Below are 56,553 nucleotides of genomic sequence, written 5' to 3'. Positions count from 1 at the left end.
TGCGCCGATGCCGCCGCATCGCCCATCAGTGCCAGGTTCTTGTACGACCAGCGCTCGCACAGCACGCGCGGGAAATTGATCCAGGCCGAACCCCTGATATGGTTGGCATTGGTCATAAGCGCATGGCCGCCGAGATGCTTGGCGAAGATGCGCTCGCACACCGCGATGGATTCCTGCTGCGTCATCGTGCCGAAGCCGAAGGCGGCCCAGGTCTGTTCGCTGCACTCGACGATGAAGGTCGCGGTGTCGCTGTCGAACTGGTAGGCGTGCGCCCACACCCAGCCATGCTCGGTCTTCTCGAAGATGAAGGTGAAGGCGTCGTCGAATTTCTGGTTGGTGCCGAGCCAGACGAACTTGCATTTACGGGTATCGATGTCGGGCTTGAAGATGTCGACGAAGGTGTTGCGCGCCCTGGAATTCAGCCCGTCGGCGGCGACGACCAGATCGTGCGTCTCCATGTAAGGCTTAGGGTCGGCGATATCGGTCTCGAACATCAGTTTGACGCCGAGCTCGCGGGCGCGGCGCTGCAGCAGGATCAACAGCCGCTTGCGGCCGATGCCGCAGAAGCCGTGGCCTGACGAGACTGTTCGCACGCCGTCATGGATGACGGCGATGTCGTCCCAATAGGCAAAATGCTTCTTGATCCAGACGGCGCTGACGGGGTCGTTCTTCGCGAGATTCTCGAGCGTTTCGGCCGACAGCACCACGCCCCAGCCGAACGTGTCGTCGGCGCGGTTGCGCTCGAACACCGTCACATCGTGGGCGGCGTCCCGGAGCTTCATCGAAATGGCAAAGTAGAGGCCGGCTGGTCCGCCGCCGAGAACCGCAACCTTCATGTGTGCGATCTCCTCTTCGCTTGCTGTGTCTTCAAGTATCGCGCCGGTGGCAAGATATTTCAAGCTTAAAGTTTTATATCGAAATCATTGTGCTGGTATTGGGCAGCGCGCTTGCGTGTCGAACCGCAAGCGCGCGCCGGGTGGTCACTTGTCCGGGCTCTTCGGGCTCCACAGCACTGTCTCGGCACCCTTCTCATAGGCCATGCCGTCGGGATAGCTGATCGCTTCCAGTTGCAGCCCCCAGGGCGCCTGGAAATAGAGAATGGTCTGGCCGGCGGCGGGTCCTTCCTTGACCGGCAAGGGGCCCATGCGCGTCTTGACGCCCTTGCCGTCGAGATAGGCTTTCGCCGCGGCGACATCATCGACATAGAAGGCGATGTGAAAACCGCCAATGTCGCTGTTCTTCGGCGTCAGGTTCTTCTGGTCGGGCGCGGTGTATTTGAACAGCTCGATGTTCGATCCATAGCCGCAACGAACCATGGTGACCTGTTCGATGACAGCCTTGGGATCGACGCCCAGAAGATCCTGCATGAAGGTGCCCTTGTCGTCGGCGAACGGGCCGAAGGACATCGCCTTCTTGCAGCCGACCACTTCGGTGAAGAAGTCGACCGCCTGCTTCATATCGGGAACGGTGATGCCGGTGTGATCGTGGCCGCGCATGCCGGGGATCGAATCCGCCGAGGCCATGCCGGCGCTGCCAAGGATAGCGGCGACGAGCGTCGCGTTTCGAAGTATCGTCTTCATGTCAGTCCTCTCCATTGGCGGGACCTGGTTGTTTGCTGGTCGCACGTCCGAGGCCCGCTTTTCGGCGTGCGTATGCAATCATGGCGGCGCCTTGCCGGCAGAAGGGATGTCCAGCCAGCCGGCATCGATTTCGGGCAGCGGAATGGCTGCGATGAGGTCGCGCGTGTAGGCCTGCCGCGGATTGTCGAACAAAGCGTCGGTGGCGCTGGCTTCTACGATCACGCCTTCGCGCATGACGATCACTTGCCGGCACAGCCGCCGGATGACGGACAAATCGTGGCTGATGAAGGCGACGGTCAGACCCATCTCCGCCGCCAGCTTTTCCAGAAGGGTGAGGATCTGCGCCTGTGTCGACACGTCGAGGCCGGAGACGATCTCGTCGGCCAGCACGAATTTCGGCGACAGCGCCAGCGCGCGCGCAATGCCGACACGCTGGCGCTGGCCACCCGACAGTTCGTGGCGATAGCGGCCGGCGAAGCTCTGCGGCAGCCCGACGCGCTGCAGCGCCTCGGCGACGCGTTCCTTGAGCCTGTCGCCAAGCCCGTTCTGCTTGAGCGGCGCGGCGATGATGCTGGCGATGGTGCGGCGCGGATTGAGCGACGACATCGGATCCTGGAAAATCATCTGCAGGTCGCGGCGCAACGGCCGCAACTCCGCTTCCGGCAGATGCGTGATATCGCGGCCGTCGAAGCTGATCGAGCCGGCGCTGGGTTCCAAGAGCCGCACCAAAGCGCGGCCGAGAGTCGATTTGCCGGACCCGGATTCGCCGACAATGCCGGTCACCGAACCCTTGGGCAGGTCGAAATCCAGGCCTTTCAAGATCTCGGCCAAGGGCGCGCGGCCGATCAGCGGCTTGCGTGTCATGTCCGGCAGCGCGACCTTCAGCCCGCGCACGGAAAACAGCGGCTCAGCCATGGCTGGGCCTCCACGCCTGGTCCGCCGCCGCGATCTCCGCCGCAAGCCCGGCCAGCACCGCTTCGTCCACCGGTTTCAGCGAGGCGAACGGATCGGTGTAGCGCGGCGTCGCCGCCATCAGGGCGCGCGTATAGGGATGCTGCGGCGCCGCGAAGAGAGCGGCCGTGTCGGCCTCCTCCACCACCTTGCCGGCATAGAGAACCGAGACCTTCTGGCTGATCTTGGCGACGACGCCGAGATCGTGGGTGACGAACAGGATCGCTGTGCCGTGCTCGCGCTGCAACGCAGCGATCAGCCGCAGGATCTGCTTCTGCACGGTGACGTCGAGCGCCGTGGTCGGTTCGTCGGCTACGATCAGCCGGGGCTCGGCGGCGAAGGCGGCGGCGATCAGCACGCGCTGGCGCATGCCGCCGGAGAGCTCGTGCGGATAGCTTTTCAGCACGCGGTCGGGGTCGCGGATCTGCACCTCGTCAAGCAAGTGCCGGATGCGTGCGTCGGCCTTGTCGCCGCTCCAGCCAAGGATGCGCACCAGCCGGTCGGTCATCTGCGGGCCGATGCGGCGCGACGGGTTGAGCGCGGTCAGCGGATCCTGCGGGATCAGCGCCGTGCGGGCGCCGATCAGCGTGCGCCGTGCCTTGGGCTGAAGCCTGCCGAGGTCTTCGCCCTCGAGCAGCATGTCGCCTTCCACGATGCGCACGCTCGACGGCAGCACGCCGAGCACCGCCTTGCCGATCATCGTCTTGCCGGCGCCGCTCTCGCCGACCAGGGCGCGGACCTCGCCGGGCTGCACGGAGAGGCAGACCGAGCGCAGCACGCGGGCGCCGTGCGGCAGCACGGCGCTGACATTGGCGATGTCGAGACAGGCGTTCATCGCAGCACCGGGTCGAAACGCGCCTTCAGCGCTTCGCCGAACTGGCTGAACGACAGCACGGTGAGGATCAGCGTGATCAGCGGAAACACCAGCACCCACCAGGCCTGGTGGATCGACAGCCGGCCCTCGGCGATGAGGCCGCCCCAGGTTGGGTCGTCGGTCGAGATCGACAGATTGACGAAGGACAGGATCGCCTCGACGATGACGGCGATGCCCATCTCCAGCGACAGGAGTGCGACGATCGACGGCACCACGTTGGGCAGCACTTCGCGCAGCATGATGCCGATGCGGCCATAGCCGGCGATGCGGGCATTCTCGACATAATCCATGCGCGACTGGCCCATCGCCTCGGCGCGGATCACCCGGCAGAAGCGCGTCCAGTCGATGATCGCGATGGCGAGGATGACGGAGCTCAAGCCGGTGCCCAGCACGGCCACCAAAAGGATGGCGAACAGCACCGGCGGGAACGCCATCCAGACATCGACGATGCGCGAGATGATGCGGTCGGCCCAGCCGCCGAAATAGCCCGCGATCAGCCCGAGCGTCGAGCCGACCAGGCAGGCGGCGATGGCGGCGGCGAAGGCGACGATGAAGGCGATGCGGCCACCGAAGATCAGCCTGGACAAGAGATCGCGGCCGAGGCTGTCGGTGCCCAGCCAATAGCCCGGCTCGGCGCCGTCGAGCCAGAAGGGCGGCAGCCGCTCCAGCATCAGATCCTGCGCCAGCGGATCCTGCGGCGCCACCAGCGGCGCGAAGATCGCGGCCAGAAGCGCCAGCAGCAGCCAGCCGCCGGCGAGCCACAGCCTGGGGCTCAGTCCGCGTCTTGTGGCTCTATCCATGGCGCAGCCTCGGATTGAGCAGCGCATACATCATGTCGACGGCAAGGTTGATCAGCACGAACAGCAGCGCGAAGACCAGCACGATGCCCTGGATCAGCGGCAGGTCGCGGTTGATGACGGCATCGATCGCCATGTTGCCGAGGCCTTCATAGGAAAACAGCCGCTCGACGATGACCGTGCCGCCGATGAGGAACGTGAATTGCACGCCGACCAGGGTCAGCGTCGGCAGAGCGGCGTTCTTCAGTGCCTCGCGCAGGATTACCTGCGTCTCGGAAAAACCCTTGACCCGGGCCAGCACGACATAGTCGAGGTCGAGGACTTCCTTGAGCGACTGTTTCAACAACTGCGCGATGATCGCCGCCAGCGGCAGCGCCAATGCCACCGCCGGCATCAGCATGTGCTTCAACAGGTCCCAGGTCAGGTCGAAGCGCAGCCGAAGCAGGCTCTCGAAGAAATAGAACTGGGTGACGAAGGGCAGGTCGAGCTGTGGCGAGACCCGGCCGGAAATGTCGAAGATCGGCACCAGCACGCCGAACAAAAGGATCAACACCAGGCCCCAGAGGAAATCGGGAATGGAAAGCGCGGCGCCGCTGGCGATGTCGATGCCGGCTTCCACCGCCGTGCCGCGCTCGCGCGCGCCGAGGACGGCCGTCGTGCCGCCGAGCGCCACCGCCATGATCAGCGCGACAATGGCGAGTTCCAGCGTCGCCGGCAGCCGGTTGAACACGAGGCCGAGCACGTCTTGCCGCAGCGAGATCGAGGTGCCGAAATCGCCGCGCACCACGCCGGACAGCCAGATGAAGAACTGTTGGACGATGGTCTTGTCGAGGCCGTAGAGCGCGCGCAGCCGGGCGATGTCGGCATCGGTCGCGCCGGGCGGCAGCATCATCGCGATCGGATCGCCAGGCGCGACGCGGATCACGACGAAGACAACGATCGCCACGCCGAACAGCGTGATCAGCATCGTCAGCAGACGGATCAGGAATCGTTGCAGGAGCATGTAAATCTTTGCAGGAGCCCGCAGGCTCGTATGCCCGATAGAAAAATGCGCGCCGTCGCTATGGACGGCGCGCGGCAATTCCAGGCCGATATCAGGCCGGGGTCATCAGCGCCGGCAGCAGCGCGCCGGAGATATGCTGCACGACGTTGACGCCCTTGGCGTGCACGATCGGCTGGGCGAACTGCAGCAGCGGCAGCACATAGGCCTGCTCGGCGATGTATTTGTCGACCGCCTTCCAGCCGGCGATGCGCTTGGCCTCGTCCTTCTCGCCCCAGAGGGGACCGATCTTGGCGTCGAGGTCGTCGGTCTTCCAGGACGAGTGCGGCGACGGCCCGAACATGGCGAAACCGGTCGAGGTGGTCGGATCGCCGATGGCGTTGCCCCAGTTGTAGAAGGCCGCCGGCGCCAGCTTGTGCGCGGCGCGCAGTTCATAGTGCTTGGCAATCTCGTAGACCTCGATCGTCGCCTCGATGCCGACCTTGCGCCACATGCCGACGATCGCCTGCACCATCTCGTAGTCCTTGGGCTTGAAGCCCTTGGTCGTCTGGATGGTGACCTTGGCCGGCTTCTCCGGCGAGTAGCCGGAGGCCGCCAGCAACTCCTTCGCCTTTTCCGGATTGTGCTCGACCTTGATCGATGGATCGAAGGCCGCGTATTCGGGCGTCTCCAGCGTCGCGATCGGCTGGCCGTAGCCACGCAGCAGCCGCTTGACCAGAAGCTCCTTGTCCACCGCCATCACGGCCGCCTGGCGGACATTCTTGTCCAGCATGGCGTCCTTGTTGTTGAAGAAGATCATGCCGATGTCGGAGACGTTCTTGCACGAGCCGGCCAGCCCGTCCTTGGCGATCAGCCGGTCATATTCCTCGTACGGGATTTCGAGTGTCACCTGCGAGGAGCCGGACTCGATCTCGGCCACGCGGCTCGCCGCGTCGGTGACGAACTTGATCGTCACATTCTCGAAGGCCGGCTTGCCGCCCCAATAGTTCGGATTGGCCTTGAGCCGCAGGAAGGCGTTGCGCTCGAATTTTTCGACCATGTACGGGCCGGTGCCGATCGGCGCCTTCTCGAAACCTTCGGCGCCGACCTTCTCGTAATAGGCCTTCGGCAGGATGTAGCCGGTCAGGAACGACATCCACTTGAAATAGACCGGGTCGAACTGCACCACGTCGCCGGTGATCTTGTTGCCGTCGATCTTGAAGTTGTTGACGTTCTTCCAGACGAACTGGATCGGATTGCCGGTCTTTTCGTCGCCTGCCCGCTGCAGCGACCAGACCACGTCCTCGGGCGTGAACGGCGAGCCGTCGTGCCAGGTCACGCCTTCGCGCACCGTCATCGTCACCTTGGTGCGGTCGTCGTTCCAGCCCCATTCGGTGAGCAGGCCCGGCGCGAAGGACAGGTCCGGCTTCTGCGGAATGAACTGGTCGAAGACTGATTGATACAGGCCCTGGATCGTCGGGTTGACGGCCGAGGGTCCGGTGGTCGGATCCCAGGAGGGCAGGTTGACATTGTAGGCGATGGTCAGTTCGCCGGCGGCCGCCTTGGCGATCCGCGGCAGGCCGATGGCGGCCACACCAAGTGCGGCGGCACTGTATCCAAGCAATTCGCGTCTGGTGATTGTCATGGTCGTTCCCCTTGTTGGTTATTGTCGTTGCGCGGCAGTGTCAGGTCATTGGTTCAGGCTTCGTGGACAGCAGCGCCTTGCCTCTCGTCACCTCGATAAATCGTCGGCCTACCTCCCGCCAACCTGTTGCGCGAGCATGAAGCCCGAGGCCGCACCGGTGCCGGCGCCCGGCCATGTCGCGGCGCCCGTTAGATGCAGATTATTGACCGGCGTGTTCCAGCCGGCATAGCCGCGCGCCGGGCGGAACAGAAAGTTCTGTGCCAGATGGTGGCTGCCGCAGACCTGGTCGCCGCCGACGAGGTTCGGGTTCTCGCGTTCGAGGTCGATGGGCGAGAACACCGCCCGCCCGAGAATTTTGCCCCGCAGGCCGGGCGCATAGGTCTCGATGATATCGAGCACGCGCTCGGCATAGGCCTCCTTGACCTGATCCCAATGCGCGGGCGCGATCCTGGCCGATGCATCACCCAGGATGTCGGCTGGCAGCATGCGCACCTGCACCCACAGCACATGCTTGCCCTGAGGCGCGCGCGACGGGTCGATCGCCGAGGGCTGGCCGACGACCAGCACCGGCTCGTCCGGCAGCATGCCCGCCATCGCCTGCTGATAGGTCCGCGACATCGCATCGAGCGACGGTGATAGATGCACATAGGCGAACTGCCGAAGCTCGGCCCCCGCGCTCCAGTCCGGCAGATCGTTGAGCGCCAGGTGGATCATCATCGTGCCTGGTGCGTGGCGGAATTTCTTCATCGCCGTGTCGAAGCCGGCGTCGCCGGACCCGTTGGGCAGCAGCTTGCCAGTCAGTGCCCGGGGCGCGACGCCTGCGATCACCGCCCTGGTGGCGGTATGCGTCTCACCGGAAGCGAGCCGCACCCCCGTCGCCTTGCCGCCGGATACCGTGATCTCGGCCACATCGGCGCCAGTGACGATCTGGCCGCCGGCGGAGGTCACCATGCCGGCCAGAGCCCGGATGATGGTATCGGCCCCGCCCTTGCCCAGCACCATGCCGAAACTCTGGTTGGCCATCGATTCCAGGTAGGGAAACACCGCACCGCCGGCGATATCGGGCGCGAAATCGAGATGCATGCCCCAGGTGGCGAGCGTTGCCCGCACATGGGGGGACTCGAAAGTCTCCTCCAGCCATGCGCGTGGCGACGACAACAGCAGCCGACCGGTGTCGAGTGCGCCGGTGACACCCTTCTTGCGCCACAGGTTCCACGCCGTGCCGGCAAGCGCGCGGGCACCCATCGGCGAGCCGAGCAGTCGGAACAGATGCTCGGCCTCCGCCGGAAAGGCGGCGACCAGCTTGCGCCATGTCGCGGCGTCCGCAGTGGAGAAAGCCGCCATGCGCGCCGCGGTCTTTTCCAGATCGTTGCTGACGCCGAACCAGCGTCCATCCGGAAAGGCGCTGGCAAAACAGTCGGCGACGGGCGCGAACTCCAGCCCCTGCGCTTTCAATTCATTTGCATATTTCCGATGGAAGGCGGAGCCTGCAAACAGGCTCAGATTCATCGCGCCGAAATCGTGGCGGAAGCCGGGAAGGGTGAATTCGCGGGTTTGGACAGCGCCGCCGATTGTTGCGCTGCGCTCAAAAATCCCGGTTTTCCAGCCTTTGAGCGCAAGATGCGCGGCGCATGCCAGACTATTATGGCCCGCCCCGACAAAGATGGCGTCGAACTCGCTCACGCCCCGTTCCCATTTCCTTTATGCTTAAAGATAATTGCAGATGCATATGTTTTCGTCTAGTAGGATATTAAGGGCCGAGACGAGCCTTGATCATCATCGAAAAGAGGGAACAGAGACCATGGACACCCAAAAACTCCTCGGCGAGGTCGCCGGCCAGCTTCTTTCCGGCGCCATCAAGGTGGTCGACCTGTCGGCACCGCTCGGTCCCGATACACCGCTGATCAAGCTGCCGCCGGAACTCGCGGTCGACACGCCGAAAGTCGAGATCCACAACATCTCCCGCTACGACAAGAACGGTCCCTGGTGGGCATGGAACTGGCTGAAGCTTGGCGAGCATTCGGGCACGCATTTCGATGCGCCCCAGCACTGGATCAGCGGCAAGGATTACCCGGACGGCGCCACCGACACCATTCCGGCGCAGAACTTCGTCGGCCCGGTCAATGTCATCGACTGCTCGAAGGAAGCCGCCGCCGATCCCGATTTCCTGCTCACCGTCGACCACATCAAGGCATGGGAAGCCAAGCATGGCGCCATCAACGCCGGCGAGTGGGTGGTGATGCGCACCGACTGGTACAAGCGCAACGGCTCGGAAGCCGAGTTCCTCAACGCCAACGAGACCGGCCCGCATACGCCCGGCCCGACGGCTGAAGCCATCCAGTTCCTGATCAGCAAGGACATCAAGGGCTGGGGTTCGGAGACCATTGGCACCGACGCCGGCAAGGCCGGCGGCATGGAGCCGCCATTCCCGGCGCACACGCTGATGCACAAGGCCAACCGCTACGGCCTCGCCAGCCTCTGCAACCTCGATCAGTTGCCGCCGAAGGGCGCGATCCTGATTGCGGCGCCGCTCAAGATCGAGCACGGCACCGGCAGCCCGATCCGCGCATTGGCGCTGGTATCGGGCAAATAGAGCGAGGTGGGTCTTCGGGAGAAGATCATGCGCGCAGGCCCGACGGTCGAGAGAAACTGTCAATGAAAGCGCCCGACCACATCATCGTCGGCAGCGGCATCAACGCGCTGGTTTGCGCGGCGATGCTTGGCGGCAAGGGCGCTGATGTGCTCGTTCTCGAGCGCAACGACCGCATCGGCGGCTGCATGCGCACCGAGGAGATCACCGCGCCCGGCTTCGTCCACGATGTGATGGCGACGACCTTCGTGCTGTTCATCACTTCGCCGGCCTTCGCGGCGCTGGGCGCCGACCTTGCCCGGCATGGGCTGGAGTTCTGCCACACGGCAACGCCGACCGGCGTGCTTCGGCCGGACGGCAGCCACGCGGTGCTCGGCACCGACCGCGCCGCCAATGTCGCCGCACTCAACGCAATCGCGGCGGGTGACGGCGATCGGCACGCGGACGATGTCGGCGGCATCGAGCGCAATGCCGGCCTGCTGTTCGGTCTGCTCGGCGGAGCGCTCTGGTCTTATCCGACGGCGAAGCTTCTGGCCGGTGATGCCTGGCGGCGTGGCTCGCGCGGCCTTGCCGCCTTTCTCGGCGACGCCCTGGTGCCGGCGCGTGGCTGGCTGGAAAGCACCTACCAGTCCGAAACCATCCGGGCGCTCTGGGCGCCCTGGGTACTGCATGCCGGGCTGGGGCCCGAGGATGCGTTCTCCGGCCAGATCGCCAAGGTGATTGCCTTCGCGCTCGAGGCGGCCGGTGCGCCGATCGTCAAGGGCGGGGCGAAGAACCTGCTATCGGCTTTCGAGGCATTGATCACCGAGCGCGGCGGCGTCATCTCCACGGGAGTGGACGTTGCTTCCATCATCCTGGATGGAGGCCGTGCCACCGGCGTGCGGCTGGCCTCGGGCGAAACGGTTCATGCGAAGAAGAGCGTGATCTGCTCGGTCACGCCGACGCAGCTTTACGGTCGGCTGCTCGGCAAGGATGCCGCCCAAGCCGATGTCGATGCGACGCGGAAATATCGCTACGGCAAGGGCAACTTCCAGATCCATTACGCCCTCGACAAGCCGCCGGCATGGCGCTGCGAGGGGCTGGACAAGGTGGCGTTGCTGCATCTGACGCCGGGACTGGATGGCGTCTCCAAGGCCTGCAACGAGGCGGCGCGCGGCATGCTGCCGGAGGTGCCCACCATCTGTGTCGGCCAGCCGCATGCGCTCGATCCCTCGCGCTGTCCGGCGGGCAAGGCGATCCTGTGGCTGCAACTGCCCGAGGCGCCCCGGTATATCAAGGGCGACGCCGCCGGCAAGCTGCAGGCCCCGGCTGACGGGCAATGGACCGAAGCGCTGCGCGAGGCCTACGCTGACCGCGCCGAAGCGATCCTCGCCGGCCACATCGACGGCTTCAAGGACAGCGTGATCGCGCGCCGCGCCTATTCGCCGGCCGATCTTGAGGCGATGAACATCAATCTGGTCGGGGGCGACCCTTATGGCGGCTCCTCGACCATCGACCAGTCCTTCCTGTGGCGGCCGTTCAAGACCAGCCGCAACCACCAGACCGGCATCAAGAACCTCTACCATATCGGCGCCTCGACCCATCCCGGTGCCGGCCTCGGCGGCGGCTCCGGCTTTCTCCTGGCGGGGAGGCTGTGATGGAGCAGAAGGTTGCGGAAAAGCGCCAGCGCATCTCGACCCTTGGGCAGATCGGCCTGCAGCAATTCGCGCCCTATCTGATGAACCGCATCATGGGCCGCTACAACGCCACCTTGCGCGACGATTTCCGCAAGCAGGGCCTGACCATTCCGCAGGTGCGCACGCTGGCCGTTCTGTCGGTCACGGACGGCGTCACCGTCAACGACCTCTCGGTCTATACGGTCATCGAGCAGTCGACCTTGAGCCGCACGCTCGACACGCTGGAGGGGCAAGGCTTCGTGCGGCGCGAGCAAGGCGTCACCGACAGCCGCATCCGCCATGTGTTCCTGACCGACGAGGGTCGCGCCGAGTTCACGCGCGCCTGGCCGGCCATGCATGATGCGTTCGAGGCGATGTTCGACGATGTCGACGATGCCGAATACGCAGCCCTCATCACGACGCTGCAGAAGATGCTGAAGAACATTCGCAAGCACGACATCTAGACCTACGCGCTGCCAACGCCTGGCGGTAACGGAAGGATAAAAAATGGCCGAACGGTCTTTTGCCAAGGAAGTCGAGAAACTCAGGCTCGGCACAGGCGAGGAATTCGCCGGCGAAGGCATCCTCGCCATCACCAAGGCGCTGCTGCAATGCGGCGTCGGTTATGTCGGCGGCTATCAGGGCGCGCCGATCAGCCATCTGATGGACGTGCTGGCCGACGCGCAGGACATTCTGGGCGAGCTCGGCGTGCATTTCGAGGCCAGCGCCTCGGAAGCGACCGCCACCGCCATGCTGGCCGCCTCGGTGCATTATCCGATCCGGGGCGCGGCGACCTTCAAGTCGACCGTCGGCACCAATGTCGCCTCCGACGCGCTTGCCAACCTCGCGTCCGGCGGCGTCACCGGCGGCGCGCTGATCATCGTCGGCGAGGACTATGGCGAGGGCTCCTCGATCATGCAGGAGCGCAGCCATGCCTTCGCCATGAAGAGCCAGGTCTGGCTGCTCGACCCGCGCCCGAACCTGCCGTCGATCGTCAAGGCGGTGGAGGACGGCTTCGAGCTGTCCGAGGTCTCCAACACGCCGGTCATGCTGCAGGTGCGCATCCGCTGCTGCCACGTCCACGGCCATTTCATCGCCAAGGACAACAAGCGCCCACCGATGACAGTGGCCGACGCGCTCGAAGCGCCGCGCCGCGACACCGGCCGCATCGTGCTGCCGCCCGCCTCCTTCCTGCATGAGAAGGAGAAAGTGGCGAAGCGCTGGCCAGCGGCGGTGGATTTCATCGCCAAGAACAAGATCAACGAATTCTTCGGGTCGGACCACGGCTCGGTCGGCATCGTCATGCAGGGTGGCATGTATAATTCGGTCATCCGTGCCTTGCAGCGTCTCGGTCTTGCCGACACTTATGGCGACACCGATGTGCCGCTTTATGTGCTCAACGCCGTCTATCCCTTGATCGATGACGAATTCCTGTCGTTCTGCGAGGGCAAGCAGGCGGTGCTGGTCGTCGAGGAAGGCCAGCCGAACTACATCGAACAGGCCTTTGCCGCGATGCTGCACAAGGCCGGGCGGGGCACGAGGCTGGTCGGCAAGGAATATCTGCCGATGGCTGGCGAATACACCGGCCAGGTCATGCTCGACGGCATTGGTACGTTCCTGCGCGCCGAGGCGCCGCATCTCTTGCCGGGCGAGGTGCGTGCGCCCAACAAGGTCGGCGACGGCGTCGACACAGCCGACCTGATCAATGTCGTGCCGGGTCGTCCGCCGGGCTTCTGCATCGGCTGCCCGGAGCGGCCGATCTTTGCCGCGACAAAGCTGGTCGAGCATGAACTTGGCAAGCACCACATCGCGTCCGACATAGGCTGCCACCTGTTCTCGATCATGCCGCCTTTCGAACTCGGCGCCACCACGATGGGCTATGGTCTCGGCCCGGCTTCGGCCTCGGCGTTCAATTCGCCCGACGCCAAGCGCCGCTCGATCTCCTTCGTCGGCGATGGCGGCTTCTGGCACAACGGCCTGACCTCCTCGATCGGCAATGCCGTGTTCAACAAGAATGACGGCATCATTGTCATCGTCGACAATTTCTATTCGGCTGCCACTGGTGGGCAGGACATCCTGTCGTCGCGCGCGGGCAACAAGACCAAGTCGACAAAACATCCGATCACCGAAGCGGTGAAGGGCATGGGCGTCAAATGGCTGCGTCATGTCGACCGCACCTACGATGTCGGCAAGATGCAAGCCACGCTGCGCGAGGCGCTGACGACGGAGGAGAAGGGGCCGAAGGTCATCGTCGCCTCGTCCGAATGCATGCTCAACCGCCAGCGCCGCGAAAAACCGCTGGTCGACAAGGCGATCAAGGGCGGGACAAGGATCGTCAAACCGAAATTCGGCGTCGATGAGGACATCTGCACCGGCGACCATGCCTGCATGCGGCTGTCCGGCTGCCCGTCGCTGTCGGTCAAGTCGCTCGACGATCCGCTACGCGACGATCCGGTGGCGTCCATCGACCAGAACTGTGTCGGTTGCGGCAATTGCGGCGAGGTCGCCGATGCGGCGGTGCTCTGCCCGTCCTTCTATCGTGCCGACGTCGTGCACAATCCGAGCCGTTGGGACCGCTTCCTGGAAAGCGCGCGCCGCGCCGTGATCAGCCTGTTGCAACGCCGCCGCGAAAGCCGGCGCCTGACCTTCGCCGATGCTTGACGCTGTCCCGCCATTCCGCGCCAGGGCCGGCGCCCAGGACGACGAGCGCGTCATCAAGCTCGCCGTGCTGGCTGTCGGTGGCCAGGGCGGCGGCGTGCTGGCCGATTGGATTACCGACGTTGCCGAGCGCAATGGTTATGTCGCGCAATCGACCTCGGTCGCCGGCGTCGCCCAGCGCACCGGCGCCACCATCTACTATGTCGAGATGGCCCGCGACACCGGCAGGCTGCCGGTCTTCGCGCTGTCGCCCTCGCAAGGCGATGTCGACATCCTGATCGCCGCTGAATTGATGGAGGCCGGCCGCGCCATCATCCGCGGCTTCGTCACGCCCGAGCGCACGACGCTGATCGCTTCGTCGCATCGCATCGCCGCCGTGTCGGAAAAGATCGAACCGGGCGATGGCCGGGCCTCGTCCTCCAAGGTGCATGCGACGGCGGAGGCCGCATCGAAGCGCTTTATCGCCTTCGACATGGAAAAGATCGCCGCCGACAACGGTTCGATGATCTCGGCCAGCCTGCTCGGCGCGCTGGCAGGGTCGGACGCGTTGCCGTTCACGCGCGAAAGCTATGAGCAGGCGATTGGCGCCGGGGGCCGTGGCGTCAAGGCGAGCCTTGCCGCCTTTGGCGCCGCGTTTGACCGCGCGCGCGGCACGGCCGCGCCGGCGTCAAAGCCAGGTGAACCGGCTGTCGCGGAATCCGTCCTGGGTGCCGGACAGGTGAGTGGTCCGCAAAGCCTGCTGCAGGGCTGGCAGGTGCTCGCCGCTCGCATCGACCTGATGCCCGTCGCCGTGCGCGACATGGCGCTACGGGGCCTGAGGAAGGTCGTCGACTATCAGGACATCGCCTATGGTGGCGAGTATCTCGACCGGCTGGACAAGGCCGTCGCGCTGGACAGCGCCGGTCATGGCCACGCGCTGTCCATCGCCGCCGCCAAGCATCTCGCCAACGCGCTCTGCTACGACGACATGATCCGCGTTGCCGATCTGAAGACGCGTTCGACCCGTGATCGGCGTGTGCGCAAGGAGGTAGGGGTCAAGGAAGGCTCGGTCCTGCAGGTGACCGAATATTTCCATCCGCGCATCGAGGAATTCTGCGGCACGCTGCCGGCGGGGCTCGGCAGCTACATCGAGAACCGGCCGAAACTCGCCGCCTTCCTCGACCGGCGCATCAACCATGGCCGCCGCATCCGCACCGACAGTTTCGCCGGCTTTGCGGCCCTCTGGTTCATCGGCGGCCTGCGCCGCTGGCGCCGCAGCCTGCTGCGCCACAAGGTCGAGATGAGCCATCTCGATCGCTGGTACGCGCTGGCGCTTGCCCATGCGTCCCAGGACTATGCGCTCGCCGTTGAAATCCTCAATTGCCGCCGGCTGATCAAGGGCTACAGCGATACCCATGTGCGCGCCCAGTCGAAATTCGACCGCGTGCTGTCGGCGCTTCCCATGCTCAAGGGCCGAGCCGATGCCGCCGACTGGATCCGCCGCCTGCGCGAGGCGGCGCTGAAGGACGAAAAGGGCGACATGCTCGACGGCGCGCTGAAGACAGTGGCGACGCTCGGACCAGGTCCGGCAACCGGGGCGCCCTGACCCCTTACAAACGCCGCTGGCCGCCGTCGCTGTTTCCATCTGTAATGAACATTGTTCATTTTTTGCTTGAACGCTGTTCAAAAAATGATAAGCTCCCATTGTGAACGATGTTCATTTCCGGCAACCGAAAGCCATGGATGGGCGTCAAGCGCAGTAAGGAAGTTTAATCAGCTCACTGATATCACTGAGATTGAAATAGCGCCTGTAACCCCGCAGGGCCCCCGGCACGCGTCTTAGGGTTCCGCCAAATGGAAATCGCCATGAACACGCATCTGATGTTGTCCCGGCGCTTTGCGCCCCTGTTCTGGACGCAGTTCCTGTCCGCCTTCAACGACAATTTCCTCAAGAACACGCTGGTGTTCCTGATACTTTTCACGCTGGCCGCCGATCAGGCGGCTTCGCTGGTCACTTTGGCGGGGGCTGTCTTCATGGCGCCCTTCCTGTTGTTGTCCGCGCTTGGCGGCGAGATCGCCGACCGCTTCGACAAGGCCCTTATCGCCCGGCGGCTGAAATTCGCCGAGATTGCCGCGGCGGGTGTCTCTGTCGCCGGCATCGCGCTGTCGTCGATCCCCGTGCTGATGACGGCGTTGCTGATGTTCGGCATCATCTCGGCGCTGTTTGGGCCGATCAAATACGGCATCCTGCCCGATCACCTCGAGCGCAAGGAACTACCCAAGGCCAACGCCTGGATCGAGTCGGCCACTTTTGCCGCCATCCTCGGCGGCACCATTGCCGGCGGCGTCGTCTCGGCCGATGGCATCGGCGTCACGGTGTTCGGGCCGATCATGATGGCCTTGGCGGTCGGTTGCTGGTTCGTCAGCCGCTACATTCCGTCCACGGGTTCCGCGGCGCCCGACCTTGTCATCGACAAAAATATCTTTCGCTCGACCTGGCGCCAGGTCAGCGAGTTGCGCACCGACAAGCGCATCTGGCGCGCCGGCCTGATGACTTCATGGTTCTGGCTGATCGGCGCCATCGTGCTGTCGATCCTGCCGACCTTGATCAAGGATTCGCTCGGCGGCGACGAGATCGCCGTCACCGTCTATCTCGCGGTCTTTGCCGTCTCGATCGCCATCGGTTCGGCAATCGCCGCCTGGATGTCGCAGGGGCGCATCGTGCTTCTGCCCGCGCCGGTCGGCACGGCCCTGCTGGCGCTGTTCGGCCTGCATCTGGCCTGGACCATCTGGAGCATGCAGCCCTCGCCGAGGGCCGAGACCCTTGCCCTGTTCTTCGCCGGGCCAAACACGATCCGTGTCGCGATCGACCTCGCCGGCATGGCCATCGCCAGCGCCTTCCTCGTCGTGCCGACTTTCGCTGCCGTGCAGGCCTGGTCGCCTGAAGCGCGCCGCGCCCGCGTCGTCGCCGCCGTCAGCATCGTCAATGCCGGCTTCATGACGGTCGGCGGCATTGTTGTCGCCGTGATCCAGACGAAAGTCTCCACCGGCGGCATCCTGTTCGGCTTGGCCGTGGCCAATGCCATTGCAGCCTGGCTGATGCTGAAATTCCTGCCGACCAACGCGTTCCGCGACTTCGTCTCCATCCTATTTCGCGCCTTCCTGCGCCTGGAGGTCGAGGGCATGGAGAACCTCAAGGCGGCCGGCAAGGCGCCGATCCTGGCGCTCAACCATGTCAGCTTCCTCGACGGTCCGCTCGCCTTGACGCTGACCGATGAGGAGCCGGTCTTCGCCATCGACTACACCATCGCACAGGCCTGGTGGATGAAGCCGTTCATGAAGCTCGCCCGCGCCTTGCCGCTCAACCCGGCCAAGCCGATGTCGACCCGCACGCTGATCAAGATCGTGCAGGGCGGCGATCCGCTGGTCATCTTCCCCGAAGGCCGCATCACCGTCACCGGCGGGCTGATGAAGGTCTATGACGGCGCCGCCATGGTGGCCGACAAGACCGGCTCGATGGTCGTGCCGATCCGCATCGACGGGCTGGAGAAAAGCCCATTCTCCCGGCTGACGTCGCAGCATGTGCGCCGCCGTCTGTTCCCGAAGGTCAAGGTGACCATTCTGGAGCCGGTCAAGCTGGAAGTGCCGCCCGCGCTGAAAGGCCGCCAGCGCCGCGCCGCGGCTGGTGCTGCCCTCTATCAGGTCATGTCGGATCTCGTCTTCCGCACCCAGGACATCAACAGGACGGTTCTGGAGAAGATCATCCTGACCGCGAACGAACGCGGCATGAAACGGCTCGCCGTGCAGGATCCGGTCACCGGCTCGCTAAGCTATGGCAAGCTGCTGACGGCGGCCGCCGTGCTTGGCGAGAAATTTAAGAACCTTTATGCCGATCAGCAGACGCTCGGCGTCATGCTGCCCAACGCCAACGGCTCATGCGCAACCCTGCTTGGCGTGATGTCGGCTGGCAAGGTGCCGGCGATGATCAACTTCACCGCGGGTGCCGCCAACATCCTGTCCGCCTGCAAGGCCGCCGAGGTGCGCACGGTGCTCACGTCCCGCGCGTTTGTCGAGCAGGCAAAGCTCGGCGCGGTGGTCGAGGAAATCGGCCGCTCGGTCGACATCGTCTGGCTCGACGATTTGCGCAAGACGATCGGTCTCAAGGACAAGCTGCTCGGCCTGTTGCGCAAGTCGACGCCGCGCGCGCCGCGCAAGCCCAACGACCCGGCAGTAATCCTGTTCACTTCGGGTTCGGAAGGCACTCCGAAGGGCGTTGTGCTGACCCACCGCAACATCCTGGCCAATGCCGCGCAGGCGGCTTCGCGCATCGACTTCCACTCGGGCGACAAGGTGTTCAACGTGCTGCCGATCTTCCATTCCTTCGGCATGACGGCCGGTACGGTGCTGCCGCTGATTTCGGGCGTGCCGGTCTATTTCTACCCGTCGCCGCTGCACTACCGCATCGTGCCGGAACTGATCTACGCATCCAACGCGACGATCATCTTCGGCACCGACACGTTCCTCAGCGGTTATGCGCGGACCGCGCACCCGTACGACTTCCGCTCGATACGCTATTGCTTTGCCGGCGCGGAACCGGTCAAGGCGTCCACGCGCATGACCTATATGGAGAAGTTCGGCGTGCGCATCCTGGAAGGCTATGGCGTCACCGAGACCGCACCGGTGATCTCCATCAACACGCCGATGTACAACCGCTCCGGCAGCGTCGGCAAGATCATGCCCGGCATGGAGTATCGTCTCGATCCGGTGCCAGGTGTCGACGATGGCGGCCGGCTGCATGTCCGTGGGCCGAACGTGATGGCGGGTTATCTGCGCGCCGAGAGACCTGGCGTGCTCGAACCGCTGCCGGATGGCTGGCATGACACTGGTGACGTCGTCTCGGTCGACGACGGAGGGTTCATCACCATTCGCGGCCGCGCCAAGCGTTTCGCCAAGATCGGTGGCGAGATGATTTCGCTCGCCGCCGTCGAAGCGCTGGCGGGTGAATTGTGGAAGGGCTCGTTGTCGGCCGTTGCGGCTGTGGCGGATGCGCGCAAGGGCGAGAAGCTCATTCTCATCACCGAAGCCCCCGGCGCCACACGTGCCGAGTTCCTGGCGTTCGCCAAGGCGAACGGTGCCATGGACCTGATGGTGCCCGCCGAAGTTCGCGTCGTCCAGAAAGTGCCGGTGCTCGGCTCCGGCAAGCTCGACTTTGCCGGCGTGACCAAACTTGTGCGTGGGGAGGATGTGCCGGTCGCCAAGGTCGAGGCCGCGTGATCAAAGGCCGACAGCGACACCCAGTCGAAAGTCTCCTGCGTGCTGTCGACGTTCGATTCCGTCCAAGGTCACGACGCCGCCTGCGCGAGGCGGCGCCGGGTGCATGCATCGAACGGTGGACAAGACCTATTCGCTTGCTTCCCGCCCAGAAACCTTTTCGACAAGGATACGGAAAAAGACGTGCGGCAAGCTGTCTGACATGGCAGACGTGACAGGCTTGAGCGCGCCAGGCTCCCACCAGTCGACGTGCTCGCTCAACACCGACCATGCATGGTCTCGTTGAACCTTGTGGCCGATCCGGTCCGGCAGTTCCTCATAGCGGCCGTCGACAATCACGCTTCTCCATCCGCGTCCCTTTGTATGTTCTTCCACCTGGGCGCACACCAGAGGATTGGCCCGCATCCAGTCGATCTTCTTGCCCAGCAGGGAGAATGCATAGAGGTGACTGTCGGCGTAGGCGTAGTTGAAGGGCACGACGTAGGGCTGTCCATCCTTCGCGCATGCCAGATGGCCCGTGCGGTTGGTCGCCAGCAATTTCGTGCATTCCAAAGTAGAGAGCGTGCGGATCATCATAGGTGTGATCTCCTGGTCTTACCTGGCCTTCAGCCTGAGCATATCTGTCAATTGGCTTCCATCAACCATAGCGCGGGGCCCTGTCATCGCTCATTGATCTGGATCAATCTGCCATGCTGCAAAGGTCGAGGCCTGCCCTGTCAATGACGAAGCCGTGCCGCCATCGATTGAAATTTTCGGCGGGCGCAGCCGGTATGAATCGCGAGGCACGGTTTGCCGAACCCGGAACGCTTTGCTGATCTAACGAAGATGTGATCCGTCCCGCTGCGACGGGTTTCGGCCGTGCGCCGCGTTTCACGGTGGTTAGGGACGAAACCACGGAGACAACGCATGTTCACAAAATACTTGCTGCCCCTTGCACTGGCGGCCGGCACTTTGATGCTGTCCGGCGCCGGCTCGCAGGCCATGCCGATGGCCGCGCCAAGTGCCGCGCCGCCGCCGATCGAAACCGTCGGCTGGCGCTGCGGTCCCGGCTGGCACATGAACCGTTGGGGCAATTGCGTGCCCAACCGCCGCATGATGATCCGGCCGGCGCGCCATTGGCATCCCGGCTTCTGGGCGCACCACCGTTGGCACCCCGGCTATTGGGGCTGGTGATCCTTCAAACGATCAGACGGGCGATCGGAACACCCGCTCCGGAAACGGCGCGGGTGTTTTTCGTTCAAGCTATCAGGCGACGATGTCGCGCATCGGCTTCACCGCCGCCGACTCCGGAAACACCTTGTCGCCGAGCACGGCCGCGGAAAGGCCGAACTGGTCGGCGAGCAATCCCTTCAGCACCGCCCTGACATCGCTGGTCGGAGCCAGATCGCGCTGCTGGTAAAGTTGAGCCGGCTTCAAGCCCGGCCAGTCGGCGATGACGCGGCCGCCCTTGATTGCGCCGCCGGCGAGCAGCACCACCGTGCCGGTGCCGTGATCGGTGCCGACCGTGCCGTTGATCTGCGCCGTGCGCCCGAACTCGGTGATGGCGACGATCGCCGTGTCCTTCCAGCGTTCGCCCAGGCCTTTCTCGAACTCCTCGAAGGCGCCGTCGAGGCCGCCGAGCAGCGTGGCGAGCCGGCCTGTCGCGCCACCTTCGTTGACATGCGTGTCCCAGCCGTCAAAGGCCAGTGCCGCAACACGCGGACCGTCATCGGCCGCGATCAGCTTGGCGGCGCCTTGCGCGGCCTGCCGCATGCCGGCGGCGCTGTCGAGGCCGCCCTTCGGCTTCATTGCCTTGGCGCCCATCTGGTCGTCCAGCGCCATACGGTCGGCATCGAGGCCTTTTTGCAGCGCCACCGACAGCACCGGATCGCGATGCTGGTAGAGATCGAGAACCCGCGCCGCGAGGTCGCCGGCCGGCTCCGGCAGGGATTGCGGCGCCCAGCCGAGCACGGGGGCAGCACCACGGATCACCAGCGGCGTCGACGGGCCGACGGCGAGACCACCAAGCGCGGCCACGCGATCGCCCGCCGGCAGGCTTTCCAGCGCCCGGTTGAGCCATCCGGTGGCGACATGGCCGGCTCCGGCAAAACCGCTTTCCAGCACATCCTGCCCGTCGAAATGCGAGCGTTCGCGATAGCCCGTCGCGGCCGCATGCACCACCGCCGCCTGGCTTGCCTTGAACAGCCGCGCGAACACGGGCATCGCCGGATTGACCGCGAAGAAACCATCGAGCGGCAGCGCCGCGTGCGGGCCGGTGAGCGACAAAGCTATATCGCCATGCAGGCCCGCATAGTCGGGATCGCCGACCGGGCCGACCGCCGACAGGCCGTCGAGCGCGCCGCGCAGGACGATGACGATCAGGCGTGGGTCGCGATTGTCGGCGGCGCGGGCGAAGCGGGGCAGATAGGCCCAGGCAAACAGCGCGCCGCCGGCCATCAGCACGGCGCGGCGGGAGGGATGAGGGGTTTCACACAGCAGGCTCATGACTTGGTCTCCATGGGAGTTGTCGGCGCCGGACCTATCGCTCGACCTATCGTCTCTGGAATTCGGGCGCCATCAGCAGCAGCGCCAGGCCTTGCTGCTTGGACTCGGCGCGGGCGATCGCCTGCCGCGTCTCCGGCGAGGCGGAAGGCCCAATGACGGCGTCGAGCATGTCGCTGGGATTGCCTATGTCCTTGACCTGGCGGGCCGCCTGCCAGGCGATGTCGAGGCGGACCTTCATGCCTTCCGCCGACGCCCAGCTGTCCGCCTGGTCGGAAAAGCCGTTCGGTCCCGGTGGCTGCCAGAGCGGCTCGCCCAGCGCGTTAAGCCAGCCGAGCGATTGGCCGGGATCGTTCGCCGGACCCGGGCCGACCGCCCGCCGGATGGCGGCGATGTAGTCGAACGGCGAGCGCATCTTGGCCAATGGCGTCGACCAGGCCTCCGGCATATCGATGAGGGTCGAGGCCAGTGCCCTGAGATTGCCGTCGCTCTTGGCGAAAACCTTGGCCAGCCGCGCGACCGCGGCCGGCGGCGGATCGTCGGATATGAAATGGCGGGCAAGCTCGGTGGCGATGTGCTGCGCCGTCGCCGGGTGGCTGGCGATGTCGTTGAGTGCCGCCTCGGCCTGGGCCATGCCCCCGGCCGGATAGGTCTTGCCGAGCAGAACCGCGTCACCCGGCTCATGCGCATTGGCGTTGAAGACGGAACTGCCGGGCTCACCCAACCGACCTTCGCGCCCGGCCATCGTCCAGCCGGTCAGGATGCGCGCAAAGCTGGTGACATCGGCTTGGGTATAGCCGCTGCCGACGCCGAGCGTATGCAGTTCCATGATCTCGCGGGCGAGGTTCTCGTTGAGGCCGCGCTGGCGGTTCTTGCCGGCGCGGGAATCCGGGCCGATCGACTGCTGGTTGTCGAGATAGAACAGCATCGCCGGATGCCGCTCCACGGCCATCAGCATGTCGGCGAAACGGCCGAGCACGAAAGGGCGGATCGCTTCCCGTTCGAACGCACCGGCGCTCGCCCGCACGATGTTGTCCTTGGCCACGGAAACGCAGAAATGGTTCGACCAGAAATAGACCAGACGTTCGACAAAGCCGGCATCGGCCCGCAGAGCCTTGTCGAAGCGCGCCTGGGCTTCGGCGCGGAACAGCGTGGCCTCGACCGGCGGAACGGCTGGCTTTGGCGGGGCGGCGGGCGACGGCATGGGTTGGACGGGCGCGACCCGCACCGGTGTGCTCTGGACCGGCTTGGGCTGGACCGGCGCAGGCATGTTCTGGATGCTCGCCGTTGCCATCGCCGGCTGTGCCGCGGCCATCCGCTCGCGGTCGAGCTTGCGCTGGACATTTGCCGCCATGCTGGCCTGGATAGCCGGCGTGCTGCCCAGCAGGCCGGCATAGGCCGGATCGTCAAGCGGGATCAGGGCGACGTCGGGTTGCCGCAGTTCCGCCTTCAGACAGCCGCGCGGGTCGCCGGCAATCCTGTCGCGATCGCCGGGCCTTGCCCCGAGCCCGAAGCGGTTGAAAGCGACAAGGGTCGGATCTGGGGTCGGATCTGGCGGGGAATTGGAGGCCGGGATAGCCAAGTCAGCTCTCCATTGCTGGGGCTTCCGGCGAGCAGCGCCTGAAGCCCATTCGAGCCGGTTCGTGCCTGCTTAGCTGGGATCATGGGGCCGCGCGGTGGGCGGCCCCATGGCCCTTACCAGCGATGGCCCTTACCAGCGATGCCAGCGGTGCCAGTGGCGGTGCGGATGCCACGCGTAATAAGCCGGGCCGTGCCAATAGTAATAGCGGGGATAGACCACCACGCGATTGGGCACGCAGCGCCCCCAGGGGTTGGGGTGCCAGCCGGGGCCGCAACCCCAGGCGACTTGCTCCACCACCGCCGGGGTGGCAAGCGGCGCCAGCGGCATTGCCGAGGACGCCGCGACGGTCGCAGCCGTTCCGGTCACTGCGAGAGCGGCGGTGATCGCGTATTTTGCCAGATAGTTCATGACCAAACTCCGAAGTTGTCCGAGGTTGAAACCTGTCGGCGCCAGGTGGTCCGGCAGATCCTGCCCTTCATCTCGTTAAACGGGCGCCATCGGCATTTTCCGTCGGTCGTCACGGCGATTTTTTTGGTGTTGCGGATGGCTGCGTCCCGCTGCGTCTCGCGAGGCCCTCCGCCAGCATGTTGCGATCCTCGGTGGACGCTGCTGCCGCGAACTCGACGATGCGCTGCTCCAGCCGCGTGCGCACGGTAACGTCCGCATTGCGGGCCCGCTCGAGCGCAGCCGACAGGGCCGCCGTGTCGAGGACAGGCTGCCGCAGCAGGTCGGCCGCCTCGCGCCTCGCCTGCTGGCCATCGCGAATGATTTCGCGCGACTCTTGGCGGACCTCGCGCAGCGCCTTGCGGAACAGCGTGCGCTGCTGGTCGGGCAGGCGGCCCCCGGCCGCTTCCAGCGAATAACCCTGGGCCGGCTTGCCGCTTCTTATCCAGACGGCTCCGCCGGCAAGCGCACCGGCCAGGAAGACATTCAACACCACCGACGCGATGAGGAGGTTGCGGCCGGTGCTCATAGGTCTTCCTCGATCGTGTCGGGTCCGGCGTCGCCGAAGGCCGTCGCGTTGGCGTCGAGCACATAGTGATCGGGCTGAACCTCCGGCGTAACGACGGTCACCAGGGCCAGTCCGGCGATGGCGCCGGCCAGCCCGATGCCGGCCAGCCCCAGCCCGAGCCACCAGAACCGCTGACGCCGGCGCCGGACGATGTGCCGGCCGGCGGTCCGCAGGATGGTGTCGTGCAGTGTCTTGCCGGGAGGCGGGACGCCATAGCTGTCAAGCAGGGCGTCAAGCGAGCCGGCATGCCGCGAAATGGCCTGGCCTGCCTCGGTTGAAGCAAAGATCGTGGCTGCTTCACGCTCCGCTTGCGGCCAGCGCCGCGGATCGCCGCCATAGGCTTCGGCGAGCGCCGCGAAGCGCTTGGCATCCATTGCCGGGCCGTCCTCGATGTCTTCAGCCATGTGTTTTCCCCTTGCCCCTTGGTGCCGCGTGCCCACGCGGGTTGGAAACGAGGCGGACCGGTCCCCACCGGACGCCCGCAAGGCGCGATGAATGTCCGGCATCCATGATCGCCCCTTTCTCAGTCATGGACGCCGTCCCTGGCCAGAATCATCTGCAAGGACCGACGGCCGCGCGAAAGCAGGCTTTCCAGCGCATCGACGCTGATCTCCAAGGTCGCGGCCGCCTCTATGTTGGACATCTCCTGGTAGTAGACCAGGATGATGGCCTCGCGCTGGCGCGGCGCGATCGCCTGCAGGGCTTGCTCGACCCGATGTGGCTCTTCGCGGGCGTCGGGAAGCGGGGCAGGGTCGGCCATTTCCGGCAGATTGTCGGTCACCACCTCGCGGCGCCGGCGCAACCGGTCGTAGCAAAGGTTGAGCGTCACCCGGTGGATCCAGCTGTCGAAGCGTGCATTGCCGCGCCGCCAGCTGGAGGCATGACGCCAGATGCGCACGAAGGTTTCCTGCGCGACGTCCTCGGCCTCCGTCGCGTCGCCCAGCATGCGCACGGCAAGGGAAAGGATGCGCGGCAATTTGCGCGCGGCGAGCGTCTGCACCGCCGCGGGATCGCCAGCACCGACACGACGAACCAGCTCCTCGTCCGGATCGGCGCTCATCGGCTCGCGCACTCCCGATATCCATCACGCGTCATAGCCTCTTGGTCATTGCTCCGGCTTGGGAGCGGATTTGTGGCCTGGCATCTCGTCGGCCGTCAGAACGCCGTCGCCGTTCTTGTCCAGCCTGGCAAAACGCTTGGCGAAGAACGCATCGAGCTCGGCGCGATCGATGAAGCCGTCATGATTGGAATCGATACGCGCGAAGGATTTGGCGGCGTCGCCCTTGACGTTGCGCTTGGCTTGAAAGGCTTCCCATTCCAGGAGGCTGATCTTGCCGTCACCGTCCGTGTCGGCGGCCATGACCGCCTTCTCCCGCCGCTTCTGGAACTTGGCCAGCGTGAGTTCAGACTTGGCATTTGACGCGGCAGGGGCGGCGGCTGGCGGCGTGGCAGCCGGGGGCTGTGTCGCTGTCTGGGCGAGAGCCGCGACGGTCAGCAGGCTCAAGGCAGCGGCAAGGATCGAACGGCGTATCATGCTTCGGCGTCTCCGGTTGGCGCGTCGGCCACGGCCCATGCCATGGTCACGCTTCAACCGTTAAACGCCGAGACCGGGAAAATCCGTCGGTCGCCTGTACCGATCTCTTCGATTGCGATGCCGATTCTGCATCGCTCCCGAGAGCGACCACCTTGACGCATCATCCGAGGCCGCCTGAATTCACGCCGGGCCGGCCACCACTCCTGGCGGACGGGCAGGGATCACGCCGGTTGATCGGCGGCGACCAACTGGTCGGGTTTGAAACCCGCATGCTGCGGCGTCCAAACGTCACCTTCCTTGTTGAACCAGTGACAGAGATACATGCCGGAAGCGGCCCCATCGCTGACCGTCATCCTCGGCCCTCCCGACTTCAGCTTGACGACGTCTCCGGTCTTGAAAGTGTTGGGCATTTTGGGCCTCCCATGCTGAGGCCCGCAAGTTTCCCACCAAAGCTGAGTCGCGACAATGGCGGATATGGGTCGCCGGCGACTCGCTCCACCACGCAGACCGTGGTGCATGTGCCAATTGCGGCACCGCCTCATTGACGCGCTCGGGGTAGAAGATGGCAGGCCGCCGGGGTCTGCATGATTTGAATAGCCGCCTTCATGCGCAAGTACGCGGGCAAGCGCTTCTTTTTCACGGGAAACAGCCGTGATTGTTCCTTTCGGATGATGATCGGCGGATGGAAAGCTGGGGCCTGGGTACCGACGAATTGCCGGGGCGGCGCACTTTGCCAGCGGCAGGGACGTCGGTTCAGATCCAACATTGACGCTGAAGCGGCGTCAATATAACTGGCGATCGTGAGCCGGGCTAGATCGCCGCAAATAGAGGAGTTAGCAGTGGTCGATTTTGCTAAGTGGTACGAAGGGAAAGAATTTTCCTCCGATTGGACGTCAAATAATTTCCATGTCTGGAGTGCTTGCCTGGCAAGTATGCGGGATCGACCTCTCAACATCTTGGAAATCGGATCTTGGGAAGGACGTTCCGCGATCTTTTTTCTTGAGTACTGCCATCTGTCGCGGATTACGTGCATCGATCCGTTCGCTGGAGAGCAGAACGAATACGTAACTTTGGCCGGTGGATTTGCCCAAGTAGAGCAGCGCTTCGATACCAACACGGCCTCGTATGCCGGGCGCGTCACAAAGCTGAAGTCGATTTCCAGCAAGGCATTGATCGACCTGCAGGGCCAAAAAAGATCTTACGACCTGATCTATATCGATGGTGCCCACGACCGGGACGCGGTTCACGTCGATTCCCTTCTGGCGTGGCCTCTACTCAAGAATGGCGGGACCATTATCTGGGACGATTACGCTTGGGAACGGCAACAACCGATCGAAACGAGGCCGGAAGAAGCCATCAATATTTTCGTGGCTTCCAGACGCAAGGAAATTAAAGTTCTCCATGCCGGGCACCAAATCGTAGCGCAGAAGGTCGATGGCGGAAGGTTCGATGTCCGCTCTGCCATCAACTCTTTCATTTTGCGGACGCTGCGGCAACGCAAACGATCCGTCAAAGCGGCTAGATAGTGGTCTACGTCGACCGGCCGCGCTGGCGCCTCGGCCGGATGGTGATGTGCCATATGGCGGCCGATTCACTCGCTGAGCTTCACGCCATGGCCGAAGCCCTCGGGGGCCGCCGATGGTTTCAGGACAAGCCAGGCCGTCCCCACTACGACCTTTCAAAGGCCACTCGGGCGCGCGCCATCGCTCTAGGCGCCCGCGAAGTGTCCAGCCGAGTCCTTGTCGAGGCACTACAAAGGGCGAACAAATGACCCCGAAAAATGTTGCAGGGTGTTGGCAAGGCGTTTTTCGCTCTAGCCTAGGGAACCCGCAAACCCTTGGGGAATATTGGTGCCGCTTAGGTGACTCGAACACCTGACCCCATCATTACGAATGATGTGCTCTACCAACTGAGCTAAAGCGGCCCGGGAGGCCGAGGCCTCCAAGATGGGCTGGGTGATAGACTCAACCGGCCACGAATTCAAGATGCGACTTGGCAATTCTGCACGAGCGCCCAACACGGTCGAAATCAGGGTTGGGGTGTCGCTGCCCGCGAAGAATCGCCGGGATAGTCCGATTTTATTTGCCGGAACATCGCCAAGATGGACTTTCGACGGCCCGTCGAGGCAGAATGCAGCCGCACGCCCGTTGATTGATTGGTCGCCTACGGCTAACCATCAGGGAAGATTGGTGCAATTTGCAGAGGGATCTCGCTTGGACGCCATCGAAAAAGCGATCCGGAACGCCTTGGAAAAGGGCAATGCCGAGGACCGCGCGTTCCGCGAGAGGGTCTATCGGTCGGCCTTTGCCGCGCTCGATCGTGCGCTCCAGGCCAATCCCGGCGTGACCGTGGAAGTCGCCATCAAGCGCCGCAAGGCGATCCAAGCGAAGATCGCCGAAATCGAATCCGAGTTCCTGCCGGCGGTGCCGGATGCTGGTCCGCAGGTCGATGCCCCGGCGGTCGAGCCCGCGGCCACCGCGGCGCCCGCGATCGAGATCGGCGACAGGACGCCGTCGCCCGCGGTCGCCGTCGACGGCCCCGCGCAGCCCGCATCCGACGCGCCGCGCTCGCGCGTGCTGCCGGTCGTTCCCGACATCATGCCGGACGCCACGCTCCCCGGCGCGCCGGCCATCGACATGTCCGTTCCTGCCGCTTCGGGAGCCGCGGCGGAAGTGGCGCCCGATCGCGACGAGCGCCGCATTCGCGGTCGTCGCCTGCCGCTGACCGCCATCTTCTTCACCGTGACCCTGCTTGCGGCGATTGGCATCGGCCTGTTTTTCGCCATGCAGACCGGCGTATTCAAGACTGCCGCCCAACTCGATACGGCACCGCCGGAGGCGCCGCCAACCGTGGAGGACGACGATTTCACGCCGGCCGACGGCGCCAACGCGCCGGCAAAGCCCGGTGCCGCGGACCAGTCGCGCGACTGGATCAATGTGTTCTCGCCGGCCGATCCGACGCATGTCGCCGCCCCGTCGGACGCCAAGGCCGAGGTGATGAAGGACGACACCGGTCCGTTCCTGCGCATCCGGTCCGGTGCCTCCGGTTCGGCGATCGCCTTCGATGTCGGGCAAGGCGTGCTGGAGAAGCTGGCCGGCAAGCATGCCGTGTTCGATATCATTGCCCGCGCCGAGGACGGCAAGGACACGCAAATCTCCGTCGACTGCAATTTCGGCGAACTTGGCGACTGTGGCCGCAAGCGCTACGCGGTCGGCCAGCAGCGCAACGAATATCTGTTCGACGTGCAGTTCCCCAACAAGCGTCCGGGTTCGGCCGGAACCATCGCCGTCAATTCCGATTTCGACAAGCAGGGCAAGGCGGTCAACATCTACGAGATCCGCGTCTCGATCGAGCCTTAGTCGGCTGGAACTCAGCGATCGAGCAGCGCCTGCAGCGTCTCGATGCGGTCGGCCTCGTTGGCCGGCTTGTCCCAGCGCAGCCGTGAAATACGGGGAAAGCGCATGGCGACGCCGGATTTATGCCGGGTCGAGCGGTTGAGCCCTTCGAAGGCGACTTCCAGCACCAGGCCATTGTCGCGGTCCGCCCGCACCGAGCGCACCGGACCGAAGCGCTCGACCGTATTGTCCCGGACATATTTGTCGATCTGCTTCAGCTCCTCGTCGGTGAAGCCGAAATAGGCCTTGCCGACCGGCACCAGTTCCTCCTCGCCCTCGGGTCCGGACCAGACGCCGAACGTGTAGTCGGAGTAAAAACTCGAGCGCTTGCCATGGCCGCGCTGGGCATACATCAGGACGGCATCCACTGTGTGCGGATCGCGCTTCCATTTGAACCACGGGCCTTTCGGCCGCCCGGCGACATAGGCCGAATCCCAGCGTTTCAGCATTACGCCTTCGATGATCGGGTGCGGCGGCGCGCGGCGCATCTCCTCCAGCGCCTGCCAATCGGCGAAGTCGACGAAGGGCGACAGGTCGAAACGGCTGGGGTCGAGCGTCCTGACGAAGGCTTCGAGGCGGCCGCGCCGCTCGCGGAAGGATAGCCCGCGCAAATCCTCGGCGCCGATCTGCAGCAGATCGTAGCAGCGCATGAAGGCCGGATATTGCTGCTGCATCTTTGGTGTCACCGTCTTGCGGTTCAGCCTCTGCTGCAAATCCGAGAACGTTCCCGTCGCCTGTCGGGGATCGCCAACCAGCAACTCGCCATCCAGCGTCGCGGAAAAATCCAGTGCGTCGGCAAGATCGGGAAAGGCGCCGGAGACATCGTCGCCGGTGCGCGAGTAGAGCCGGCGGATGCCGCCTTCCGCCACTGCCTGGACGCGGATGCCATCCCATTTCCATTCGGCCGCATAGTCCGCCGGATCGAGCTTTTCCAGGTCGCCGTCGCCGACCGGGTTCGACAGCATCACCGGCCTGAACAGCGCCATCGCCGTGTTGCGGGGTTTTTCAGCCTTGCCCTCCAGCCACGCGAACAGCGCTGTATAGGGCGGCGACAGCCCGTGCCAGAGTTCCTCGATTTCGGCGACGTCGACCTTGCCGAAATCCGCCAGCGCCTGCTTTGCGAGCCGCGCCGACACACCGATGCGCAGGCCGCCGGTGACCAGCTTGATGATGGCGAAGCGCGCCGAAATGCCGGCGCTGTCGAGCAGCCCGGCCAGCACCTTCGGTCCGTCGGAGCGGCTTGCCGCCTGCAACCTCGCCACGACCTCGCCGAGCGTCGGCTCACGGTTCGGGATATGTCCCGGCGTTTGCGGCCAGACCAGCGACACCGTCTCGGCCAGATCGCCGACATAGTCGTAGGAATAGCCGAACAGCACCGGGTCCATGCGTTCGGTGACAAGGGTGCGCAGCATCGCCGGCTTGACCGCGGCGATGTTGAGGTCGCCGGTGATGGCGGCCAGCGCCAGGCCGCGATCCGGGTCCTCGACGCTGCGGAAGTAGTCGACCAGCAGCGTCAGCTTGCCATTGCGCGACGGCGTCAGCACCAGGCGGTCGAGGAGTTCGGCGAAGCGGTTCATGCCCTCAATCGCCCTCGTCCTCATAGCCCACCAGATGCAGTGGCCGGGCGGCAATGCCTTCGAGTTCGCACCAGCGCACCAGTGCTTCCTCACGGCCATGCGTGACCCAGATTTCCTCGGCGCCGGTCTCCTTTATGGTCGCTGTGAGCTCGTCCCAGTCGGCATGGTCCGAGATGATCAGCGGCAGTTCGACACCGCCCTGCTTGGCGCGCTGGCGGATGCGCATCCAGCCGGACGCGAAGCATGAGATCGGATCGGGGAACCGCCGCGCCCAGCGGTCGGCGAAGGCCGATGGCGGGCCGACCACGATGGCGCCGGCGAAATCCCCTTTGCCGCCTTCCACCGTCGCCGGTTCGAGTATGCCGAGGTCGATGCCCTGGCTTTGATAGTACTCGCTGAGCCTGGTCAGTGCGCCATGGATATAGAGCGGCCTGTCGTAGCCGGCGTCGCGCAACAGCCGCATCACCCGCTGCGCCTTTCCCAGCGCATAGGCGCCGACCAGATGCGAGCGTTCGGGAAACTGCGCCGCCGATTTCAGCAGGCGGGCGATCTCTTCCGTGTCGGGCGGGTGGCGAAACACCGGCAGGCCGAAGGTCGCCTCGGTGATGAAAACGTCGCAGCCGATTGGCTGGAACGGCACGCAGGTCGCATCCTTTCGCCGTTTGTAGTCGCCGGAGGCGACGATACGCATGCCCTGATGTTCGACCGATATCTGCGCCGAGCCCAGCACATGGCCGGCCGGATGGAAGCTGACGCTGACGCCATTGAGGACGATCGTCTCGCCGAGCCGTGCCGGTTGCGTCGTGCCGGCGAAGCCCTCGCCATAGCGCAGCCCCATGATGTCGAGCGTCTGCTGCGTCGCCAGCACCGAGCGGTGGCCGGAACGCGCATGGTCGGAATGACCGTGGGTGATCAGCGCCCGGTCCACCGGCCGCACCGGATCGATGAAGAAATCGCCCGGCGGGCAGTAAAGGCCTTCTGGCCGGGGATGAAGCAGGTCGCTGGCGCGCATGGTCTGCAAGATAGGATATAATTCCGCTGCGGGAAGCCTGTCGTCGGAGACTGCTGACTCTCCTGGCAAAGAACGCTCAATTCGGTTCAGCTTCCGCACCCTTTGCATTACAGAGATGGCGGCCCGGCTGCCCCCGCCGGCGGAACCCGCTATCATGAAGCCGTTGCAGACCTCATCGGGCGATTTGAACGCCGATCGCCGTGCCGACTATGCCGAGATGCTCTTTGCCTCCGGCGACCACGTGGCGGCGGCCGAGCTCCTGCTCGGCGCATTGGAATTGGCGCCGCAATGGGCAATGGGCTGGTTTCGCCTTGGCGAGATGCAGGAGGCATCAGGCAGGCTCGACCTGGCGGCGCAGGCCTGGGTGATGGTGCTGAACCTGGATCCAGCCGATCGCCAGGGCGCGGCCCTCAAATTGCAACTGATCGGCAAAGGACCGGTTTCCAGCGCGCCGCCCAGCGCCTTTGTCGAAACGCTGTTCGACCACTACGCCGAGACATTCGAAGAGATGCTGGTCGGCAAGCTCGACTACCGGTTGCCCGAAGCCCTCGAACGGATGATTCGCAAGGCAAGATCGGGCCGCTTCCGTCTGGCGCTCGACCTGGGCTGCGGCACCGGGCTGATGGGCGAGAGGCTGAGGCCGATCGTCGACCGGCTGGAGGGGATCGACATCTCGGCCAGGATGCTGAAGAAGGCGCGGACGAAAGGCATCTATGACACGCTGACAAAGGCTGATCTGCAGGGCTTCTCCCACTCAGGCGAAAACCCCGATCTGGTGACATCGGCCGACGTCCTGATCTATGTCGGCGCACTCGAAGGCCTGATCGGGAGGGTCGCCGGTGTGCTCGCCGGCGGCGGCCTGTTTGCTTTCTCTGTCGAGAGCCTCGCAAGCGGCGACTTCGCGCTGCAGCCCTCGCGGCGCTACGCCCATTCCGACAGCTATGTCAGGCGGACAGTCGAGGCCAACGGGCTTTCAATCCTGGCGCTGGAGCCGACGACCATCCGGCAGGATCGCCGCGAGCCCGTCAAAGGCTGGGTCGTCTTGGCCCTGAAGGCTCACGCCACTTGAAGCGTGCATGATCATTGCGCGGTGAATCCCGTCACCGCTCCGCGCTGCTGCGAAAAAGTCCGATTTGCGTGCGCGACTGATATTTGCGATCTGGTCGCGTCAGGGGCGGGATATCAGGAGGAGCATATCGGATGCGCTGGAACATGATGATCTTGGCCTCTTGCCTGGCAACGGCCGGCTGTGTCGGCAATTCGATGTCCGAGCGGCAGGACGCCAACATAGAATCCTCCCTGCAATACGACACCGTGCCGTGCGATCAGTTGCTGGCGCAGCGCAATGGATTGGCACAGCAGTACAATCTTGCGACGACCGTGAAGCCGACCTTCTCCAATCCCGCGATGGGTTTCGGTCCGTTCACGCCCGACATGCGCACCAAGGCCCAGCGCGACAGCGACAAGGCGACTGGCGAGATCGACGCCATGAACCGGTCCATCGACCGCCGTGACTGCGGCAAGCCGGACAATCAGAAGAAGAAGTTCGCTCTGCCGGGCTGACGATCCCGACACACCGTATCGGAGAGCCGCCACCCGTGCGGTCCCTTACGTGTTTCTCCCCCGCAAGCGGGGCTTGATACACTTCGTTCCTTCGCATGACAGTGACGGTTCGCCGCCGTTTGATGCGATCTGATGGAGCTGCTGATTGTTGATGACCGGGCAGCCTCTATCCTGAGCTTCGGAAAGATGTGCGCCGCTCAAGAAGCGCACAATTTCACGCTTCTGCGCTGGTCCGGATGGAGCCAGCCTGGCGAACCGCACAATGGGAGGAATAAGGCATGCGCGTTAAAGTCTCGATGCAAAGTCTGCTTGCAGGATCGATCCTGTCTCTGGTCCTTGTCGGTCAGCCATGGGCCGCCGACCTGCCGGGGAAGAACCTGAAGATCGCCGTGGTGCTGAAGACACTCGCCAATCCCTATTGGCTGGCCACGCAACAAGGCATCGAGGCGAAGGCAAAGGAGATCGGCGCAACGGTCACGGTTCAGGCCGGCACGGATGAGTCGGCCATCGACGAACAGACCAACATGGTCCAGACAATGGTCGGACAGGATTTCAATTGCTTCATCGTCGCGCCGATCAGCAACAGCAATCTCATTCAGCCACTGGTGACCGCGGCCAAGAAGAACATCCCGATCGTCGCGGGGGACGCATTCGAAAACGACGCGCTCGCCGCCGCCGGCGTCAAGCTGACAACCTATGTCACCGTGCGCCATACCGATGCGGGCAAGGCCGTGGCGGAGGAAATGGTAAAACGCCTCGGCGGGACGGGAAAGGTTGCTCTGATCGGCGGCCTCGCGGGCCATCCGGCCAGCATCCAGAGACTCGAAGGGTTTCGCTCCGGCGCCGGCGGCCTCGAAATCGTTCAGGAACAGGCGGCCGATTGGGATCGCGAGAAGGCTCTGAACGCCGCCGATGCGATCCTGCGCGCTCACCCCGACCTGAAAGGTTTTTACGCCGCCAACGACGGCATGGCGCTGGGCGTCCAGCAGGCGGTCAACAACGCTGGCCTGGCCGGCAAGGTCCTCGTGTTCGGCACGGATGCCATCGACGACGCGCTCAATTCCATCGAGGCCGGACAGATGACCGGCACCGCCGCGCAGTTCCCCTACCTGATGGGCCAGATCGAGGTCGAAGCCTGCCTTGCGGCGTCACAGGGTGCCACAGTCGACGCGACCACGGTCGCGCCACAGGCCCTGATCACCTCCGAGAATATCGCCGCGGCCAAGACGTCGTCGCCGCAGCCCTGGTTCGAATATCACAGCCCGATTGCCAAGCTGATCAAATAGCAGGGCCTGGCGCGTGAGCTTGCAAGCAGAGACAGGAACGGCCGTCCGGGCGTCGGCCGGCCGCATCGCACGGACGGTCAGGTCGAGCGGTGTGCTGGACTGGGCGATCGTCCTGGCGCTCCTGGTGCTCATGGCGGTCGGAGCGCTGGCTTCGCCACTGTTCCTGACGGCCGGAAACATCACTTCGATTCTTGTCGCCTGCTCGATCCTCGTTGTGGTGGCGATCGGTCAGACTTTCGTCATCATCACGGCGGGCATCGACCTTTCGGTCGGGTCGCTGGTGCAGATATCCTGCGTGATGATCGGCATCTCCGTCACCCAGAAATGGGGTGTGCCGATCGGCATCGTGATGGCCGTTGTTACAGCCATGATGTTCGGCATCATCAGCGGCATCGTCATTTCGAAGGGCAAGATCAGCGATTTCATAGCGACCTTGGGAATGCTCAGCATTGCATCAGGTTGTGCGCTGGTGCTGTCGAACGGCCGACCGGTCGGCGTCATTTCACCCTTGCTTACGCAACTGGCCAGCGGCAGCTTCGGGCCAATCCCCAACATAACGCTGCTCGCGGCCGTGGTTGCCGTCATTGCCCACCTGCTCCTGTTCCACACACAATTGGGCACGCACCTGTTCGCCATCGGCGGCAACCATGAAGGCAGCCGCAACCTCGGCCTCAAGGTCGCGAGGATCAAGATAGCGGCCTTTGCCATCAGCGGCTTGCTCGCCGGCATCGCCGGCGTCATGCTCACCGCGCGCATCGGATCCGCCGAACCCGCCACCGGCAGTTCCTACTTGCTGAACTCGATAGCCGCATCGGTGCTAGGCGGAACGAGCCTCTTTGGCGGCCGTGGCACGATCATTGGCCCGGTAGTGGGCGCCCTGGTCCTGACCGCCCTTCTGAATCTGATGACGCTGCTTGGCGTCGGCGTTTTCTACCAGCCGATCGTCACGGGCATGGTCGTCATCCTTTTCGCCATCGCTTACCGGTTTCAAAAATGACGATCGCTCCTGCTTCGAATGATGGCGCGGTCGGCACCCCCGTCGGGCGCAAGATGTTGGAGGTGCGCAATGTCCACAAGCATTTCGGCTCGGTCGTCGCCCTCGATGGCGTCAGCATCTCCGTCGAGGAAGGCAAGGTCGCAGCCATCGTCGGCGACAATGGCGCGGGCAAATCCACCCTGGTCAAGATACTGACCGGCGTGCATCAACCAACGTCCGGCGAGATATTTTTCGATGGCCGACCGGCGACGCTGCGCAGCCCTGACGACGCAAGGCGCATCGGTGTCGAGACACTGTTCCAGGATCTCGCGCTCGTCGATGACCTGACGATCTGGCAGAACCTTTTCCTCGGCCGCGAGCTTACCTGGGGTGGTCCGTTGAGCATCACCCGCAAGCGGGCCATGGCCGCCCAGGCGCGCACCATGCTGGCCGGCCTGCAGATCAACATACCGTCGATCAATGCGCGCGTGCGTCAGCTGTCCGGCGGCCAGCGGCAAGCGGTGGCCATCAGCCGCGCGGTGGGTTGGAACGCCAAGCTCACCATCATGGATGAGCCGACGGCGGCCCTTGGCGTGCGGGAACGTCTTGAAGTCGAAGGCCTGATCGACCGCTTGCGGCAACAAGGCAGGACCTTCCTTCTGATCAGTCACAATTTCGATCAGGTGATGCGCCTCTCGAACGAAATATGGATCATGCGCAACGGTCACGTCGTCGGTCATCGCCGCACGAGCGAGACCTCGGGCGAGGAACTGGTCGCCTTGATCACCGGGGCAAAGTCGTGAGCAGCCGGCAGGCGAAGGCAACGAACGCGTGATGCCGCGGGAGCACCGCGTCAACAGCTTCAATTCCAAGAGAGGATGTCGATATGAACAAACCCGTTGCGGTCCTTGACCCACAATGGCGACAGCTTGATGAACTGTTCACGCAGGCTGACCTGAGGCGACTTGGCGAGCTTTGCGATCTGGTTTGGGCGAAGAACGAGCCCATGCCCGATCATGTACTGGATGAAAATCTGGCCGGCATGACCTTCTATCTCTCGGCCTTGCCGACGCTCGATGCCGCCCAGATCAAGCGCGCGGCCAAACTCAAGGCGGTGATCGAGCTCTACGGCGCCTTTCCCGACACTATCGACTACGCTGCCTGCTTCGACCGCGGCATCGAGGTGCTGGCAACCGGTCCAGGCATGCGCGGCTCGGTCGCCGAAATGGCGGTGGCCATGGCGTTGTCGGGCGCGCGTGGCCTCGTGGAAGAACATGAACTGTTCCGTACCGGCGGTGAACATTGGCTCAACGACAATCCGGCGACCGATTTCACCTTGTTCGAACAGACGATAGGATTTGTTGGCTTCGGCGCCATTGCCAAGGAGTGCAGCCGGCTCCTGGCGCCGTTCTCGCCGAGGATATCCGCTTACGACCCCTGGCTTGATCCGTCGGTGGCCAGGCAGCATGGCGTCAGGCTCGCTTCCCTAGCGGAAGTCGCGAGCAGCTGCCGCGTGCTCTTCGTGACGGCGGCGCCGACCAGGACCAACAAGGGCCTTGTGGACGCGGCCACCATCGCCAGGCTGCAGCCGAACGCGTTGCTCGTCCTTGTCAGCCGTGCACATCTCATCGATTTCGATGCCTTGGTCGAGGCGGTGCGGACAAAGCGCATCCGCGCTGCAATCGATGTGTTCCCGTCGGAGCCGCTGGCCAGGGATCATGCCCTGCGCGGCATGCCCAACGTCATTCTGTCGCCCCACCGTGCCGCGGCGGTAAGCGGCGGCCGGCAACTGATGGGCCACCTGATTGTGGAAGACATTGCCCGGATGATCGAAGGCAAGTCACCATTGGACCTTCAGCGTGCCCGCAAGGAGCATGTGATGGACCTGGCAGGGGTTCAGCATTCGAAGAAGCTGGAAAGCATGGCGCAGGAGCGCTGACGCGATCAGTAACCCACCTTGCGATCGACCAGGTTCTGCAACGGCTCGCCGCGCTCGAAGGCATCCATCTGGCGCAGCATGATCGGCGCCAGGTGCATCGGATCGGAGGTCGCCGCGGCGTGCGGCGTCACGAACACCTTCGGATGGCTCCATAGCGGGCTGGTCTTCGGCAGCGGCTCGACCTCGAACACATCGAGGCTCGCCTCCTTCAACGTGCCGTCGTCCAGCGCCCGCACGATGTCGGCGTCCTTTTGCAGGCGGCCGCGTCCGGCGTTGATCAGCACCGAGCCGCCAAGGCCGTTGCGTTTGCGCAGTTCCTTCAGCACGCCATAATTGATGATGCCCTGCGTGTCCGGTGTCAGCGGCAGGAGCACGACGAGTATGTCGGTTGCCTTGAGAAACGGGATCAAGCCGGCCTCGCCGGAATAGGTCGCAACCCCTTGCATCGGCCGGTCGTTGCGCGACCAGCCATTGACGGCGAAGCCGAGCGAAAGAAGCACCGAGGCCGCGGCGCGGCCGAGATTGCCGAGCCCCATAATGCCAACGGAAATGTCGCCGGCCGGCCTCTGCTGCGGCTCGCGCCAGATCTTCTTCGGCTGCTGCGACCGGTAGAGCAGGCCATGGCGATGGTGATCAAGCACCCGCCAGACGACATATTCCGTCATGTACTGCGTGAGATTGTCGGCGACGACCTTGACGATCGGCACATCAGGCAGGCCGGGATCGGCGAAAATATGGTCGACGCCGGCGCCGATCGAGAAGATGGCGCGCAGATTGGGCAGCGACGACAACAGGTTCGGCTTCTGCTTCCACACCACCGCATAGGTGATCGATGGATCCTTGGCGCCGTCCGGCTCCAGGACCACCTCGCGCTCGGCCGATAACAGCTCGCGCCAGCGCTGCGGGTGAAAGCCGGTGACGGCAAGCAGGATGCGGCCTTTTTCCATTGTTGTTCGTTTAGTCCCTCTAATCACTGGCTGACGATGCCGACCGGCGCCGTCTCTATCTTGAAGGCCGCCGAAATCAGCGCCCGAGTATAGTCGGTTTGCGGATTTTCAAAAATCTGCCGGGAAGGGCCGGCTTCGACGATCTGACCATTGCGCATGACAATGACATCGTTGGCAAGCGCCCGGATGACCTTGAGGTCGTGGCTGATGAAGAGATAGGCGAGGTCGTGCTTGGCCTGCAGATTGCGCAAGAGATCGACGACCTGCGCCTGTACGCTCATGTCGAGCGCCGATGTCGGCTCGTCCAGCATGACGAAGCGCGGGTTGAGCACCATGGCGCGCGCGATGGCGACACGCTGGCGCTGGCCGCCGGAAAATTCGTGCGGATAGCGGTTGCGGGTCGCCGGATCGAGGCCGACCTCCTTCAGCACGTCCGCAACCTTGTCGTCGCGTTCATCGGGCGACAGCTTCGGCTCGTGGATCTTGAGCCCTTCCTCGATGATCTCGGCGATCGACATGCGCGGGCTGAGCGAACCGAACGGATCCTGGAACACGATCTGCAATTCGCGCCTGAGCGGCCGCATGGCATTGAAGGTGAGCTGGTTGATGTCGCGCCCGTTGAACTGGATGGTCCCAGTCGACGAGATCATCCGCGCCAGCGCCAGGCCGAGTGTGGTCTTGCCCGAACCGGATTCGCCGACCACGCCCAGCGTCTGGCCGGCGCGCACGGTGACATCGATGCCGTCGACAGCCTTCACATGGTCGACGGTGTTGCGGAAGAAGCCTTGCTTGATCGGGAACCAGACCTTGATGTCCTTGCCGGTCATCACCGGCTTGGCGTCGGCATTGGCCGCCGGTGGCTTGCCTTTCGGCTCGGCCGCCAGAAGGTGGCGCGTATAGGGGTGCTGCGGGTTGGCGAAGATCTCTTTGGTCGGACCGGTCTCGACGATCTTGCCCTTGGTCATCACGCAGACCCGGTCGGCGATCTTGCGCACGATGCCGAGGTCGTGGGTGATGAACAGCATCGACATGCCCTTACGGCTTTTAAGGCCGGCCAGCAGTTCGAGGATCTGCGCCTGCACGGTGACGTCGAGCGCCGTCGTCGGCTCGTCGGCGATCAGGAGTTCCGGCTCGTTGGCCAGCGCCATGGCGATCATCACGCGCTGGCGCTGTCCGCCGGACAACTGGTGCGGATAGGCGTCAAGGCGCTTCTGCGGGTCGCGGATACCGACCTCGTTGAGCAAAGCAAGCGTGCGCGCCTTGGCGGGGCGATCGGCCATGCCCTGATGCAGCTTCAGGATCTCGACGATCTGCTGCTCGATCGTGTGCAGCGGATTGAGCGAGGTCATCGGCTCCTGGAAGATCATGGTGATCTTGTTGCCGCGCACCTGGCGCAGCTGCTTCTCGCTCATCGCCAGCAGGTCGGCGCCCTGGAACAGGATTTTTCCCGACGGGTGGCTGGCGCTGGGATAGGGCAGGAGCTTCAGCACGGACAGCGCCGACACCGACTTGCCGGAGCCGGATTCCCCGACCAGCGCAACTGTCTCGCCCTTCGCGATGTCGAAGGAGATGTGGTCGACGGCGACAGACTGGCCGCCGCCCTGGCTGAAGGCGACGCTGAGGTCCTGTACGCTGAGCAGGGGCGCTTCGCTCATTTGAACGTCTTGCGCGGATCGAAGGCGTCGCGCGTTGCCTCGCCGACAAAGACGAGCAGCGACAGCATCAGCGAGATGACGACGAAGCCGGAAATGCCGAGCCACGGCGCATTGAGGTTGCGCTGCGCCTGCTTGAGCAGCTCGCCGAGCGAGGCGGACCCCGGCGGCAGGCCGAAGCCGAGATAGTCGAGCGAGGTCAGCGTCGAGATCGAGCCCGAGAGCAGGAAGGGCAGGAAGGTCAATGTCGCCACCATGGCGTTGGGCAACAAATGCCGGAACATGATGGTGCGGTTGGGCACGCCGAGGGCGCGGGCGGCGTTGACATATTCGAAGTTGCGGGCGCGCAGGAACTCGGCCCGCACCACGCCGACCAGCGCCACCCAGGAGAACAACAGCATCAGCCCGAGCAGGATGAAGAAGCCCGGCGGCAGGATGGCGGCGACGATCAGCAACAGATAGAGCACCGGGATCGCCGACCAGATTTCGATGAAGCGCTGGAACAGCAGGTCCGTCCAGCCGCCGAAATAGCCCTGCAGCGCGCCGGCGCCGACGCCGATCACGGCCGATCCGACGGTCAGGATCAGGCCGAACAGCACCGAGATGCGGAAACCGTAGATGACCCGCGCCAGGACGTCGCGCGCCTGGTCGTCCGTGCCGAGCCAGTTCCAGTTGCCGACGATGCAGGCCGGGTCGGCAGCCCCTTGCGGATACTGGTTGCAGCGCTTGGCGGCGTCATACTGCCAGGACGGCCTGGCGGGTGCGGCCTCCGGGATGGCATTGTTGACGGTCTGGTAGGAATAGCGGATCGGCGGCCAGATCATCCAGCCATTGGCGTTGATCTCGTCCTGGATCACCGGGTCGCGATAATCGGTGACGGCATAGAAGCCGCCGAACTTCTCCTCGGGGTAGGCGACCAGCACGGGAAACAGGATCTCGCCCTTGTAGGAAGCGATGATCGGCTTGTCGTTGGCGATGAATTCGGCAAACAGCGACAGCACGAACAGGACGAGGAAAATCCACAACGACCAGTAGCCGCGCCGGTTGGCCTTGAAATTCTGCAGGCGGCGCTTGTTGAGCGGCGACAGGAATGGCCGTGGCATCCGCTCCGGCACCACTCCGGCGGTCACGCTTGCCTCCGACATCAGATGTCTCTCCGCTCGAAATCGATGCGCGGATCGACCCAAGTGTACATGAGGTCGGACAACAATCCGACGAACAGGCCGAGAAGCGAGAAGATGTAGAGATTGGCGAACACCACGGGATAGTCGCGCTCGACCACCGACCGGAAGCCAAGCAGGCCGAGGCCATCGAGCGAGAAGATGTTCTCGATCAGCAGCGAACCGGTGAAGAAGGCCGAGATGAAGGCGCCGGGGAAGCCGGCGATGACGATCAGCATGGCGTTGCGGAAGACGTGGCCGTAGAGCACCTGTCGTTCGGACAGGCCCTTGGCGCGCGCCGTCACCACATACTGCTTGCGGATCTCCTCCAGGAACGAGTTCTTCGTCAGCAGCGTGGTGGTGGCGAAGGCCGACAGCACCAGCGCCGTCAGCGGCAAGGTCATGTGCCAGATGTAGTCGGCGATCTTGGCCGGCCAGGACAACTGGTCCCAATTGTCCGAGACGATACCGCGCAACGGGAACCAGTCCCAGAACGAGCCGCCGGCGAACAGCACCATCAGCATGATGCCGAACAGGAAGCCGGGAATGGCATAGCCGACGATGACGACGCCGCTGGTCCAGACGTCGAAAGGCGAGCCATCCTTCACCGCCTTGCGGATGCCGAGCGGGATGGAAATCAGATAGGACAGGAGCGTGATCCAGAGCCCGATCGAGATCGATACCGGCATCTTTTCCAGGATCAGGTCGAGCACCGAGATGTCGCGGAAATAGCTGTTGCCGAAATCGAAGCGGGCATAGTTCCACAGCATCATGCCGAAGCGCTCGAGCGGCGGCTTGTCGAAGCCGAACTGTTTCTCCAGCTTCTTGATGAATTCCGGATCGAGCCCCTGCGCACCGCGATATTTCGAGCTGACGTCGCCGGCGGCGTCGAAGTTGGAGCCGCCCGCATCGCCGCCGCCACCGCCGAGGCGATCGCTGCCGCCCTGATTAGTCAGCTTGGCGATGACCTGCTCGACCGGGCCGCCCGGCGCGAACTGGATGACGGCGAAGGAGATCGCCATGATGCCGAACAGGGTCGGGATCATCAAAAGGATGCGGCGCAGTATATAGGCGCCCATCAGGCTTCCTGCCCTCTGCGGACCGATATCTCAGCCTTTGCCAATTTTTGCCGCCTTGCCCTTATCGAACCACCACAGCGCCTCGACCGGAAAGCCGAAATCGGGCTTTTGCTCGGGAAAGCCGAACATGTCCCAATAGGCGCTTCGGTGATTCGCCAGGAACCAACTAGGAATCCAATCGCACCGCGCGCGCAAGACCCGGTCGAGCGCTCGCATCGCGACCGTCAGGCTTTCACGGTCTTTTGCCGCGCCCACCGTGCCGATCAGCGCATCGATCGCGGGGTCTGAGGTGCCCGGCAGATTGCGCGAACCGGAGAGGTTGGCCGTCCTGGAATGGAAGAAGCCTTCGAGATCGTCGCGCGTCGGTGTCGCGCTGAACGAGAAAGCGGCTGACAGCAGATCGAAATCGAAGGTCGCCTGCCTGGCCTGGTATTGGGCAGAATCCACCAGCCGGATCGTGGCATCGATGCCGATCGCCTTCATGTTGGCGACCCAGGGCGAATAGACCTGCACGAAAGTGTCGTCGTCGACCATGAATTCGGCCGAAAGCCGGCCGCCCTTGCCGTTGACGACGAAATCACCCGATCGTTTCCAGCCGGCTGCGGCCAGAAGCTTTGCCGCCTGACCAAGCAGCTTGCGGTCGCGACCGGAACCGTCGGATGCCGGCTGGGCCACGGCCTGGCCGAAGACCTCAGCCGGCACCTGGCTTCGCAGCGGCTCCAGCAGCGCCAGCTCTTGTGTTGATGGCACACCTTCAGCGCGAAAATCCGACTTCTCGAAGCAGGATTGCGAGCGCTCGTAGGAGCCGTAGAAGAAGTTGCGCCGCGTCCATTCGAAATCGAAGCAGAGCGCGATCGCCTGGCGCACGCGAGCGTCGCGAAACTGTTCGCGCCGCTGGTTGACGGCCGTTCCCTGCATGGTCGGCCGCTTCTCGGCCGGGAATTCGTGCTTGACCACCTTGCCGGCTGTCAGCGCGGGGAAGTCGTAGGCGGTCGCCCAGACGCGCGAGGTGAATTCCTCGCGGTAGGTGATTTCGCCCTTCTTGAAGGCTTCGAAGCCGGCGGTGCGGTTCTGGTAGAATTCGATGCGGATACGGTCGAAATTGTTCTGGCCGCGATTGACCGGCAGATCACGGCCCCAATAGTCCGCAACCCGATCATATTCGATCCATGCGCCGGCCGAGAACCGGCCGACCTTGTAGGCACCGGAGCCGAGCGGCGGGTTCAACTGCGAAGAGTCGAACGGGTTGGCCGTATAGAAGGCCTTCGACAGGATGGGGAATTCCACAACGTTGAGCACGGTGCGGGCCGATTGCTTGCCGGAGAAGGTGAGCCGCAGCGTGCGGTCGTCGACAGCAACGGCATCGACCATATGCGTCAGCGACAACGACAGGTCGGGATGGCCCTTGTCCTTGTAAAGCTTGAAGGTGAAGGCGGCGTCCTGAGCGGTCAGCGGCGTACCGTCGTGGAAGCGCGCCTTGGGGCGAAGCGAGAAGGTGAAGGAGTTGCGGTCTTCCGACAGTGTCACGCCGTCGGCGATCTGGCCGTAGACGGCGTCGGGCTCGTCGAGTGCGCGCACCATCAGCCCGTCCAAGCACATCTCCATGCGCGGCGGCGCATCGCCCTTGTCGGCGAAGGAATTCATCGTGTTGAAGGTTTGTGTGTCCTGGTTGTAGCCCCAGTTCGGCGGCGAGAAATTGAAAACTCCGCCGGCTTGTGCGTCGACATTCACATAGTCGAAATGGGTGAAATCCGGTCCGTATTTGAGGTCGCCAAAGGCGGACAATCCATGCAGCTTGGTGCCGGTCGCAATGTCGGCGAAAGCTTTTGCGGGCAACAGGGCGGCGGCGGCCGCCGCCGCGCCAAGCGCGAGAAAATCACGGCGGGGCAGGGCGGTCATCGATTGCCGCTCCATCAATTGCCGCCTTTGTACTTGGCGGCCAGCGCCTTTTCCTTGTCGACGTCGATCCACCAGGAATCGATATCGACACCGACATAGGCAGGCTGCTTGTCGGGGAATTTGAACTTGTCCCAATAGGCCAGCCAGACCGCCGACCTGTGATACTGCGGCACGACGTAGAAGTTCCAAAGCAGCACGCGGTCGAGCGCATGGGTTGCGGCAACGAGATCATCGCGATCCGTGGCAAAGATGATGCGGTCGACCAGCGCATCGACGGTCGGATCCTTGATGCCCATCAGATTGCGCGAACCAGGTGCGTCGGCGGCCTTCGAACTCCAGAAATCGCGCTGCTCGTTGCCGGGCGAATCCGACTGGCCGAACAGGCCCGTGACAACGTCGAAATCGAAGTTGTTGACGCGGTTGATGTACTGCGTCTGGTCGATGATGCGCAACGAGGCGTCGACGCCGATCTTGCGCAGATTGGCAATGTAGGGGCTGGCGATTACCTGGTCGGTGTCGTTCCAGCCGAGGATCTCGAATTTGAACGGCGCGCCTGTCTTGGCGTTGACCATCTTGCCGCCCTTTATGACCCATCCGGCCTTGGCGAAGAGATCGACAGCCTGCTTCAGGTACTTTCGCTCCGCTTGCGGCGAATCGTAGACGGGCAGCTTGAATTCCTGGGTGAAGAGTTCGGGCGGCAGCTTGTCACGGTATTTTTCCAGGATTTCCAGTTCCTTGCCCTGCGGCAACCCGCTGGATGCCAGCTCGGTGCCCTGGAAATAGCTCGACGTGCGGGTGTTGAAGCCGAAGAACAAGGTGCGGTTCATGCTCTCGAAATCGAACGGTATGGTCAGTGCCTCGCGGACCAGCCGGTCCTGGAACAGCGGCCTGCGCTGGTTGAGGACAAAGCCCTGCATCGGTTGTGGCGACTGGGTCTGGAAGTCCTTCTTGATGACGTCGCCGGCCTGGAGGGCCGGGAAATTATAGGCCGTCGCCCATTTGCGGGAGCTGTATTCGCGGTTGATGTCTTCCAGTCCGCCCTTGGTGAAGGCCAGCCAGGCGGCATTGTCGTCGAGGATGTAGGTGTATCGGCGCGTGTCGAAATTCTCGCGGCCGATCTTCACCGGCAGCTTGGCCGCCCAATAGTCCGGCACGCGCTGCCAGACGATTTCGGAGCCCGGCTTGAAGCTGGCGATCTTGTATGCGGCCGAGCCCAGCGGCGGTTCCAGCGTTCCCTTGGTTATGTCGCGCTTCTTGCCATTGGCGTCGGTACCTTCCCACCAATGCTTCGGCAGAACGACGAGGTCGCCAATGATCTTCGGCAGTTCACGATTGCCCTTCTGGTTGAAATGGAACTCGACCTCGCGATCGGAGATCGCCACCGCGTCGGTGACATTCTCGAAATACCGGTTGTATTGCGGGCTGTTGGCCTTCAGCACCTGGAACGACCAGATCACGTCGTCGACCGTGATCGGCTGGCCGTCATGCCACTTCGCGCGCGGGTCAAGCCGGTACGTGGCCGAGGAATAGTCGTCGGGATATTTATAGGCATCGGCGATCAGCGGGTGGCTGGTGCTGCCCTCGTCCGTCGCCTGCTCCATCAGCGTGTCGTAGAGCAGGCCGCCGCCGAAGCCGGCCAAACCCGCCGCCGGCGATCCCTGGACGATATAGGGGTTGAAGCTGTCATAGGTGCCGAGCAGCACCGAATTCAGCGTACCGCCTTTCGGCGCGTTCGGGTTGACGTAGTCGTAATGCTGGAAGTTGTCGCCGTATTTGGATTGGCCGATCAGCGATGAGGTGGTCCGCCACTCGTCGGCCAGGGTTGTCTGCAACCCCGCCGCCAGCAGGGCCGCCGCCAGCAGCGACTTGAGAAGCGTTCGGCCAACCGTCATGCACTATCCTCTTCGCGATGCGTGCCAGATCATCCGGACGCGATCCTAGATGATTTGGCGCTGGTGAAAACCGCAATGCGCCGGCTTTGTCGCCGCACCCTGGATTTTCCCAATAAAAAAGCCGGGCTGAACCCGGCTTTTTCAAGGTCGTGGAGATTACAAATTGTTCACTGGGCGGGTGCTGGCGCTGGAGCTGGAGCGGCAGGCTTGGCCGGTGCGGCGCCTTCAGCCGGCTTCGCCGGGGCGGCTGCATCGGCCGGCTTGGCGGGCGCGCTGGCGTCCGCGGCGGCACCAGGTGCCGGCAGCGGCTTGGGATTGTCCGACAGCGTGCGCAGATACGCGATGACGTTGGCGCGGTCCTCGTCCTTGGGCAGGCCGGCGAAGCCCATGGCGGTGCCCTTCACGAATTTCTTCGGCGAGGTGATGAAGTGGTTGATGTTGTCGTAGGTCCACTTCTCGGTACCGCCCTTGGAGAATTCCTTCATGCCGGCCGAATAGGCGAAGCCTTCATGTTCGGCGACGGGGCGGTCGATAAGATCCCACAGATCGGGGCCCACCTTGTTGGGGCCGCCCTTTTCGCCGGAATGGCAGGCCTGGCACTTCTTGAAGACGGCAGCGCCCGCCTCGGCATTGGCGGTCTGCAGCAGGTCGGCGATCGGCTTGGCCGCGGCAGCCGGCGCGGCCGGGCCGCCTTCGGCGGGCTCAGCCGCCTCGATGGCGAAGCCGGGCTTTTCCGGGGCCGGCGAGGCAAACAGTGCGTCCGACACCAGCCCGACCGAGAAAACGACGAAAACGGTTCCGAGCAATCCGGCGAGCAGTTTATTGACTTCGTTGGAATCCATACGCCCCTTGCTCCCTTTTCCGGCGGACCGAACCGTCCACTCCGTCCGTCGGTATCGAGACCTGCCCTCCAGAGCCGGTCAAATCGGGCGGAAACTAGGTCTTTTGCTCCGGCGTTGCAACACCTATAAGGGCGCTGCCAGTGAGACCTTTTGCCACTTTTCCCCTCCTCTTTTCGAACGCCTTGCCACAGCGATGTCCACCTTGATCCTGATACCGGCCCGCATGGCCTCCACCCGCCTGCCGGGCAAACCTCTGGCCGACATCGCCGGCGTGCCGATGATCGTCCATGTCGCCCGCCGTGCGGCCGAAGCCGGCCTCGGCCGGGTGGTGGTGGCGACCGACACGCAAAGCGTGGCCGAAGCGGTGCGCGCGCATGGGTTCGAGGCGGTGATGACGCGCATCGACCACGAGTCCGGCTCCGACCGCATCCATGAGGCGCTGGTCGCGCTCGATCCTGGACATGAGGTCCAAACGATCGTCAATGTGCAGGGCGACCTGCCGACCATCGATCCCGGCATCATCGCCGCCTCGCTCAGGCCATTCGAGGACGCGGCGGTGGATATCGCCACACTCGGTGTCGAGATCGTCCGCGAGGAGGAAAAGACCAATTCCAATGTCGTCAAGATCGTGGGCTCGCCGCTGTCCGCCGCCAGGCTGAGGGCGCTCTATTTCACCCGCGCCACGGCACCTTGGGGCGAGGGGCCGCTCTATCACCATGTCGGCCTCTACGCCTATCGCCGCGCGGCACTCGAGCGCTTCGTCGCGCTGAAGCCGTCGCCGCTGGAACGCCGCGAGCGGCTGGAGCAGCTGCGGGCGCTGGAAGCCGGCATGCGCATCGATGCCGAGATCGTCCGGTCGCTGCCGCTAGGCGTCGACACGCCGGAAGACCTTGAGCGCGCCCGAACCATCCTTTCAAACTGAGAAATTCCTTCGCCATGCCTGAAAAAACCAACAGAATATCCTTCCAGGGCGAGCCGGGTGCCAATTCCGATACCGCCTGCCGCAACGTCTATCCCTCGATGGAGCCGTTGCCGTGCCCGACTTTCGAGGATGCGTTCAACGCGGTCGAGACCGGCAAGGCCGATCTCGCCATGATCCCGATCGAGAACACCATCGCCGGACGCGTCGCCGACATCCACCATCTCTTGCCGGAATCGAGGATGCACATCGTCGGCGAGTATTTCCTGCCGATCCATTTCCAGCTGATGGTGCTGCCCGGCGTCAAGCGGGAAGAAATCAAGACGGTTCACAGCCACATCCATGCGCTTGGCCAGTGCCGCAAATACATCCGCAAGAACGGCTGGAAGGCGGTCGTCGCGGGCGATACGGCGGGCGCCGCCAAGATGATCTCCGAGGTCAAGGACCGCACAATGGCCGCCCTGTCGCCGGCGCTGGCGGCGACGCTCTATGGGCTCGACATCATCGAGGAGAACGTCGAGGACACCGATTCCAACGTCACGCGCTTCGTCGTCCTGACCAAGAGCAAGCAATGGGCCGAACGGCCGACGGCCGACACCAAGATGATGACGACCTTCATCTTCCGCGTCCGTAACGTGCCGGCCGCGCTCTACAAGGCGATGGGCGGCTTCGCCACCAACGGCATCAACATGACCAAGCTGGAGAGCTACCAGCTCGGCGCTTTCACGGCGACGCTGTTCTACGCCGACATCGAGGGCCATCCCGACGATCCGCTGGTCAAGCTGGCGCTGGACGAGCTTCGCTTCTTCTCCCGCGAGGTGCGCATCCTGGGCGTCTATCCGGCCAGCCAGTCGCGCGAGCAATGGAAGGTGGCGGATTAGCCAGCCATTGCGCCGTCAACTGACCGGCATTTCAATGCGCGACAGCACGTTCGAGATTGGCGGAGGCGTTCATGACGATGTCATGAAGGGCCGCGCCAATCTCAGACGTTGGTGCCGATCATCTCAGCCAAAGCCCAGCGGCACATAGTCGATCTCGAGAAATTTCTCGACCTCCGGCACCCAGCGGTCGCGCACGAAGGCGACATGGTCGGGATGGTCGTTGTATCTGGTGTAGGCGGCCTGGTCGGCGAACTCCATCGAGAAGCCGAACTGATAGTCGTTCTTGGGGCTGATCTGCCGCAATTGCTCGAAATGCGTGACGCCCCGGATCGCGGTGAGGATTTTCTTGGCATCGACGAGGAAGCGCTTTTCCTCCAGCGAATGCGGCGCGTGCTTCAGCGTGAAGACGACGGTGTGGCGGATCATTTGTCTCTCCTGCAATGAATTTCAATATCGCCTATTCGCTGTCGACCCAGGCGCGGATAAGGTGATGCGCGATCGCCCCTTTCGGCGGCGTGACCAGATTATCGGCATGCTCCCTGGTCAGCATCAGGCGCACTTCGTCGCGGCCAAACCAGCGGCAGTCCTCCAGTTCGTTGAGGTCGGCCTGGATGTCGTCATTGAGCGGCTCGCCGAAGCAGCCGATCATCAGTGAGTAAGGGAACGGCCAGGGCTGGCTGGCGTGGTAGACGACGCGGCCGAGCCGGATGCCGGCTTCCTCCAGCGTCTCGCGGCGTACCGCTGCCTCGATCGTCTCGCCCGGCTCGATGAAGCCGGCGAGCGCCGAATACATGCCCGGCGCGAAGTGCCGGCCGCGCCCAAGCAAGCATTTCTCGCGCGTTGCCGTCAGCATGATCGCCACTGGGTCGGTGCGCGGAAAATGCTCGGTGCCGCAATTCGGGCAATGGCGCTTGTAGCCACCGGCCCGCATTTCCGACTGCGTGCCGCATTTGCTGCAGAAACGGTGGCTGGCGTGCCAGGCGAGCAAAGCGGCCCCTTGCGCCATCGCGCCGGCGGCCGCTTCGTCGATCAGCCCTTGCATGTAGACCGACCTGTAGTCGATCGCCTTGACGGTCTCGGGCAGCTGTTCGGGGTCAACGCCCGCCACCACCGCAAGCACCGGTCCTTGGTCGGAAAAGCCGAGCAGGACGCTTTGGTCGAAGGAAGGTTTGAAAGACTGGCTCTCGGAGACGCCGAACCAGGGATCGAGGCCGCTGCCATTCCCCAATTTCAGATAGAGCCGGCCGCCATTCATCAACAGCAGCCGCGTCGTTGGATCGGCCAGCGCCTTGTCGACCGAATCGTCGGCGCGGTTCTCGGATTGCCGGTCGATGGTGTTGCCGGCAAAGCCGACAAACTGGCTCGGCTCGCGCAGCGGCGCGTCAAACAGGCTGAAGCTCATGCGGACTCTGGTTCTTTGGGATGGACATGTTTTGGAATGAACACAGGGGAGCTTATAGCGCCGCCCTTATCGTTTCGGCAAACCGGCGCAGGTCGGAGCGCTCATAGGGCTCGCGCAGGCCGTGCCCCCACACCGGGCCCGGCCAGCCGGGATCGCCTTCGGACCGGGCGATGATATGGATATGCAATTGGCGCACGATGTTGCCGAGCGCGCCGGTGTTGATCTTGGTGCAACCGCTCACTTTCTTGAGCGCCTGCGCCACCATGTTGGTCTCGAAGGTCAGCATGGCCTGGTCGAGCGGCGTCATGTCGTGGATTTCCTCCGCGCCCGGCCGCTGCGGTACCAAAAGCAGCCATGGCCAGCGGCGATCGTTCATTACCCGCAATTCGCACAGCCCAAGCCACATCAACTGCTCGCTGTCCGCCTCCAGCCGGGCATCCAGCGTGAATCCGGCCTTCAGGCCAGGCAGCATCGGCGTTTCCCTTGCTTTTCTTGGTTTCCTCGAACCCATGACGCTAGAGCGGCGGCAAGAGGGCTGCAAGCGAATCATTGTTCCTCTGACGGTTTGGTGCGCCAAATCGCGTGTGCACTTGCATTTCATCGCGCAATTGCCGATATGGACAGCGGGAGGTTGGTGGTGGACGATCCACTCGCCAACCGGGTCAGGTCCGGAAGGAAGCAGCCCTAACGAGCCCGGAACGGGTCATTGTTCCAGCCTCCCACCTCATCGGCCCTCCTCGCGACATTGACGACGCATTGCAGCGCGGGCGAGACTATGCGCAGGAATCGGCGCCTTTGGGCGCGGCCTTTTGGAGCTTAACGGGCGAATGAGCGAAGCCGGAAATTCGGGGCCAAAAAGCCTGGAGCCAAAAGGCCCGGAGAATGGAAAGGCCGCTGCCTATCGCGTGCTGGCGCGCAAATACCGTCCGTCGAATTTTTCCGAGCTGGTCGGCCAGGAGCCGATGGTGCGCACCCTCACCAACGCCTTTGCCACCGGCCGGATTGCCCAAGCCTGGATGCTGACCGGCGTGCGCGGCGTCGGCAAGACCACCACGGCGCGCATCCTGGCGCGGGCACTGAACTACAAGACATCAACCGTGGACCAGCCTTCGGTCGACCTTGCCGTCCTCGGCGAGCATTGCCAGGCGATCATGGAAGGCCGCCATGTCGACGTCATCGAGATGGACGCCGCCTCGCATACCGGCATCGACGACATCAGGGACATCATCGAGCGTGTGCGCTATGCGCCGGTCTCGGCCCGTTACAAGGTCTACATCATCGACGAAGTGCACATGCTGTCGACGCAGGCCTTCAACGGCCTGCTGAAAACGCTGGAAGAGCCGCCGCCGCACGTTAAATTCATCTTCGCCACCACCGAAATCCGCAAGGTTCCGATCACCGTCCTGTCGCGCTGCCAGCGTTTTGACCTGAGGCGCATCGATGCCGGATCGCTGGTCGCGCATCTCTCTTCGATCGCCGCCAAGGAAGGCATTTCGGTCGACGACGACGCGCTGGCGATGATCGCGCGCGCCGCGGAAGGCTCGGCTCGCGATTCGCTCTCCATCCTCGACCAGGCGATCGCCCATGGCGCCGGCTCCGTCAGCGCCGAGGCCGTCCGGGGCATGCTGGGCCTGGCCGACCGCGCCCGCATCGTCGACCTGTTCGAACATGTGATGAAGGGCGATGTGGCGGCGGCGCTCGCCGAATTCCGCGCTCAATACGACACCGGCGCCGATCCGGCCGCCGTACTGACCGATCTTGCCGAATTCAACCACCTTGTCACCCGGCTGCGTTTCGTACCGACCGCCATGGATGATGCTTCGCTGTCGCAGGACGAGCGCCAGCGCGGGGCCGATTTTGCCAGGACGCTGTCCGTCAAGGTGCTGTCGCGAACCTGGCAGATGCTGCTCAAGGGCATTCCCGAGGTGCAATCCTCGAACCGGCCGGTGAGCGCCGCCGAAATGGTGTTGATCCGGCTGGCGCATGCCGCCGACCTGCCGACGCTCGACGAGGCGCTGAGATCGCTCGAGGGCGCGGGACCGGTTCAAAATGGCGCATCGCGTCCAAACGGGGCGCCCGCTGGCCCTGGCAATGGCGGTGGTGCCAGCGCGGTTGCGCAAACGCGCATGCCATCCGGACAGGGTGGCGCGCAGACCATGCGGCTGGTCGAGGCCACACCCGCGCCGGTGGCTTTCGTTGCCCCTCCCCAGCCGGCGCCGGAGACGCCGCCGGTACCCCTGAAATCGCTGGCCGACATCGTTGCCCTCGCCGACGCACAACGCGACATCGCCTTCAAGGTGCTGGTCAAGCGCTGCATTCGTCCCGTGCGCATCGAACCCGGCCGCATCGACGTCAGCCTGACCGAAGATGCGCCCAAGCTGCTGCTCAACGATCTGACAACGAAACTGCGCGCCTGGACCGGCCGCAACTGGCTTGTCTCGCTATCCAAGGAAGAGGGCGGCCAGACTCTGGCTGAAATGGAATCGACGAAGCGCGAAAACGCCTTCCTCGATGCCAAGAGCGATCCGGCCGTGGCCGCCATACTGGCGCGTTTTCCCGGTGCCAAGATCATCGACGTGCGCATTCCCGATGCGCCGGAGGCAGACGAGACCGAGGCGGAAGTGCCGGTCGAGCCGCCGGCGGATGACGACGAGACCTGATAAACCAAGACAAGGATCGGACCATGAAAGATCTTCTCGGCCTCATGGGCAAGGCGAAGGAAATGCAGGCCAAGTTTCAGGCCATGCAGGATGAGATCGCCACGGTCGAATCCGTCGGCCAGGCCGGCGGCGGCCTGGTCAGCGTCACGCTGAGCGGAAAGTTCGACATGAAGTCGCTGAAGATCGACCCGTCTCTGTTCAAGGAGGACGATGTCGAGATCCTCGAGGACCTGATTCTTGCCGCCCACAATGACGCCAAGGCCAAGGTCGAGCAGATCATGCAGGAAAAGACCAAGGCGCTGACCGCTGGCCTACCGATCCCGCCGGGAATGAAACTGCCATTCTGATGCATGATGCCCAAAACCGTGCAGCGGTTTTGGGGCAACGGGATGCACGAAAGTTGAGCCCAGCGGCGATGCGCCCATGACCGAAGAGCCGTCCGAAAGACTGATCGAGCAGCGTATCCGCAACAGGATCTATGAGATCCTGGAAATCCTCGCGGATTGCGATGACGGCGTCGATATCGTCGGCATCAAGGGCTATTTCCACTTGTTCGAGGATTTCGTGCATCGCCCGTCGATCGAGGCCGGCACCTCGGCGCTTTCGAAAGAGGAGCGCGCGATCGTGCTGGAAATCGCCGAATTCCTCGAAGCCGCTTCCGAAACGAATCCCGATTTCACCAAGGCCGAATTCATCGATAGCGACTGGCCGGGAAAGATCGCGCCGACGGCCAGGGACGCGCGGGCGTTGTTCCTCAGGCGCGGCCTGTTTTCGGAGAAAGTCGAGGAGCTTGAGCCTGGTCGGCCGACCGCGATTGCGGCGGGGCGGTAGCGATTCCCCGGAAAAGCGTGCCGCGGTTTTCCCTCGACAATTGCGGCGAAACGAAGGGATAGCGGTCATCGCTTTTGTGAAATGATGGCTCGATCTATCTGGAAAGCCTCGAAATTGTGCCTTTTCGGCAACAGTACGTTGTTAATAACGTTTTGGCCATCATTTTGCCCGAAAGTGTCTCATTCTTGCCGCAGCCTGGGGGCGGGCATCGAAGTGAGAGGGTAACCTGTTGATCGTCACGCGATGGAAGACGCCGCTGTTGCTCGGCGTCATTACGTCTCCCCTGTTTTTGGCTGCGTGCAGCCAGACAACCTCGCACGGCATGTCCGTCGCCGGCCTCACCGATGCCATCACGCCGAGTTTCCTGACCTCGCGCGCCTCCAGCCACTCGCCAAAGGACAGGGAGTGCCTGGAAAGGGCGATGTTCTTCGAATCCAACCGCTCGAGCCGTGACGGCATGATCGCCGTCGGCACCGTGGTGATGAACCGGTTGCGTTCCGGCAACCACGGCAGCACCATCTGTGACGTGGTGGGTGAACCTGGGCAGTTCGCGCCGGGCGTCATGACGAGGCCGATGAATTCGCGCGCCATGCCCGATGTCGAGGAAGCGGCCAACGCCGTGCTCAAGGGCGAGCGCAAGGCCAAGCTCAAGAACACCATGTATTTCCACACGGCGGGTCTGCGCTTCCCCTACAAGAACATGCATTACACCATGGTCGCCGGCGGCAATGCCTTCTATGAGAAGCGCGGCCGTAACTGGCAGCCGCTGCCCGATGAGCCGACCGTGGCGATTGCCTCGGCTGGGTCCGAAATCGTGAAGCCGGCCGCGCCGGTGACGATGGTTGCCTCGGCCGAGCCGGCGCGCCCGGCCAAAGCGTCCCGCGTCGCTCCGGCGCAGCAGGTCTATATGACCGCCGCAGCGGAACCGGCCCGGCAGCCCAAAACCAGGACCGCCCCGGCTCAAGAGACCTATGTGACCGCGGCCGCGGTGGCCACGGCGAAGTCGGCGCGCGTGACCACGAAGCAGACGATGGTCGCCATGCAGGAGCCGATGGAAGAACCGGATGCCGCCCGTTTCGGCGGAACCTTGAACACGAGGGTCATCTCCTCGGTTCAAGGTGAGCCGCAAGAGGCGGCGATGGGATTCCAATCGACGCCGGAGAACACCGACGCCATCGGTGCGATGATCGCCAGCCAGAGTCGACCGCTCGAGGTCAACTGATTCGCATCGCCCCGGCTTCGCGTGGCAGCATGGCAGACCATGCGCTGACACGGGATGTTCCAAAGCGCTCTGAAAAATCCTAGATCAGAGCGATGTCCAAGCGAATCGCCGGTCCCGAGATCGAACGTCTGATCCAGCTCCTGGCCAAGGTCCCGGGGCTTGGTCCCCGTTCGGCCAGGCGTGCGGCACTGCATCTGATCAAGAAGAAGGAGCAGCTTTTGTCGCCGCTCGCCGCCGCCATGGGCGAGGCTGCCGACAAGGTTCGCATCTGCTCCACCTGCGGCAATGTCGATACGTCGGATCCTTGCATGATCTGCACCGATCCGCGCCGCGATGCCGCCACCCTCATCGTCGTAGAGGACGTCTCGGATCTCTGGGCGCTCGAACGCGCGGCGGCAATGAACGTACGCTACCATGTGCTCGGCGGCACGCTGTCGCCGCTCGACGGCGTCGGCCCTGATCAGCTCAACATCCGCTCGCTGATCGACCGCGTTGCCGGCGGCGAGGTCAAGGAAATCATCCTCGCCGTCAACGCAACGGTCGAGGGCCAGACCACCGCGCATTACCTCACCGACCAATTGTCCGGCTTCGACCTCAAGGTGACAAGGCTGGCGCATGGCGTGCCGGTCGGCGGTGAACTCGACTATCTCGACGAGGGCACGCTCGCCGCTGCGCTGCGCTCGCGGACGGCGTTTTGACGCAATTGGCGGGGATGTTTGCTGAAATGACTGCATTCCTTCGTACGATCACCTTCGCCCTTGTCGCTATGCTCCTCGGTGTCTTCCTCGTCACCCCGGTCTCGGCCGCCAAGATCGACGACCAGTTCCGCGCGTGGCTGCAGAACGATCTCTGGCCCGAAGCCAAGGCCAAAGGCATTTCCAAGAAGACCTTCGATGCCGCCTTCGATGGCATAAACCCCAATTTGAAGCTGCCCGACCTTGTCATGCCCGGCGAGAAGCCGAAGACGCCGCAGAAGCAGCATCAGGCCGAGTTCGGCTCGCCCGGTGCCTATTTTGCCGAAAAGACGGTTCGCGCCGTGACGTCGGGCGGACGCACGCGCGAGGCGGCCAACGCCAAGACCCTTGCCGCGATCGAAAAACGCTACGGCGTGCCCGGCGAGATCGTTCTGGCGATCTGGGGCCGCGAGACCGGTTTCGGCGCGGCGAAGATGCCCTACGACGCCTTCGAGGTGCTGGGCACCAAGGCGTTCATGTCGACCAAGAAGGATTTCTTCCGCACCGAATTGCTGGCCGCACTGGAAATCGTCGAGCGTGGGCTGGCCCCGGTCGGCTCGATGAAATCGTCCTGGGCCGGTGCGCTCGGCCAGCCGCAATTCATGCCGACCTCCTTTCTCAAGCATGCCGTGGATTTCGATGGCGACGGCCGCGTCGACATCTGGAACTCGACGCCCGACGTGCTCGCCTCGATCGCCAACTATCTTGTCCATTATGGCTGGGTGAGGGGACGTGGCTGGGGGTTCGAGGTGACCGTGCCCGAGAGCGTCTCCTGCTCGCTGGAAGGTCCCGATCAGGGCAAGAAGATATCTGAGTGGGCTGGTATGGGCATCAAGCGCGTCGGCGGCAAGCCGTTTCCGGCGAGCGAGCTTAAGGCGGAGGGCTTCCTGCTGATGCCGGCTGGCCGCAGCGGACCGGCTTTCATCGCCACGCCCAATTTCTACGTGCTGAAGGAATACAACACCAGCGACCTCTACGCGCTGTTCATCGGCCATGGTGCCGACCGCATCGCGCATGGCGATCAGAATTTTTCCGGCAGCTGGGGTCCCGTTGGCGATCTCCACCGTTCCGATATTGCCGCCCTGCAGCGGTCGCTG

52 protein-coding genes, 1 tRNA gene and 1 other RNA gene (2 of these 54 cut by a window edge) are annotated in these 56,553 nt (G+C 63.9%); 24 read left to right on the top strand and 30 right to left on the bottom strand.

The window, feature by feature from the left end:
- From FJ977_RS29020 to FJ977_RS28985, 8 genes are all read right to left on the bottom strand, one after another.
- Positions 1-836, bottom strand: the start of a protein-coding gene (locus tag FJ977_RS29020) for a bifunctional salicylyl-CoA 5-hydroxylase/oxidoreductase (RefSeq protein ID WP_140775614.1). It extends 1,459 nt beyond the left edge of the window; 836 of the gene's 2,295 nt are visible here — the first part of the coding sequence; the start codon lies at positions 834-836; its stop codon lies off the left edge, out of view.
- 144 nt (positions 837-980) lie between these two features.
- Positions 981-1,580 carry a VOC family protein gene (locus tag FJ977_RS29015; RefSeq protein WP_140775612.1) on the bottom strand — a complete coding sequence of 200 codons (600 nt, stop codon included), beginning with the start codon at positions 1,578-1,580 and terminating at the stop codon, positions 981-983.
- 78 nt (positions 1,581-1,658) lie between these two features.
- Positions 1,659-2,495, bottom strand: a complete 837-nt coding sequence (locus FJ977_RS29010) for an ATP-binding cassette domain-containing protein (protein WP_140775610.1) — start codon at positions 2,493-2,495, stop codon at positions 1,659-1,661.
- Positions 2,488-3,366, bottom strand: coding sequence for an ABC transporter ATP-binding protein (locus tag FJ977_RS29005; RefSeq protein ID WP_140775608.1), 879 nt, complete (start codon positions 3,364-3,366; stop codon positions 2,488-2,490). Before FJ977_RS29005 ends, FJ977_RS29010 begins: the two co-directional genes overlap by 8 nt.
- Positions 3,363-4,232, bottom strand: coding sequence for an ABC transporter permease (locus FJ977_RS29000; RefSeq protein ID WP_181180100.1), 870 nt, complete (start codon positions 4,230-4,232; stop codon positions 3,363-3,365). The genes FJ977_RS29005 and FJ977_RS29000 overlap by 4 nt, the downstream gene beginning before the upstream one ends.
- On the bottom strand, positions 4,198-5,205 hold the full coding sequence (locus tag FJ977_RS28995) for an ABC transporter permease (RefSeq protein ID WP_140775604.1): 1,008 nt from the start codon (positions 5,203-5,205) through the stop codon (positions 4,198-4,200). Before FJ977_RS28995 ends, FJ977_RS29000 begins: the two co-directional genes overlap by 35 nt.
- 91 nt (positions 5,206-5,296) lie before the next feature.
- Positions 5,297-6,826: an ABC transporter substrate-binding protein gene (locus FJ977_RS28990; protein ID WP_140775602.1), complete on the bottom strand. Its 1,530-nt coding sequence runs from the start codon at positions 6,824-6,826 to the stop codon at positions 5,297-5,299.
- A gap of 108 nt (positions 6,827-6,934) precedes the next feature.
- On the bottom strand, positions 6,935-8,509 hold the full coding sequence (locus FJ977_RS28985) for an NAD(P)/FAD-dependent oxidoreductase (protein ID WP_140775600.1): 1,575 nt from the start codon (positions 8,507-8,509) through the stop codon (positions 6,935-6,937).
- A gap of 118 nt (positions 8,510-8,627) precedes the next feature.
- On the opposite strand from FJ977_RS28985, the gene FJ977_RS28980 reads away from it, so the two are divergent.
- The 6 genes from FJ977_RS28980 to FJ977_RS28955 all read left to right on the top strand — a co-directional run bounded on the left by FJ977_RS28980 (position 8,628) and on the right by FJ977_RS28955 (position 18,982).
- Positions 8,628-9,419, top strand: a complete 792-nt coding sequence (locus tag FJ977_RS28980; protein WP_136619887.1) for a cyclase family protein — start codon at positions 8,628-8,630, stop codon at positions 9,417-9,419.
- A 62-nt stretch (positions 9,420-9,481) separates the two neighbouring features.
- Positions 9,482-11,053: an NAD(P)/FAD-dependent oxidoreductase gene (locus FJ977_RS28975; RefSeq protein WP_140775598.1), complete on the top strand. Its 1,572-nt coding sequence runs from the start codon at positions 9,482-9,484 to the stop codon at positions 11,051-11,053.
- Positions 11,053-11,535 (top strand): MarR family transcriptional regulator, encoded by a 483-nt coding sequence (locus FJ977_RS28970; RefSeq protein ID WP_140775596.1) that lies wholly within the window; start codon positions 11,053-11,055, stop codon positions 11,533-11,535. Before FJ977_RS28975 ends, FJ977_RS28970 begins: the two co-directional genes overlap by 1 nt.
- A gap of 43 nt (positions 11,536-11,578) precedes the next feature.
- The gene (locus tag FJ977_RS28965; RefSeq protein WP_140775594.1) at positions 11,579-13,732 is read left to right on the top strand and encodes an indolepyruvate ferredoxin oxidoreductase subunit alpha; all 2,154 of its coding nucleotides are present in this window, start codon (positions 11,579-11,581) and stop codon (positions 13,730-13,732) included.
- Positions 13,725-15,314 carry an indolepyruvate oxidoreductase subunit beta family protein gene (locus FJ977_RS28960; protein ID WP_140775592.1) on the top strand — a complete coding sequence of 530 codons (1,590 nt, stop codon included), beginning with the start codon at positions 13,725-13,727 and terminating at the stop codon, positions 15,312-15,314. Before FJ977_RS28965 ends, FJ977_RS28960 begins: the two co-directional genes overlap by 8 nt.
- Positions 15,315-15,574: 260 nt before the next feature.
- A complete protein-coding gene (locus FJ977_RS28955) occupies positions 15,575-18,982 on the top strand; it encodes an acyl-[ACP]--phospholipid O-acyltransferase (RefSeq protein ID WP_140775590.1) in 3,408 nt (1,135 codons plus the stop codon).
- A 126-nt stretch (positions 18,983-19,108) separates the two neighbouring features.
- Here FJ977_RS28955 and FJ977_RS28950 read toward each other — a convergent pair whose 3' ends face one another.
- Positions 19,109-19,555 carry a pyridoxamine 5'-phosphate oxidase family protein gene (locus FJ977_RS28950; RefSeq protein ID WP_140775588.1) on the bottom strand — a complete coding sequence of 149 codons (447 nt, stop codon included), beginning with the start codon at positions 19,553-19,555 and terminating at the stop codon, positions 19,109-19,111.
- 330 nt (positions 19,556-19,885) lie between these two features.
- Between FJ977_RS28950 and FJ977_RS28945 the strand changes: the two genes are divergently transcribed.
- Positions 19,886-20,152: a hypothetical protein gene (locus FJ977_RS28945; RefSeq protein ID WP_140775586.1), complete on the top strand. Its 267-nt coding sequence runs from the start codon at positions 19,886-19,888 to the stop codon at positions 20,150-20,152.
- A 72-nt stretch (positions 20,153-20,224) separates the two neighbouring features.
- Here the strand turns inward: FJ977_RS28945 and FJ977_RS28940 are convergent, their stop codons facing one another.
- The 8 genes from FJ977_RS28940 to FJ977_RS28905 all read right to left on the bottom strand — a co-directional run bounded on the left by FJ977_RS28940 (position 20,225) and on the right by FJ977_RS28905 (position 25,998).
- A complete protein-coding gene (locus tag FJ977_RS28940) occupies positions 20,225-21,463 on the bottom strand; it encodes a DUF1501 domain-containing protein (protein ID WP_140775584.1) in 1,239 nt (412 codons plus the stop codon).
- Between the two features lie 46 nt (positions 21,464-21,509).
- Positions 21,510-23,042, bottom strand: a complete 1,533-nt coding sequence (locus tag FJ977_RS28935; protein ID WP_140775582.1) for a DUF1800 family protein — start codon at positions 23,040-23,042, stop codon at positions 21,510-21,512.
- A gap of 129 nt (positions 23,043-23,171) precedes the next feature.
- Positions 23,172-23,450, bottom strand: coding sequence for a hypothetical protein (locus FJ977_RS28930; protein ID WP_140775580.1), 279 nt, complete (start codon positions 23,448-23,450; stop codon positions 23,172-23,174).
- A gap of 109 nt (positions 23,451-23,559) precedes the next feature.
- On the bottom strand, positions 23,560-24,015 hold the full coding sequence (locus FJ977_RS28925; RefSeq protein ID WP_140775578.1) for a periplasmic heavy metal sensor: 456 nt from the start codon (positions 24,013-24,015) through the stop codon (positions 23,560-23,562).
- Positions 24,012-24,458, bottom strand: a complete 447-nt coding sequence (locus FJ977_RS28920) for a hypothetical protein (RefSeq protein WP_246683366.1) — start codon at positions 24,456-24,458, stop codon at positions 24,012-24,014. Before FJ977_RS28920 ends, FJ977_RS28925 begins: the two co-directional genes overlap by 4 nt.
- A 119-nt stretch (positions 24,459-24,577) precedes the next feature.
- Positions 24,578-25,114, bottom strand: a complete 537-nt coding sequence (locus FJ977_RS28915; RefSeq protein ID WP_140775575.1) for an RNA polymerase sigma factor — start codon at positions 25,112-25,114, stop codon at positions 24,578-24,580.
- A 45-nt stretch (positions 25,115-25,159) separates the two neighbouring features.
- Positions 25,160-25,588, bottom strand: a complete 429-nt coding sequence (locus FJ977_RS28910) for an acid-shock protein (RefSeq protein WP_140775573.1) — start codon at positions 25,586-25,588, stop codon at positions 25,160-25,162.
- A 221-nt stretch (positions 25,589-25,809) separates the two neighbouring features.
- Positions 25,810-25,998, bottom strand: coding sequence for a YodC family protein (locus tag FJ977_RS28905; RefSeq protein WP_056569801.1), 189 nt, complete (start codon positions 25,996-25,998; stop codon positions 25,810-25,812).
- Between the two features lie 429 nt (positions 25,999-26,427).
- On the opposite strand from FJ977_RS28905, the gene FJ977_RS28900 reads away from it, so the two are divergent.
- Positions 26,428-27,114, top strand: a complete 687-nt coding sequence (locus FJ977_RS28900) for a class I SAM-dependent methyltransferase (protein ID WP_140775572.1) — start codon at positions 26,428-26,430, stop codon at positions 27,112-27,114.
- Between the two features lie 322 nt (positions 27,115-27,436).
- On the opposite strand, the gene FJ977_RS28890 is transcribed toward FJ977_RS28900, so the two are convergent.
- A tRNA-Thr gene (locus FJ977_RS28890) sits at positions 27,437-27,512 on the bottom strand.
- Between the two features lie 289 nt (positions 27,513-27,801).
- Here FJ977_RS28890 and FJ977_RS28885 point away from each other — a divergent pair.
- Entirely contained in the window at positions 27,802-28,947 is a 1,146-nt protein-coding gene (locus FJ977_RS28885; RefSeq protein WP_140775571.1) for a hypothetical protein, read from the top strand.
- A gap of 11 nt (positions 28,948-28,958) precedes the next feature.
- Here FJ977_RS28885 and FJ977_RS28880 read toward each other — a convergent pair whose 3' ends face one another.
- Both FJ977_RS28880 and FJ977_RS28875 read right to left on the bottom strand, forming a co-directional pair.
- Positions 28,959-30,560 carry a cisplatin damage response ATP-dependent DNA ligase gene (locus FJ977_RS28880; protein ID WP_140775569.1) on the bottom strand — a complete coding sequence of 534 codons (1,602 nt, stop codon included), beginning with the start codon at positions 30,558-30,560 and terminating at the stop codon, positions 28,959-28,961.
- A 4-nt stretch (positions 30,561-30,564) separates the two neighbouring features.
- Positions 30,565-31,572, bottom strand: coding sequence for a ligase-associated DNA damage response exonuclease (locus FJ977_RS28875; protein WP_140775646.1), 1,008 nt, complete (start codon positions 31,570-31,572; stop codon positions 30,565-30,567).
- A gap of 154 nt (positions 31,573-31,726) precedes the next feature.
- On the opposite strand from FJ977_RS28875, the gene FJ977_RS28870 reads away from it, so the two are divergent.
- The 6 genes from FJ977_RS28870 (at position 31,727) to FJ977_RS28845 (ending at position 37,336) form a co-directional block, all read left to right on the top strand.
- The gene (locus tag FJ977_RS28870) at positions 31,727-32,641 is read left to right on the top strand and encodes a class I SAM-dependent methyltransferase (protein WP_140775567.1); all 915 of its coding nucleotides are present in this window, start codon (positions 31,727-31,729) and stop codon (positions 32,639-32,641) included.
- A 131-nt stretch (positions 32,642-32,772) separates the two neighbouring features.
- Positions 32,773-33,135 carry a hypothetical protein gene (locus FJ977_RS28865; RefSeq protein ID WP_140775565.1) on the top strand — a complete coding sequence of 121 codons (363 nt, stop codon included), beginning with the start codon at positions 32,773-32,775 and terminating at the stop codon, positions 33,133-33,135.
- Between the two features lie 278 nt (positions 33,136-33,413).
- Positions 33,414-34,421, top strand: a complete 1,008-nt coding sequence (locus FJ977_RS28860; protein ID WP_140775563.1) for a substrate-binding domain-containing protein — start codon at positions 33,414-33,416, stop codon at positions 34,419-34,421.
- A gap of 13 nt (positions 34,422-34,434) precedes the next feature.
- Positions 34,435-35,418, top strand: a complete 984-nt coding sequence (locus FJ977_RS28855; protein ID WP_140775562.1) for an ABC transporter permease — start codon at positions 34,435-34,437, stop codon at positions 35,416-35,418.
- The gene (locus FJ977_RS28850) at positions 35,415-36,200 is read left to right on the top strand and encodes an ATP-binding cassette domain-containing protein (RefSeq protein ID WP_246683365.1); all 786 of its coding nucleotides are present in this window, start codon (positions 35,415-35,417) and stop codon (positions 36,198-36,200) included. Before FJ977_RS28855 ends, FJ977_RS28850 begins: the two co-directional genes overlap by 4 nt.
- 83 nt (positions 36,201-36,283) lie before the next feature.
- A complete protein-coding gene (locus FJ977_RS28845) occupies positions 36,284-37,336 on the top strand; it encodes an NAD(P)-dependent oxidoreductase (protein ID WP_140775560.1) in 1,053 nt (350 codons plus the stop codon).
- Positions 37,337-37,341: 5 nt separating this feature from the next.
- Here the strand turns inward: FJ977_RS28845 and FJ977_RS28840 are convergent, their stop codons facing one another.
- The 7 genes from FJ977_RS28840 to FJ977_RS28810 all read right to left on the bottom strand — a co-directional run bounded on the left by FJ977_RS28840 (position 37,342) and on the right by FJ977_RS28810 (position 46,807).
- Positions 37,342-38,283 (bottom strand): glyoxylate/hydroxypyruvate reductase A, encoded by a 942-nt coding sequence (locus FJ977_RS28840; protein WP_140775558.1) that lies wholly within the window; start codon positions 38,281-38,283, stop codon positions 37,342-37,344.
- A gap of 23 nt (positions 38,284-38,306) precedes the next feature.
- On the bottom strand, positions 38,307-39,938 hold the full coding sequence (locus FJ977_RS28835) for an ABC transporter ATP-binding protein (RefSeq protein WP_140775557.1): 1,632 nt from the start codon (positions 39,936-39,938) through the stop codon (positions 38,307-38,309).
- Positions 39,935-41,080, bottom strand: coding sequence for an ABC transporter permease (locus tag FJ977_RS28830; RefSeq protein ID WP_140775555.1), 1,146 nt, complete (start codon positions 41,078-41,080; stop codon positions 39,935-39,937). The genes FJ977_RS28835 and FJ977_RS28830 overlap by 4 nt, the downstream gene beginning before the upstream one ends.
- Positions 41,080-42,174, bottom strand: coding sequence for a microcin C ABC transporter permease YejB (locus FJ977_RS28825; RefSeq protein WP_056569814.1), 1,095 nt, complete (start codon positions 42,172-42,174; stop codon positions 41,080-41,082). The genes FJ977_RS28830 and FJ977_RS28825 overlap by 1 nt, the downstream gene beginning before the upstream one ends.
- Positions 42,175-42,204: 30 nt before the next feature.
- Positions 42,205-44,073 carry an extracellular solute-binding protein gene (locus FJ977_RS28820; protein WP_140775554.1) on the bottom strand — a complete coding sequence of 623 codons (1,869 nt, stop codon included), beginning with the start codon at positions 44,071-44,073 and terminating at the stop codon, positions 42,205-42,207.
- A gap of 14 nt (positions 44,074-44,087) precedes the next feature.
- On the bottom strand, positions 44,088-45,965 hold the full coding sequence (locus tag FJ977_RS28815; RefSeq protein WP_140775553.1) for an extracellular solute-binding protein: 1,878 nt from the start codon (positions 45,963-45,965) through the stop codon (positions 44,088-44,090).
- A gap of 167 nt (positions 45,966-46,132) precedes the next feature.
- Positions 46,133-46,807, bottom strand: a complete 675-nt coding sequence (locus tag FJ977_RS28810; RefSeq protein WP_140775551.1) for a cytochrome c family protein — start codon at positions 46,805-46,807, stop codon at positions 46,133-46,135.
- A 193-nt stretch (positions 46,808-47,000) separates the two neighbouring features.
- Between FJ977_RS28810 and FJ977_RS28805 the strand changes: the two genes are divergently transcribed.
- Together FJ977_RS28805 and FJ977_RS28800 are read left to right on the top strand one after the other, a co-directional pair.
- Entirely contained in the window at positions 47,001-47,729 is a 729-nt protein-coding gene (locus tag FJ977_RS28805; protein WP_140775550.1) for a 3-deoxy-manno-octulosonate cytidylyltransferase, read from the top strand.
- A gap of 14 nt (positions 47,730-47,743) precedes the next feature.
- Positions 47,744-48,607, top strand: coding sequence for a prephenate dehydratase (locus FJ977_RS28800; protein ID WP_056569822.1), 864 nt, complete (start codon positions 47,744-47,746; stop codon positions 48,605-48,607).
- A 123-nt stretch (positions 48,608-48,730) separates the two neighbouring features.
- On the opposite strand, the gene FJ977_RS28795 is transcribed toward FJ977_RS28800, so the two are convergent.
- From FJ977_RS28795 to FJ977_RS28785, 3 genes are read right to left on the bottom strand one after another with little or no spacing between them, the layout of a single operon-like run.
- Positions 48,731-49,033, bottom strand: a complete 303-nt coding sequence (locus FJ977_RS28795; protein ID WP_140775549.1) for a Dabb family protein — start codon at positions 49,031-49,033, stop codon at positions 48,731-48,733.
- 31 nt (positions 49,034-49,064) lie between these two features.
- Positions 49,065-50,009 (bottom strand): NAD(+) diphosphatase, encoded by a 945-nt coding sequence (gene nudC / locus FJ977_RS28790; RefSeq protein WP_140775548.1) that lies wholly within the window; start codon positions 50,007-50,009, stop codon positions 49,065-49,067.
- 52 nt (positions 50,010-50,061) lie between these two features.
- Positions 50,062-50,481, bottom strand: coding sequence for an HIT family protein (locus FJ977_RS28785; RefSeq protein ID WP_140775547.1), 420 nt, complete (start codon positions 50,479-50,481; stop codon positions 50,062-50,064).
- A 154-nt stretch (positions 50,482-50,635) separates the two neighbouring features.
- On the opposite strand from FJ977_RS28785, the gene ffs reads away from it, so the two are divergent.
- From ffs to FJ977_RS28750, 7 genes are all read left to right on the top strand, one after another.
- An RNA gene (gene ffs / locus FJ977_RS28780) (signal recognition particle sRNA small type) lies at positions 50,636-50,732 on the top strand.
- A 104-nt stretch (positions 50,733-50,836) separates the two neighbouring features.
- A complete protein-coding gene (locus FJ977_RS28775) occupies positions 50,837-52,669 on the top strand; it encodes a DNA polymerase III subunit gamma/tau (protein WP_140775545.1) in 1,833 nt (610 codons plus the stop codon).
- 23 nt (positions 52,670-52,692) lie between these two features.
- On the top strand, positions 52,693-53,016 hold the full coding sequence (locus FJ977_RS28770; RefSeq protein ID WP_140775543.1) for a YbaB/EbfC family nucleoid-associated protein: 324 nt from the start codon (positions 52,693-52,695) through the stop codon (positions 53,014-53,016).
- Positions 53,017-53,092: 76 nt separating this feature from the next.
- Positions 53,093-53,500: a hypothetical protein gene (locus FJ977_RS28765; RefSeq protein ID WP_140775541.1), complete on the top strand. Its 408-nt coding sequence runs from the start codon at positions 53,093-53,095 to the stop codon at positions 53,498-53,500.
- A gap of 229 nt (positions 53,501-53,729) precedes the next feature.
- Positions 53,730-54,722, top strand: a complete 993-nt coding sequence (locus tag FJ977_RS28760; protein ID WP_140775539.1) for a cell wall hydrolase — start codon at positions 53,730-53,732, stop codon at positions 54,720-54,722.
- A 92-nt stretch (positions 54,723-54,814) separates the two neighbouring features.
- Positions 54,815-55,420, top strand: a complete 606-nt coding sequence (gene recR, locus FJ977_RS28755) for a recombination mediator RecR (RefSeq protein WP_140775537.1) — start codon at positions 54,815-54,817, stop codon at positions 55,418-55,420.
- Between the two features lie 26 nt (positions 55,421-55,446).
- Positions 55,447-56,553 carry the 5' portion of a lytic murein transglycosylase gene (locus FJ977_RS28750; protein ID WP_140775535.1) on the top strand. Its footprint extends 141 nt past the window's final position, so the window shows 1,107 of its 1,248 coding nt (coding positions 1-1,107); its start codon is at positions 55,447-55,449; its stop codon lies off the right edge, out of view.

The sequence above is a fragment of the Mesorhizobium sp. B2-1-3A genome (assembly GCF_006442655.1).
GTDB lineage: Bacteria > Pseudomonadota > Alphaproteobacteria > Rhizobiales > Rhizobiaceae > Mesorhizobium.
The sequence above is the reverse complement of the archived record's forward strand: the minus strand, read 5'-3'. Positions and strand labels throughout refer to the sequence as shown.

Excerpts from the sequence above, each read along its gene's own strand:
- FJ977_RS29015 (WP_140775612.1), bottom strand. The coding sequence starts at position 1,580 with ATGAAGACGATACTTCGAAACGCGACGCTCGTCGCCGCTATCCTTGGC.
- FJ977_RS29010 (WP_140775610.1), bottom strand. The coding sequence starts at position 2,495 with ATGGCTGAGCCGCTGTTTTCCGTGCGCGGGCTGAAGGTCGCGCTGCCG.
- FJ977_RS29005 (WP_140775608.1), bottom strand. The coding sequence starts at position 3,366 with ATGAACGCCTGTCTCGACATCGCCAATGTCAGCGCCGTGCTGCCGCAC.
- FJ977_RS29000 (WP_181180100.1), bottom strand. The coding sequence starts at position 4,232 with ATGCGCTGCTCAATCCGAGGCTGCGCCATGGATAGAGCCACAAGACGC.
- FJ977_RS28995 (WP_140775604.1), bottom strand. The coding sequence starts at position 5,205 with ATGCTCCTGCAACGATTCCTGATCCGTCTGCTGACGATGCTGATCACG.
- FJ977_RS28990 (WP_140775602.1), bottom strand. The coding sequence starts at position 6,826 with ATGACAATCACCAGACGCGAATTGCTTGGATACAGTGCCGCCGCACTT.
- FJ977_RS28980 (WP_136619887.1), top strand. The coding sequence starts at position 8,628 with ATGGACACCCAAAAACTCCTCGGCGAGGTCGCCGGCCAGCTTCTTTCC.
- FJ977_RS28975 (WP_140775598.1), top strand. The coding sequence starts at position 9,482 with ATGAAAGCGCCCGACCACATCATCGTCGGCAGCGGCATCAACGCGCTG.
- FJ977_RS28970 (WP_140775596.1), top strand. The coding sequence starts at position 11,053 with ATGGAGCAGAAGGTTGCGGAAAAGCGCCAGCGCATCTCGACCCTTGGG.
- FJ977_RS28965 (WP_140775594.1), top strand. The coding sequence starts at position 11,579 with ATGGCCGAACGGTCTTTTGCCAAGGAAGTCGAGAAACTCAGGCTCGGC.
- FJ977_RS28960 (WP_140775592.1), top strand. The coding sequence starts at position 13,725 with ATGCTTGACGCTGTCCCGCCATTCCGCGCCAGGGCCGGCGCCCAGGAC.
- FJ977_RS28955 (WP_140775590.1), top strand. The coding sequence starts at position 15,575 with ATGAACACGCATCTGATGTTGTCCCGGCGCTTTGCGCCCCTGTTCTGG.
- FJ977_RS28950 (WP_140775588.1), bottom strand. The coding sequence starts at position 19,555 with ATGATGATCCGCACGCTCTCTACTTTGGAATGCACGAAATTGCTGGCG.
- FJ977_RS28945 (WP_140775586.1), top strand. The coding sequence starts at position 19,886 with ATGTTCACAAAATACTTGCTGCCCCTTGCACTGGCGGCCGGCACTTTG.
- FJ977_RS28940 (WP_140775584.1), bottom strand. The coding sequence starts at position 21,463 with ATGAGCCTGCTGTGTGAAACCCCTCATCCCTCCCGCCGCGCCGTGCTG.
- FJ977_RS28930 (WP_140775580.1), bottom strand. The coding sequence starts at position 23,450 with ATGAACTATCTGGCAAAATACGCGATCACCGCCGCTCTCGCAGTGACC.
- FJ977_RS28925 (WP_140775578.1), bottom strand. The coding sequence starts at position 24,015 with ATGAGCACCGGCCGCAACCTCCTCATCGCGTCGGTGGTGTTGAATGTC.
- FJ977_RS28920 (WP_246683366.1), bottom strand. The coding sequence starts at position 24,458 with ATGGCTGAAGACATCGAGGACGGCCCGGCAATGGATGCCAAGCGCTTC.
- FJ977_RS28915 (WP_140775575.1), bottom strand. The coding sequence starts at position 25,114 with ATGAGCGCCGATCCGGACGAGGAGCTGGTTCGTCGTGTCGGTGCTGGC.
- FJ977_RS28910 (WP_140775573.1), bottom strand. The coding sequence starts at position 25,588 with ATGATACGCCGTTCGATCCTTGCCGCTGCCTTGAGCCTGCTGACCGTC.
- FJ977_RS28905 (WP_056569801.1), bottom strand. The coding sequence starts at position 25,998 with ATGCCCAACACTTTCAAGACCGGAGACGTCGTCAAGCTGAAGTCGGGA.
- FJ977_RS28880 (WP_140775569.1), bottom strand. The coding sequence starts at position 30,560 with ATGAACCGCTTCGCCGAACTCCTCGACCGCCTGGTGCTGACGCCGTCG.
- FJ977_RS28875 (WP_140775646.1), bottom strand. The coding sequence starts at position 31,572 with ATGCGCGCCAGCGACCTGCTTCATCCCCGGCCAGAAGGCCTTTACTGC.
- FJ977_RS28870 (WP_140775567.1), top strand. The coding sequence starts at position 31,727 with ATGAAGCCGTTGCAGACCTCATCGGGCGATTTGAACGCCGATCGCCGT.
- FJ977_RS28865 (WP_140775565.1), top strand. The coding sequence starts at position 32,773 with ATGCGCTGGAACATGATGATCTTGGCCTCTTGCCTGGCAACGGCCGGC.
- FJ977_RS28860 (WP_140775563.1), top strand. The coding sequence starts at position 33,414 with ATGCGCGTTAAAGTCTCGATGCAAAGTCTGCTTGCAGGATCGATCCTG.
- FJ977_RS28850 (WP_246683365.1), top strand. The coding sequence starts at position 35,415 with ATGACGATCGCTCCTGCTTCGAATGATGGCGCGGTCGGCACCCCCGTC.
- FJ977_RS28845 (WP_140775560.1), top strand. The coding sequence starts at position 36,284 with ATGAACAAACCCGTTGCGGTCCTTGACCCACAATGGCGACAGCTTGAT.
- FJ977_RS28840 (WP_140775558.1), bottom strand. The coding sequence starts at position 38,283 with ATGGAAAAAGGCCGCATCCTGCTTGCCGTCACCGGCTTTCACCCGCAG.
- FJ977_RS28835 (WP_140775557.1), bottom strand. The coding sequence starts at position 39,938 with ATGAGCGAAGCGCCCCTGCTCAGCGTACAGGACCTCAGCGTCGCCTTC.
- FJ977_RS28830 (WP_140775555.1), bottom strand. The coding sequence starts at position 41,080 with ATGTCGGAGGCAAGCGTGACCGCCGGAGTGGTGCCGGAGCGGATGCCA.
- FJ977_RS28825 (WP_056569814.1), bottom strand. The coding sequence starts at position 42,174 with ATGGGCGCCTATATACTGCGCCGCATCCTTTTGATGATCCCGACCCTG.
- FJ977_RS28820 (WP_140775554.1), bottom strand. The coding sequence starts at position 44,073 with ATGACCGCCCTGCCCCGCCGTGATTTTCTCGCGCTTGGCGCGGCGGCG.
- FJ977_RS28815 (WP_140775553.1), bottom strand. The coding sequence starts at position 45,965 with ATGACGGTTGGCCGAACGCTTCTCAAGTCGCTGCTGGCGGCGGCCCTG.
- FJ977_RS28810 (WP_140775551.1), bottom strand. The coding sequence starts at position 46,807 with ATGGATTCCAACGAAGTCAATAAACTGCTCGCCGGATTGCTCGGAACC.
- FJ977_RS28805 (WP_140775550.1), top strand. The coding sequence starts at position 47,001 with ATGTCCACCTTGATCCTGATACCGGCCCGCATGGCCTCCACCCGCCTG.
- FJ977_RS28800 (WP_056569822.1), top strand. The coding sequence starts at position 47,744 with ATGCCTGAAAAAACCAACAGAATATCCTTCCAGGGCGAGCCGGGTGCC.
- FJ977_RS28795 (WP_140775549.1), bottom strand. The coding sequence starts at position 49,033 with ATGATCCGCCACACCGTCGTCTTCACGCTGAAGCACGCGCCGCATTCG.
- nudC (WP_140775548.1), bottom strand. The coding sequence starts at position 50,009 with ATGAGCTTCAGCCTGTTTGACGCGCCGCTGCGCGAGCCGAGCCAGTTT.
- FJ977_RS28785 (WP_140775547.1), bottom strand. The coding sequence starts at position 50,481 with ATGCTGCCTGGCCTGAAGGCCGGATTCACGCTGGATGCCCGGCTGGAG.
- FJ977_RS28775 (WP_140775545.1), top strand. The coding sequence starts at position 50,837 with ATGAGCGAAGCCGGAAATTCGGGGCCAAAAAGCCTGGAGCCAAAAGGC.
- FJ977_RS28770 (WP_140775543.1), top strand. The coding sequence starts at position 52,693 with ATGAAAGATCTTCTCGGCCTCATGGGCAAGGCGAAGGAAATGCAGGCC.
- FJ977_RS28765 (WP_140775541.1), top strand. The coding sequence starts at position 53,093 with ATGACCGAAGAGCCGTCCGAAAGACTGATCGAGCAGCGTATCCGCAAC.
- recR (WP_140775537.1), top strand. The coding sequence starts at position 54,815 with ATGTCCAAGCGAATCGCCGGTCCCGAGATCGAACGTCTGATCCAGCTC.